Source organism: Aureimonas sp. SK2, from assembly GCF_029813115.1.
GTDB lineage: Bacteria > Pseudomonadota > Alphaproteobacteria > Rhizobiales > Rhizobiaceae > Aureimonas.
Genome location: NZ_JAPZDS010000002.1, coordinates 57672 through 112449, shown reverse-complemented (window position 1 = coordinate 112449; position 54778 = coordinate 57672). Strand labels below are relative to the sequence as shown.

Genomic DNA, 54778 nt, shown 5'->3' with positions numbered 1-54778 from the left:
ATCGCCGGCTCGGCCGGCATCAGGAACACCGCGCGCGCTGCCGCGCGTTCGGCGGCCTCAGGGTCGCCGACCAGCGCTCTCAAGCGTCTTGCCTCCTCGCGGAACAGCTCGATCTCGGCGGCGGAGGGCCGAAGCACGAGGTCGAAGCGGCGGGTCAGCTCGTCGCGCAGCCAAAGGATGTCTTCGTCGCGGTCCATGGGCGGGCATGTGGCGCCGCGAGGCGGTTTGTCGAGCTGCGAAGGACGGGCAAATGCGCGGAGACAGCCACATTTCGGCCCATCGGATCGGGTGAGAACCCGGCCTTTCGCGCGGCGGGCGGCCTGGGGAACGCTTCGCATGCGAAAAGCAGGCTTCATCGAGGGGACGGCGCGCGGAGCCGCCGACGACACGACCATGATGCGATCGATCCGCGGGCGCCTCGCCTGCCTGGCTCTCCTCCTGTTCTGCGCCATGGCCGGCGCCGTGCCGGCGGGGGCGCAGGACGGCGGCGCGGCGGCGCCCGCGATCGCGGCGGTGGACGCGCATGCGGCCGAGCTTGCCGCCATCCGGCAAGCCGCCGACGGGAACCCGAGCGTCGAGGCCAAGGCGGATCTGCGCGACCGCGCCATGACGGTCGGGGCCGCGGCCAACGAGGCAGTGGGCCAGCTCGAGCCGCAGCTCGCCGCCATCGACGCCCGCATCGCCGAACTCGGCGAGCCGAGCGACACGGAGGCGCCCGACGTCAAGGCGCAGCGCGACGCGCTGGGCGCGCAGCGCGGCGACATCGATTCGGCGATCAAGCGCGGCCGGCTGGTGGCCGCCGACGCCAAGGAAACGATCGACCGGATGATCCGCGAGATCAACGAGGCCTTCAGCCGCGACACGTTCAAGCAGGTCGCCTCGCCCCTGTCGCCGCTGCTCTGGACCCAGGTCGCGGACCGCCTGCCCGACGATCTGGCACGGCTCGGCGATTTCGCGCGCGACTGGCGCAACCAGATCCCGCAGTCCGGCCCGGCCGCGCGGGTCGGCGCGGTGGCCGGCTCGCTGGCGCTCGCCCTTCTCCTCGCGCTGCCCTTGCGCCGGCGCCTGCGGGAGACCGGCCGGCGCATCGCCTCCGAACAGGTGCCGAGCACGCGCGCGCGCCGCTCGGCGCTGGCGCTCTGGTTCGTGGTGGTGGGCACGCTCACCGCCGCGCTCGGCGTCACGATCTTCTTCTACGGTCTCGGCTGGGCCGGGGTGCTCACGCGCACCGTGCGCCCGCTCGCCGTCTCGCTGGCCGAAACCGCCGCGCTCGGCGCCTTCGTCTTGTCGCTCGGTGCGGGGCTGCTCCTCGTCGGCCAGCCGTCCTGGCGACTTCTCCCGCTGGACGAGGCAGCCGTGCAGCGGCTGCGGCCCTTCCCGACGCTCGCCGCCGTCCTCACCTTTCTCGGGGTGCTCCTGGTCGAGGGCGGCCGGGCGGTGGGCGTCAGCCAGCCCGCCGCCATCGTTGTCAACTACGTCGTCGCCCTGATCTATGGCGGGCTGATCGTCGCCGTCCTCGTCACGCTCGGCCGCATCCGGCGCGCCCATCCCGACGCCGCCAGCCGCCAGCCCAGCACGCGCACGACGCTCGTGACCATCGCGACGCTCCTCGCCTGGGGGTGCGTCGCCGCCAGCCTCGTCGCCGCGCTCCAGGGCTACGTCAACCTCGCGCTGTTCCTGACCCGGCAGGTGATCTGGACCGCCGTGGTCTCGGCGGCGACCTATCTCCTCCTCGTGGTGGTGGACGATCTCTGCACCACCTTCCTGTCGGGCGAGAGCCGGCTCGGGCGCTCGCTCCATGTCGGCCTCGGCCTTCGCCGGGCGCAGGTCGGCCAGCTCGGCGTGCTTTTGTCGGCGCTCCTGCGCATCGCGATCCTGGTCTGGGCGGCGCTTCTGCTCTCGGGGCCGCTCGGGCCGGGCGCGAGCTCGCTGTTCTACCAGATCGGCTCCTCGGCCGAGATCCAGATCGGCGGCTTCACCATCGTGCCGGGCGCGATCCTCAAGGCGGCCGTGGTGCTGGCGGTCGGCATCGGGCTGATGCGCGTCGTGCGCTCCTGGCTGGAGGAGCGCTACCTGCCGGCGACCGACCTCGATCCCGGCGCGCGCAACTCGGTCTCCACCATCGTCAGCTATGCCGGCATCCTGCTCGCCGGCTTCTGGGCGATCACCACGCTCGGCATCGGCGTCGAGCGCATCGCACTGGTCGTCTCGGCCCTGTCGGTCGGCATCGGCTTCGGCCTCCAGGCGATCACCCAGAACTTCGTCTCGGGCCTGATCCTCCTCGCCGAGCGCCCGGTGAAGATCGGCGACACGGTGCGCATCGGCACCGACGAGGGCGACGTGAGGCGCATCAGCGTGCGCTCCACCGAGATCCAGATCGCCGACCGCTCGACCCTGATCGTGCCCAATTCCGAGCTGGTGACGAAGTCGATCCGCAACATGACGCTGGCCGACCCGCTGGGCCGCATCCAGATCGTCTTCTCGGTGCCGATCGACGCCGACGTCGCGGCGGTGCGCTCGGCGATCCTCGAAACCTTCGCCGCTCACGAGGCGGTGCTGCCCGAGCCCGCCCCGTCCGTCTTCATCGACGGCATCGACGACGGCAAGGTGACGTTCAAGTCCTTCGCCTTCGTGGGCGGCCCGCGCCAGGTCTACGGCACGCGCAGCCATGTCCTGTTCACGCTGCTCGAGCGGCTGCGCTCGGAGGACATCCGCCTCACCGCGCCGCCCGCGTGAGCACGGGGCGCGTCTAGGCGGAGGACCGGGCGTCCTCCAGCGGCACGTCGATCGTCCAGCACACGCCGTCCGGCCGCCATTCGGCCCTGGCCTTCGCGGTCAGGGCATCGGGCAGGATGCGCGTCAGGAAGTCGGTGCCGAAGCCCGACCGGCGTGGCGCGCCGGCCGGCGCGGCGCCTGTCTCGCACCAACGGATCACCAGCCGTTCGCCCCGTTCCACCGACCAGGCAAGGGCGATGCGCCCGGTGCCCGAGCGCAGCGATCCGAACTTCACGGCGTTGGTGGCCAGTTCGTGCAGGGCCAACGCGACGAGCTCGGCCTGCCGGCCGCCGAGCCGAACGTCCGGCCCGTCCAGCCTCAGGTGCCGCTCGCCATGCCCGGCAAAGGCGCGCAGCTCGTCCATTGCGATGTCGAAGAGCGGCAGGCCGGCGCCCGGCCGCCGCAGAAGCGCCGACCGGATCCGAGCCAGGGCGGTGAGGCGTCCATCGAGATGGATCGCGAGTTCCGCGACGTCGCTCGCGGTTTCGGCCGACAGGCTGAGAATGGTGCGCACCGTGGACAGGACGTCCCGCACCTCCTCGCGGCACAGGAACGTCTCGCCCCCGGCCTGCGACTGCGCGAAGGCGTCGGTGATGCTGCCGATCCACTCGCGCACCGCGCCGTCCGGATCGATCACCGCCTCGGCAAAGAAGAGGCTCGGCACGAAGCGGTTCTGCGGGGCGCTCCAGAGGCGGGCGCGGGCGGCCAGCGCCTGCGCGCCGGCATCGGGCGCGGCAAGGCCGCTGCGCAGGGCGTCGCGATCGCTGCCGTGCACCACGCGCATCCAGCCCGAGCCGAGGCAGGATTCGAGGTCGAGCCCGGTGCGATGGAGAAACGACGGCCCGACGGAGACCCAGCCGCCGTCGGCGCCCGCCCGGAACATGTGCCGGTGGCCGGCGGCCATCGCCTCCGGAGGTTCGATCTGGATGCCCGCGTCGCTCAAGCGGTGGTCTCCCGGTCCGGCTCCGTGGCGCCGCCGGGCTCCTCGGTTCCGGGACGACGCAGATGCAGATAGCTCGGCTCGAAATTGGCAAGGCGCATCAGCGCGTTCAAGTCGTCGACCTGGAGCGTGCGGCCCTTGAGGACGATCAGCCCCTCGGCGCGCAGGTCCTGCAGCATCCGGTTGGTGTGGACGATGGAAATGCCGAGCGCGTCCGACAGGTCCGCCTGGGTGATGGGAAAGGGGCAGGCGCCGGTCTCGTCCACGAGGCCGATGGAGCGCATGCGCACGAAGGTCTCGCACAGGAGATGGGCGACGCGCTCCGCCCCCGTGCGCTGGCCGAGATTGGTGAGCCATTCGCGCGTCGTCGCCTCGCCCACCAGCTCGTTCCACCAGAAGGCTCGGCGCAGGCGCGGCAGGCGCGTCATCAGCGCCTCGATCTCATCCGGGCCGATCTGGGCGATGCGCAAGGGGGAAATGGCGCCGATCGAATGATCCATGACGCCGAGGACGTCGTTGTGCAGGTCGCAGAGATCGCCGGGAATGAAGAAGGACAGGATCTGCCGGCGGCCGTCCGGCAGGATCTTGTAGCGGCAGGCGAAGCCTTCCAGCACGAGATTGACGAAACCGGGACGCTCGCCCTGCGCGATCACGTCGTCGCGGCTGTTGAGCACGCGCTGCCGCCGGGTGCCGAGGTCGTGGAGGGCCGATCGCTCCTCCTCCGAAAGGGGCGCGTAGTTCTGCAGTTTGCGGATGAGATGCACGACCAAGAACCATTCCTCCGGGGCCGGCTCTTCCGAATGGATCAGGGCGGATTCGTCCATTAACTAGGTTAAGTTCGACCGTGCCCTATCGAAAGACGACTGGCCGTCTAAAGGCCGCGCTCCATCCTCCCTTCCAAACGGAGGCATGATGACCGATTCCCCATCCCTGTTCGTCGGCGCGGCCGAACCCGAAGCGCGCGACCGCGAGCCCCGGCACGGAACCCGGCTCTTCGCGGTCCTTGCGGAAAACTGGGAGGAGGCCGAGCGGCTGATCCGCGAGCGGATCGGCCGGCCGGACGCCGTCGTTGCCCCGCGCGAGGACACCCCCTCGCGCCTCTACGCTCAGCGCCTGCCGCTGCGACCGCACGCCGCCGTCGAGTTCAGCCTGGAGCGGCGCGGCTGAGGGCGCCCGTCAGCGCAGGAAGCCAATCACCAGCGGCACGAGAAGCGCGGTCAGGAGGCCGTTCAGCGCCATGGCGAGGCCCGCGAAGGTGCCGGCCACGCCATCCACCTGGAAGGCGCGGGCCGTGCCGATGCCATGCGAGGCGAGACCGGCGGCAAAGCCCCGCGCGGCATAGTCCCGAACGCGGAGCGCGTTCATCAGCGGCGTGACGAGGATCGCGCCGATGATGCCCGTGGAGATCACGAAGACGGCCGTCAGCGCGGGATCGCCACCGATCTCGCCAGCGATGCCCATGGCGATGCCGGCCGTGACGGACTTGGGCGCCAGCGCCAGGAGCAGCGGCTCCGGCACGCCGAAGAGAAGCCCCAGCCCGACCGCCGACACGACGGCCGTGAGCGCCCCGGCCGGCAGCGCGAGGAGGACGGGCGCCAGCATGGAGCCGACCAGCGCCCGGTTGCGCCAGAGCGGCACGGCGAGCGCGACGGTCGCCGGTCCCAGCATGAAATGGGCGAACTGCGCGCCGGAGAAGAAGGTCTCGTAGGGCGTGTCCGTCGCCCGGAGAAGCGCGACCAGAACGGCGATGGACAGGAGGATCGGGTTGACCAGCGGATGGTTGCCGCTCGCTTGGGCGACGCGCCGGCCGAGGAGAAACACGCCGATCGTCAGGGTCAGCCAGAGAAGCGGGCTGGCCGACAGATAGACCCAGAGTTCGAAGAAGGAGGCGCCGCCGCTCATGCCGCGTCCCTCCCCGAGCGCCGGCGCACCAGACGGAAGGTGCCGACGGTGACGAGAAGGGTGAGGACGGTGGACAGGACCAGCGCCGCCAGGAGGCCCGGCCCGTTGGCGAGGAGAAGGTCGGGCGAGCGCGCGACGCCGACGCCCGCCGGCACGAACAGGAGCCCGAGATGGGCGAGCAGCCCGTCCGCCGCCTGGCCGACGGGAGCCTTCGGATCGGCCATGCCGTTCCGGCGCCGACGCTCGGACAGGCCGAGCAGCGCCAGGAGGAACAGGATGCCGAGAACCGGGCCGGGCACGGGCAGGCCGAGAAGCCGGACCACGGTCTCGCCCGCGAGCTGGCAGGCGAGGAGGACGAAGAGGCCGAACAGCAAGGGGCACCTCGAAGGCTGACGCGGGAGGCGCCATCCTAGAGGCCCTTGGCGGCCGTTTGAAAAGGCGGCCGGCGACGACGGTGTGGTCAGCCAAGGCCAAGCCCGGAGGCCTAGACCTTCGTCGTCCGCCCATCATCCGAGGATCGGCCCATGGTCAGCTTCCGTTCCGGCGCCTCGCGCTCCGTGTCTCTTTCGGCTCCGCAGATGGAGGCCGAGGCGCCGCGCCCGGCCGGCCGCGTCGTCACCAACGGCGCGGCGGACCTGACGATCCGCCGCGACTTCGACGCGCTGGCCGCGCGCATCCGCGTCCTGCAGGCGCGGATCCAGCGCGAGGCCGCGAGCCTTCACGCGCGCTGAGCTTCAGCCGAGCGCCCGGGCGAGCACACGTCCGAGACGGCCGGCGAAGGCGCGCGGATCCGCCGGCGCCTCGCCGTCGGCGACGCGCGCCTCGTCCAGAAGGAGCCGCGCGGCGTCCTCGCGCAGGGAGGCTTCGCCGGCATCGAGCCTGGCCAACCGCGCGACGAGGTCGTGCCGCGGATTGACCTCCAGGATCGGCTTCGAAGCCGCGCCGCCCAGACGCCCGGCGCTGGCGAGAAGCCGCTCCAGCTGCCGGTCCATGCCCCGGTCGCTCGCCACGAGGCAGACGGCGCTGTCGGTGAGGCGTTCGCTGGCGCGCACGTCCGACACGTCGGCCCCGAGCGTTTCCTTGAGATAGGCGATGAAGGTCTCGACCTCCGGCGCGGTCTCAGCGGCCGGCTCGTCGGTGCCGTCCTTCAAGGGAACCGCGCCGAGATCGGCCAGCCCTTGCGTGACCGAGCGCAGCGGCTTGCCCTCGAACTCCGAGACCATGGACGTCCAGAAGCCGTCGACCTGGTCCGTCAGGAGCAGGACCTCGAGCCCCCGCGCGGCGAAGCCCTCGAGCTGGGGCGAGGCGCGCAGGCGCTCGGCGTCCGCGCCGACGGCGTAGTAGATCGCTGCCTGGGCCTCCTTCATGTCGGCGACGTAGTCCTTGAGGCTTCGAAGGTCCGTGCCGCCCGTCGTGGTGTGGAAGCGGGCGAGGCCGAGAAGGCTCGCGCGCCGGTCGGCGTCCTCGTAGAGCCCCTCCTTCAGGACGGCGCCGAAGTTCTCCCAGACCTCGGCGTATTTCGCCGGCTCGCTTTCGGCGAGCTTGCCGAGCTCCGACAGGATGCGGCTTGTCACGCCCTTGCGGATGGCGGCGAGCACCCGGCTTTCCTGGATCATCTCGCGCGAGACGTTGAGCGGAAGGTCGGCCGAATCCACGAGGCCACGCACGAAACGGAGCCAGCGCGGCGCGATCTCCGTCTCGTCGGTGATGAAGACGCGACGGACATAGAGCTTCATCCGGCCCGCGCGGTCGGGATCGAAGAGATCGAAGGGCTTGGAGCCCGGCACGAAGGCCAGCACCGTGTATTCGTGCAGGCCCTCGGCCCGGTAGTGGAGCGTCAGCGCCGGGTCGTCGAACTGGCCGGCGAGCGTGCGATAGGCGTCGGCATAGTCGGCCTCGCTCACCTCGGACTTCGGCTTGGTCCAGAGCGCGGCGCCGTCGGTGATGCGCTCCGGCTCAGCGTCCGGCGCGGTCTTCAGCGCGATCGGGACGGGGACATGGCCGGACTGGGCGCGCACGGTGCGCTCCAGCGTGTTGGGGTCGAGATAGGCCCCGGCCTCCTCCTTCAGGTGCAGCGTCACGCGGGTGCCCCGCGCCGGCGCCTCGGCCGGGTCGGCGGCGCCGACCGTATAGGTGCCGAGTCCGTCCGAACTCCAGCGCGCCGCCGCCTCGCCGCCCGCGCGGCGCGAGACGACGTCCACCCGGTCGGCCACCATGAAGGCGGAATAGAAGCCGACGCCGAACTGGCCGATGAGCCGGCTTTCACCGCCCTTGGCCTCCTCGCCCATCCGCTCCATGAAGGCGCGGGTGCCGGAGCGCGCGATCGTGCCGAGCGCCTCCACCATCTCGGTCTCGCTCATGCCGATGCCGTTGTCCTCGACGGCGAGCGTACGCGCCGCCTCGTCGATCGTCAGCGTGATCAGCGGCTCGCCGCCGGTGCCGAGAAGGTCCGGCGCGCGTATCGCCTCGAAGCGCAGCTTCTCGCAGGCGTCGGCGGCGTTGGAGACGAGCTCGCGCAGGAACACGTCCTTGTCCGAATAGACCGAGTGCACCATCAGGTGCAGGAGCCGCGCGACATCCGCCTCGAAACTCTGCACCGTCTCCTGCCCAAGCGTTTCCGCCGTCATTCCGTATCGCCTCCAATGAAAAAGCCGAGCCGCGACATGGCGGCTCGGCTCCGAGGTTTCAAGCGGAAAGGCGCTCTCGTCAGATGTCGAAGTTCTGCGGCAGGAGCACGAGGTCGCGCACCACCGTGTTGCGCGGGCGCGTCAGCATGAAGAGCACGGCCTCGGCCACCTCCACCGGCTCGAACAGGGCCCCGTTCTCGATGGCGCGCTTGAGATTCTCGGCCGGCCAGTCCTGCACGAGCGGGGTCACCACCGGCCCTGGCGCGATGGCGCCGACGCGCACGCGGTGCTTGGCGACCTGCCGCCGCACCGCGTGGACGAAGGCCTGCACCGCGTGCTTGGAGGCGGTGTAGACCGGCTCCCACGGGATCGCCTGGTGGCCGGCGACCGAACTCGTCACGATCACGTCGCCCGTGCCGCGCCCGATCATGTGCGGCAGCACGGCATGGACGCCCCGGAACACGGCGTTGACGTTGAGGTTCAGCATCCGGTCGAAGGCGTCCGCGTTGCCGTCCACGAGGTCGCCGCCGATATAGGAGCCGGCATTGGCGTGGAAGATGTCGAGCTGGCCGGCCGCCTCCAGAATGCGCGGCAGCATGGTCTCAGTGCTCGCCCCGTCGGTGATGTCCACCTTCAGCGCGTGCGCGCCCTCCCCGAGATCGGCCACGGCCTTTTCGAGCCGCCCGTCATGGTTGTCGACGACGAAGACGCGGGCGCCGTTCGCCAGCATGATGCGGGCGCATTCGAGGCCGATACCCGAGGCGCCGCCGGTGACGGCCGCGACCTTGCCCGCGAGTTTTCCGGTCATGTGGTTTCCCCTCCCTTTGGATCGTGATCCGCGCCCTCAGCGCGTGAGATAGCCGCCGTCCACGGGCAGGACGGCGCCTGTGACGTAGCTCGCGGCGGGCGAGCACAGGAACAGGGCGCAGGCCGCGACCTCCTCCGGCCGGCCGTAGCGGCCCATCGGCGTCATGCGGCGCCAGACCGGGTCCCAGTCCGGGTTGTCGAAGCCGCCGCGCGTCATGTCCGTGTCGATATAGCCGGGCGCCACCGCGTTGACCCGGATGCCCTCGGGCGCGAACTCGCTGGCGAGGCTCTTGGTCAGCATATGCACCGCCGCCTTGGACGCGTTGTAGGCGGCCTGGTTCTGCGGAATGTTGGCGATGAAGCCCGAGACCGAGCCGATGTTGAGGATGACGCCCTCGCCGGCCGCGCGCAGGTGCGGCAGCGCGGCGCGCGCGAAGCGGAAGACCTGGGTCACGTTGGTGGAGAGGATCAGCTCCAGCCGCTCGTCGTCGAAGCCTTCGGTGTCGCCATGCGAGGCGACGCCGGCATTGTTGACGAGGACGTCGATCCGGCCGAACCGCTCGATGGCCTGCGCCACCGCGCGCGCCGGCATGTCGGCGTCGCGCACGTCGCCGCGCGCCACGCTGAACTCGATGCCCGCCGCCTCAAGGTCCGCCTCGCCCTCCGGGTTGTCGCGCCGGGCGGTGATCAGGCAGCGCGCGCCAGCCTGCCCGAAGGCTTTCGCGATGGCGAGCCCGATGCCTCGATTGCCGCCGGTGACGAGGGCGACCTTTCCGTCCAGTCGAAATCGATCCGTCATGTCGTGTCCCCCTCAGGCATTGGCGGGCTCGGCATCGGCGGCCAGGAACCGCTGGTGCAGGATGCAGGCGGCGCCGAACGCCGCGCCGAAGCTCGGATCGGCGTTGACGACGATGCCCGGCAGCGGGAAGCCGGCGTCCTGGATCCGCGCCCAATGGGCCGCGACCCGCGCGCCGACCAGCGGATAGAGCGCGGCCAGCGAGCCCCCGAGCACGATCTGGTCGGGATCCACGAGCCGGCAGGCCTGCGCCAGCCCGAAGGCGAGCGAACGAGCCCAGCCTTCGGCGATGGCGACGGCGCCGGGCGCCCGGTCCTTCACCTCGCCGAGGAACGCCTCCAAGGTCGCCTCGCCGTCGGGCAAGCTGGCGCGATAGGCGGAGAGCACCCCCTCCAGGCCGACGAGTTCCTCCAGGCGCAGGAGCGCGCCGTCCGGCTGGGGCAGAAGGAGATGGCCGATCTCGCCGGCCAGCCCGTGGCCGCCGCGAAACAGCGCGCCGTCGACCAGGATGCCGCCGCCGACACCCGATTCCAGCACCAGCGCCAGCGTCACGCCCGGCCGCGCGGCGTCGCGCCCATAGGCGTCGCCGATGGCAAAGGCGTTGGCGTCGTTCTCCGCGACGAGCGGCACCTCGGCCGGCAGGTGCGCGCGCATCATCGCGGCGGGGTGGACGTCCCGCCAGCCGAGGAGGGGGGCGACCCGCACGCGCCCGCCTCGCTCCATCTGCGCGGGGATCGCGATCCCGAACCCCTCGCATCGGGTCCAGCCCTCGGCCGGCAGGACTTCGGTCGCCAGCCGTGCCGCCGCCTCGAAGGCCGCATCGAGCCCGGCGTCCGACGCGGCGAAGGGCTGCAGCCGCCGGGCGATCACCGTGGCGGACAGGTCGATCGCCACGAAGCTGATATGCTCGACGCCGATCTCGACGCCGGCAAACACCACGGCGTCCGGCCGCAGTTCCAGGAGAATGCCCGGGCGCCCGGCCCGGATCCGCCCGCCGCGCGACGGCCCGTCCGTCTTGTCGTCCACCTCGCGCACCAGCCCTTCGGCGATCAGCGCCGTCACGATATGGCCGGATGAGGAGCGGTTGAGCCCGAGGACGCGCGCCAGATCCGCGCGGCTCAACCGCCCGAAGCGGTGGAGTGCACGCAGCGCCGCCATGTCGCTGCCCTGCCGGATCCGGCGGGGGGCGGGCTCGAGGGGAACGGCGTGCGACACGGGCGCCTCGGGTCCTTGAGACGGGCCGTCAGGGACGGGCGACCGTGGCGCGGCGGCGCCTGGCCTCGTCCTGCTTCAGCTCGATGAAGGTCTTGGCGTGGCGGGCGAGCGGCCGGTTGTCGGTCCAGGTGTCGCGCCAGATGGCGCAGGCGAGCGACAGGGCCTCGTCCACCACCGCCGAGGAGAAGGACTCGAACGTGATGTTGCGGCCGTAGTCGATGTCGAGCAGCGCGTCGAAGATCAGCTCGAAGTCGATCACGCCGTCGCCGAGATAGCCGCGGTTGCTCTCGCCGATGTGGAAGTAGCCGAGCTTGTCGCCGGCCAGGCGCAGGGCGGCGGCGGGGTTCGCCTCCTCGATGTTCATGTGGAACGTGTCGAGGTGGAGCCGGACATGGTCGGAGCCGGTCTTCTCGATGAAGTCGAGCCCCTGCGCCGTCGTGTTGAGCACGTTGCTCTCGAAGCGGTTGACCACCTCGAGGACAAGGTCGACGCCGGCGTCCCGCGCGATGTCGGCGGTCCTGGCGATGGCGGCGATCGAATTCTGCCGTCCGCGCTCGGTCGGCATCGCGCCGTATTTCGTGTGGGCGGAATAGAGGATGCCGCCGAGCGTCTTGCCGCCGACGTCGCGCACCGCGCGCACCGCGTCGGCCAGCAGCGCCTCGCCGGCCTTCACCACGCTCCCGTCGGTGCTCGAGACGTCGGCCGACAGCGGCAGGCCCATCGTGACGGCGATCTCGATGTCGAGGTCGCTCGCCTTCCTGCCGAGGCGATCGAGGTCGAACTTCTCGGGCCGCAGATAGGCGAATTCGATCAGCCGGTATCCGCATTCGGCCGAGCTTTCGAGCGCCCGCTCGAGCTCGTCCTGCGAGCCGCCGCCAGTCCAGACGAACGAATGGATCCCCAGCCGCTTCATCGCACACCCCTTATTGTTGAATAATGCAACAAAATCGCCACAACCAAGATTTGTCAAGGATGAGGGTGTGTTGCGGCGCGATAGGTGCCTGCTGCGGTGCAAATTGGTCGGAGTTGCGATCTCGTGGCCGCAGTGACAAGCGGTCTGGTTATGGATTGTGGACCTGTCCAACCTTTCTTGCGCCCCGTGCAACGTAATTTGACGGAGTGCGCAACAAATATTGTCTCCGGCTTTTCGATCGGCTACGCATAAGGGCACGGCCCCCCTGCCCGGCGCGTCCGGCGGCGAGAAGGCCCGGCTTTCCAGAGGAGAAACCGCCCGACGCAACAGGGTGGGAGCAACGATCCGCCGGCCAAGGCGGGCCTTCGGGAGGACACAATATGAAGCGCAAACTGGCACCAAGCCTGATCGCCCTGACGATCGGCCTCCTCAGCGGCCTGTCGGCCGCGCATGCGGACTTCTGGTCCGATGCGGGCGCCAAGTTCAAGGGCGTGACGCTGCACGGCGTGACCGAGAGCACGCCGCCCTCGAACTACGTCAAGGACGTCCTGGCCAAGCAGTTCGAGGAGAAGACCGGCATCAAGGTCGAGCTGGAGACCACGTCCTGGGACCAGATGTACGACAAGGCCATCAAGGACATGGAGGCCAAGACCGGCATCTATGATATGGTCTATATCGAGCAGGACATCGTCTACGCCTACCTGCAGCGGAACTTCCTGACCGACATCACCAAGACGCTCGCCGACAAGCCGGAGCTGAAGGCGCCCGAGTTCGACGAGGCGAACTTCACCACCTTCGCCGACTATTTCCGCGGCACGGACAACCACCTCTTCGGCGTGCCGATGGAGGCCTTCATCAAGGTCTATCTCTACCGCAAGGACCTCTTCGACGATCCGAAGATCCAGGAAGCGTTCAAGGCCAAGACCGGCAAGGACCTCGCGCCCGCCAAGACGCACGAGGACTACACGCAGATCGCCGAGTTCTTCACCGAATGGGGCAAGGAGAACGGCGGTCAGCTCTGGGGCACGACCTCCCAGGCCCATACCGGCCACCCGGCCTCCTGGTACGAATACGTCGAATCCGTCGCGCCGACCTTCGGCGTCTACAACTGGGGCATCAACGCCGACGACAACTACGGCGCCAGCGTCGAGCACGGCGGCACGATGAACAGCGACAAGGCCAAGGCCGCGCTGAAGTACTTCCTGCACCTGCGCGACATCGCGCCGCCGGAATCGGCCGCCAGCACCTGGTCCGAGGTCGCCACGACCTTTGCCGCCGGCCGGGCGGCGCAGGGCCTCGTCTACGGCGAGAACGCCGCCTGGATCGCGTCGGACCAGTCCAAGTCCAAGGTCGTCGGCAAGGTCGGCATCGCCCTGCCGCCGCTCTCCGACGGCGTGATGGCCGACGCGGAATCGGGCAAGGGCTATATCGGCTACTACGACGGCGGCGCCTTCGGCGTGCCGGTCACCGCCAAGAACCAGGAGGCGGCGCTCCTCTTCCTCCAGTTCATCGGCCAGAACTCGGTGCAGCCCGACTGGGCCGTCGCCGCACCGCGCATCACCAACACCGCCACCTACGACGATCCGAAGGTGAAGGAGATGGATACCACGCTCGGCGGCTACTACACGATGCTGAAGAACGACGGGAAGCTCTTCGCCGGCGCTCCGAAGTATCCGTTCCACGCCCAGGTGCGCGAGACGGTCGCCCCGATCTTCTACCGCATCCTGACAGGCGAGGTCGGCCCGGACGAGGGACTCGACGAGATGGCGGCCGCCACGGAAGAGGAACTGACCAACCTCGGCTACCGCAAGTAAGCCGGCGACGGACCGCCGGCGCCCCCGGCGGTCCGTTTCCTTGCCGCATCGCCGCCGCCCGCGGCCAGGGTCTCGGCTCGACGCCCGCCCCCGGCCGCGCGCCTCTCGAAGAGGATGGTTTCATGCGTTCCAACAAGGTCGGCTGGCTGCTCCTCGCCCCGACGATCCTGATCCTGGCGACCTTCGGCATCCTGCCGTTCATCTACGTGCTCTACGTCGCGTTCCACCAGTGGAACCCGTTCGGCGCGAGCCCGGACATGATCTTCAACGGCGCCAACAACTTCCGCCGCCTCGTCTTCGACAAGGCGTTCCTCACGGCCATCTGGTACACGCTGAAGTTCGCCTTCTTCGCCGTCTTCTCGGAACTCGTGATCGGCTACCTCCTCGCCCAGCTCTTCATGAAGGAGTTTCCGGGGCGCGGCTTCTTCCGCACCATCCACACCCTGCCCCTGATCGTCGCCCCGATCGTCGTCGGCTCGGTCTGGCGCCTGCTCACCACGCCCTCGATCGGCATCATTCCCTATTACCTGAACGCCTGGTTCGGCTACGAGCTGAACATCGGGCGCGACGCCAACGCCGCCTTCATCCTCACCGTGATCATGGACATCTGGCACTGGACGCCGCTCGTCACGCTGACGCTGCTCGCCGCCCTCGTGTCGCTGCCGAAGGAGCCCTTCGAGCAGGCCCAGATCGACGGCGCCAGCCGCTGGCAGGTGTTCTGGCACATCACCCTGCCGATGATCCGCCCGGCGATCCTCGCCACCGTCTTCATCCGCCTGATGGACGCGCTGCGCACCGTGGACGAGGTCTGGATGCTGACCGGCGGCGGCCCCGGCGCCGCCACCCGCTATATAGGCCTCCACATCTGGAAGGTCGTCTTCCCGAAGACCGACTACGGCTACGGCTCGGCGATCTCGGTGGTCGTCCTCTACCTGACGCTCGTCATGTGCTGGATCCTCTACGTCGCGCTCGTCACCCCCCGAACCCGCAAGAAGAGGACGTTCTGATGCGCCAGTCCCGTCCCTTCGCGACGGTCCTCCTCTGGATCGCCCTCTCCTTCCTGACGCTGTTCCCGATCTACTGGCTCTTCGTGATCTCGGTGAAGCCGGCGGTCGACCTCTTCACGACGCCGAGCATCATCCTCGACACCGTGTTCTGGGACAACTACGCGAGCGTCCTCACCAACGAGACGCTGCGCCGCTACATGATCAACTCGATCATCATCTCGTCCGGCAACGCGGTGCTCTGCACGACGCTCGCCTTCATGGCGTGCTACGCCTTGTCGCGCTACGACCTCGCCGGCAAGGAGAACATCTTCTTCTGGACCATCACCAACCGCATGGCCCCGGCCGCGGTCTTCCTCCTGCCGTTCTTCCTCCTGTTCACGCAGGTCTTCACGATCGGCGACTGGAAGCTCTACGACACGCGGATCGGCATGATCCTCCTCTACTGCACCTTCAACCTGCCCTTCGCGATCTGGACGCTGCGGCCGACGATCGACGGGCTGCCCAAGGAGCTCGACGAGGCAGCGACGGTGGACGGCGCCTCGACCTGGCAGGTGATCCGCGAGGTGATCTTCCCGCTGGCGCGCCCAGGCCTTGCGGTCACGCTGATCCTCACCTGGGTCTTCGCCTGGAACGAGTTCCTGCTCGCCGCGACGCTGACGAGCTTCAACGCCCGCACCATCACCACGGGTCTCTCGGAATACGTCACCACCACCGGCACCGAATGGGGCACGATGGCCTCCATCGCCATCATCACGCTCATTCCCGCCCTCGTCGTCTTCGCCGTCGTGCAGCGCCACATCGTGGCCGGCCTCACCTTCGGCGCGGTGAAGGAGTAAGGCCATGGACAAGACCGTCGACCTCGACGCCGCCGACGAGGAAGCCTCCGCCAAGCCGGCGCCGGAGCGCCACGGCTTCCTGCCGATCGCCACCAACTGGTTCGACCGGCTCTTCATCGGGATCTACCTCTTCGTCGCGCTGGAGCTTCTCTGGATGCGCTTCCTGGAGCAGGCGATCCCGCTCACCGTCTGCCACGTCATCGCGATCGCGCTCGGCGCGCTGATCGTCTGGAAGGGCTGAGCGGGCCGCAAGCTCCCGCTCCCCCGCGTTCCCGTTTTCCAAGGTTCCCCATGGCACAGGTCACCATCCAGAACGTCGTCAAGCGCTACGGAAACGTGCAGGTCATGCACGGCGTCGACGTCGATGTCGGCGACGGGCAGTTCGTGGTGCTGGTCGGGCCGTCGGGCTGCGGCAAGTCCACGCTGCTGCGCATGATCGCGGGGCTTGAGCCGATCTCCGGCGGCACGATCTCGATCGGCGGGCGCGTCGTCAACGACGTGGCGCCGAAGGACCGCGACATCGCCATGGTGTTCCAGTCCTATGCGCTCTATCCGCACAAGACGGTCGCCGAGAACATGGGCTTCGCGCTCAAGATCAAGGGCGCGCCCAAATCCGAGATCGAGGCGAAGGTTCGCAAGGCGGCCTCCATCCTCGATCTCGAGAAGTATCTCGACCGCTATCCGAAGGAGCTCTCGGGCGGCCAGCGCCAGCGCGTCGCCATGGGCCGCGCCATCGTGCGCGATCCGCAGGTCTTCCTGTTCGACGAGCCCTTGTCCAATCTCGACGCCAAGCTGCGCGTCGCCATGCGCGTCGAGATCAAGGAGTTGCACCAGCGCCTCAAGACCACGATCGTCTATGTCACGCACGACCAGATCGAGGCCATGACCATGGCCGACAAGATCGTCGTCATGCGCGACGGCCGCGTCGAGCAGATCGGTGCGCCGCTCGATCTCTACGACAACCCGGTCAACACCTTCGTCGCCGGCTTTATCGGCTCGCCCGCCATGAACTTCGTCCACGGGCGGATCGAGGCGGGACCGCAAGGCACGGTCTTTGCGGCCGACGGCGGCGCGCGTCTGCCGCTTGGGCAGAACGCGCCCGAGCCCGGCCGCACCGTCACCTACGGCATCCGGCCCGAGCATATCGACATCGGCCCCGGCGGCGTCCCCGCGCGCGTCTCGGTGCTCGAGCCGACGGGCTCGGAAACGCAGGTCTTCGCCAAGGTCGGCACGGACTCGCTCGACGCCGTGGTGAAGGACCGGATCGCCGCGCAGCCGGGCGAGGAGGTCTCGTTCCGGATCGATACGCGCCGCGTCCATCTCTTCGACCGCGAGACGGGACGGCGGCTGTGAGCGGAGATTTCACGGGCAAGCGGGTCGTCGTCACGGGCGCCGGCAAGGGTATCGGGCGCGCCACGACGCTGATGCTGGCCCGGCGCGGCGCCCAGGTGATCGCCCTCACCCGCTCGGGCGCCGATCTCGAAACCCTGCAGGCCGAGACCGGCTGCGAGACGATCGTCGTGGACCTCGCCGATGCACAAGCCACACGCGAAGCCGCACGGCGGGCGCTGCCGGCCGACCTCCTCGTCAATTGCGCCGGCACGACGGAACTCGAATCCTTTCTCGACGTGTCGGTCGAGAATTTCGACCGCCTCTACGCCGTCAACACCCGCGCGCCGATGATCGTCTCCCAGGAATACGCGCGCGAGCGGGTAGCGGCGGCCAAACCCGGCGCCATCGTCAACGTGTCGAGCTGCGCCTCCTTCGTCGGCATCCCCGACCACGCCGCCTATTGCGCCTCCAAGGCCGGGCTCGACGGGCTGACCCGCGTCATGGCCAAGGAGCTCGGCCCTCGCGGGATCCGGGTCAACGGCCTCCATCCGACCGTGACCCTGACGCCGATGGCGGTGAAGGCCTGGAGCGATCCGGACAAGGCGGCGGGCATGCTCCAGCGCATCCCGCTCGGGCGCTTTGCCGAGCCCAACGACATCGCGGAGGTGATCCTGTTCCTCCTGTCGGACGCGGCCGCCATGGTCCACGGCCTGTCCATGCCCGTGGACGGCGGCTTCATGATCGCCTGAAACCGAAGGGCGGGAAGGCGCCCCCGCCCTCCCGCCATCCTGCCGAGGACCGTCCGCCATGACCGACGACATCGACGCCCTGAAGCGCACGATCTGCGACATCGGCCGCCGGGCCTGGGACAAGGGCATGGGCGCCGCCAACGACGGCAACGTCACCGTTCTTCTGGACGACGGCACGTTGCTCTGCACGCCGACCAACACGTCCAAGGGCTTCATGACGCCGGAGATGATCTGTCGGATCGACCGCACCGGCGCGCCCGTCGAGGACAGTCGCTGGAAGCCCTCGTCCGAGACGCGCATGCATCTCACCGTCTACGAGGCGAGGCCCGACGTGCGCGCGGTGGTCCACGCCCATCCGCTCTATGCCACGGTCCACGCGATCTGCGGCAAGCCGCTGACGCAGCAGATCATGCCCGAATCCACGATGTTCCTCGGCGAGGTGCCGCTGACACCCTACGGCCTGCCGTCGACGGACGAGCTGTCGGACGCGATCCGTCCCTATCTCGCCCGCCACGACGCGATGCTCCTGCAGAACCACGGCGCCCTGACCTGCGGCCACGACCTCCAGTCGGCCTGGTTCAAGATGGAAGCGCTCGACTACTACGCCAAGGTCGTCTTCCTCGCCTCGCAATACGGCGGCGCCCACGAGTTCGACCAACACGAGGTCGACCGGCTGGTCGCGCTGAAGAACCAGCGTTTCCCGGCCCCCGGCCGCCATCCCTTCATCGACCGCTGAGGAGTTTGCCCGTGTTTCAGGAAAAGTTCAGGCTGGACGGCCGCACGGCCGTCGTGACCGGCGGCGGGCGCGGCATCGGCCTGGCGATCGGCGAGGCGCTGGCCGAGTTCGGGGCGAGGATCGTGATCGCCGACATCGACCAGGGGGTCGCCGACGCCGGTCTCGCGGCTCTGCGGGGCAAGGGATACGAGGCCGAGGCGCATGTCCTCGACGTGACCCGCCCGCAGGACGTCGAGGCCTTCGCGGCTAGAATCGTCGAGGCGCACGGGCGTGTCCACGTCCTGGTGGCCAATGCCGGCATCGCGATGTCGGGCGTCGCGGCCGAGGACACGGAGGACGAGCGCTGGCTGAAGGTCAACGACGTCAACTACAACGGCGTCTTCTGGTGCAACCGCGCCTTCGGCCGGCACATGCTGAAGGCCGGCGGCGGTTCGATCGTCAACATCGGCTCGATGTCGGGCTATATCTCCAACCGGCCGCAGAAGCAGACCTACTACAACGCCTCCAAGGCGGCCGTGCACCAGATGACGTCCTCGCTCGCCGCCGAATGGGCCGACCGGGGCGTGCGCGTCAACGCGGTGGCGCCGACCTATATCGAGACGGAGATGACGAGCTACAACCGCGACAACCAGGGGATGATCGAGGTCTGGCTGCGCGACACGCCCATGCATCGCATGGGCCAGCCCCACGAGATCGCCTCCGTGGTTCACTTCCTAGCCTCCGACGCCTCCAGCTTGATGACCGGCGCGACCGTGCTCGCCGACGCCGGCTTCACCTGCTGGTAGGGGTCAGTCCTTCGCGATGATCTCCAGCGTCCCGTCCGGGGCGGTGGAGACGGCGAGCGCGTCGTAGCCCGAGACGCTCGGATGGGCCGTCTCCAGACGGTGGCGGTGCGTGGCGTCGATGACGAGCACCGCCGCGCCGGCCGCCTCCCCGGCCTGGATGCCGGCCGGGGCGTCCTCGAACACCAGGCAGTCGGCGATCGGGAGGCCGAGCCGCCTAGCGCCGAGCAGGAAGCAGTCGGGCGCCGGCTTGCCGTTCGCCACGTCCTCGCCCGTCACCATGACCGGTGGCACCGGCAGACCGGCGACGGCGAGGCGCTTCTCGGCGAGCGCGCGCGGCGCCGAGGTGACGATCGCCCAGCGCTCCGGCGGCAGGGACTTCAGGAAGATCGCGGCGCCCGCGATCTCCACGATCCCTTCCACGTCGTCGATCTCCGCCTGGACGAGCGCGGCGATCTCCGCCTCCAGCACCTCTTCGGCAATGCCGACGCGCCGCATCGTCTCCACCGCGCGCATGCCGTGGATCGTCGGGAGGAAGCTGTCGGCGTCGAGGCCTTGGCCCCGTGCCCAGGCGCCCCAGACCCGTTCGGCCGCCACGATCGAGTTCAGGATCGTGCCGTCCATGTCGAACAGGAAGCCGCCGAAGCGTCGGCCGGGAAAGGGATGCTGCGCCATGGGAACCGGATACGGGAGGGAAAGGTGCCCTTCCTTGCCGGAAAGGGCGGAGCGTCACAAGGGCTGGCAGGGGCTCTAAACGGTCTCCTAATCCTGCGCTGCCTAAGATACCGCCGGGCGATCGGGACGCAGGGTCGAGACGATGATCTGGAATCTTCAGTACCTGCGCGGGATCGCCGCGCTCATGGTGGTGATCTTCCACGTCACCGACTCCGCCGGCCGCCTCGGCGGAACCGTGGATCTGCCGCATTTCGCGCTCGGCTTCGTCGGTGTCGATCTGTTCTTCGTCCTGTCCGGCTTCATCATCTGCGTGACGACGCGCAGCGGCGCCGCCGGCCGGCCGGTTTCCTTCCTGGAACGGCGCATCCTGCGCGTCGTCCCACCCTACTGGATTCTCACCGCACTTTTGGCCAATGCGGCCGTTCTTTTCCCCGGCCTGATGGGCTCCACGGTGTTCGAGCCCGCGCATGCGCTCGCCTCTTTCGCCTTCTGGCCGGCACTCCACCCGACGCTCGACCTCTACAACCCGCTTCTCGTGGTCGGCTGGACCCTGAACTACGAGATGGCCTTCTACGCGCTCTTCGCGCTGGCCCTCGTTCTGCCCCGGCGCGTCCAGGTTCCAGCCGCGCTCGCCGCGCTGGTCCTCGTGGCCCTCGTTGGTCGCATCCTTCGGCCAGGGGGCGTCGCCGGCTTCTACACCGATCCGGTGATCCTGGAATTCGCGCTCGGCCTCGTGGTCGGCATGATCTATGCCTCTGGTCTGCGCCTGCCACGCAGGGCCTGCCTTGCCTTTCTGGCCGCGGGAATCCTGCTGATGGCGGGCGCGGAGGAAGCGAACCGGTTGCCGACAGCCGGCCTGCCGGCAGCGATGATCGTGCTCGGTGCCGTGTTCCTGGAGCGCGCCTCCGGCCCCCTCCGGCTGCCGGTGATGGGTCTCCTGGGCGATGCCTCCTATGCGATCTACCTCGTCCATCTTCCCGTTCTGCCGGTGGTCCAGATCGTCTGGCGCCAGGCCGGGATCGGTGCCGAAGGCGGCACGGCCCTCCTCTATGTCGGTGCCGCCGTTCTTGCCTGCACCCTCGCCGGCATCCTGTTCCATCTCCTGATCGAGGCTCCGCTCGGCCGGCTCCTTCGGCCACGCCCGGCGTCTGCCTCGAACGCCAAGCCGCAGGCCATGCCGCGCCTCGCAGCCTGAACGGCAGGCCGGAACTCCGGTCTCCATCGGGAGTTGGGCTCCATGCCATTTCCATGGAGCAGGATATGATCGCGCAACCCGTACGCTACCGGCCGGAGGTCGAGTTCGTCGATCCCGGCGAGGCGGAGACCGTCCAGGGTCTCACCGACACGTTCGACACGATCCTCGAGCGCACCGCCGCCGACTACGGCCATGCCGTGCGCGCGGTCCACGCGAAGTCGCACGGCATCCTGGAGGGCGAGTTGACGGTGGACGACGGCCTGCCGCCCGAACTCGCGCAGGGCCTCTTCGCCAGGGCCGGCACCCACAAGGTGTTCCTGCGCCTGTCCACCAATGCCGGCGACATCCTGCCGGACGCGATCAGCCTGCCGCGCGGGCTGGCGATGAAGGTCCTCGACGTGGCCGGGGAGCGGCTGCCGGGCTCGGAAGGCTCGGCGCAGGACTTCGTGATGGTCAACGCGCCGGTCTTCCAGGCCAGGAGCGCGCAGGAGTTCCTCGGCAGCCTCAAGCTTCTCGCCGCCACAACGGATCGGATCGAGGGTACGAAGAAGGTCGCCTCCGCCGTCCTGCGCGGCGTGCGCTCGGCGCTGGAGACGGTCGGGATCGAGAGCCCGACGGTCAATACGCTCGGCGGCGCGCCCAATGTCGAGCCTCTGGGCGAGACCTACTATTCCACGACGCCCTTCCGCTACGGCGAGCACATCGCCAAGTTCAGCCTGAAGCCCGTCGCCCCCTCTATGACAGCGCTGACGGCCAAGGAGATCGACGTGGACGGCCGCGACAATGCCGTGCGCGAGGAGGTGCGCCGCGAGATGGCGGGCCTCGACGCCGAGTGGGAGTTCCGCGTCCAGCTCTGCCGCGACCTCGAACGCCAACCCGTCGAGGATGCGACCGTCCAATGGGACGAAGAGGAAGCGCCGTTCCAGCGCGTCGGCACCGTCCGCGCCCGGGCGCAGGACAGTTGGGACGAGGCGCGGGTGCAGGCGGTCAACGAGGAGATGCGCTTTTCCGTCTGGACCGGGATCGCCGACCACCGCCCGCTCGGCAACATCAACCGGGCGCGGCGCGACCCCTATCGCCACTCGGCCGACTTCCGGGCGAGATTCAACGGCTGCCCCTACCACGAGCCGTCCTGAGAGCCGGGCGGCGAACCGCCGCCGGTCTCGCGCGTTGCCTCCTTCGCCAAGGAGACCCATGATGACGCTTCGCAAGACCACGACGGCCGCCGCCCTTCTCGCCCTCCTGTCGCTCGCCGCCTGCAAGGACAACGGCACGGTGGAGACCCAACCTGGGGCCGGCTCGGCCACCCAGCAGACCCTGACGCAGAGCCAGCAGTCCTCCGCCTCCGACGGCAGCGGCGGCGATCCCGCCCATGCCAACCACTGACCGCGACCAGGGGGCACCCGACGCTGAGGCCCTCCTCGAACGCCTGTCCGAATGGCCGGACGGACATTTCGAAGGGCATTTCGAAGGGCGCCGCTTCGGCGTCACCCTGCACCGGTCCGCCGACGGACGCCGCCTCTGGCTCTATGGCGAGGAGCGCGGCGGGGGCGATTTCGTCAGCGCCAACCTCTATCGGCTGGGCAGCGGCGAAACCCTTCTGCGCCCATGCGAGATGCCGGCCGAGGTGGTGGCCGAGTTCGTGCTCGGCTTCCGGCCGGACCGGACGCGGTAACCCTTCGTTAACCGCCACGATCAAGGCTTGCCGGTTCCCGAAACGGACCGGAGACGCATCATGCGCCGCTCGCCCCCTTCGCCCCGGCTCGGCATCGCCATCGGCATGCTGGCCCTCGCCCTCCCGCTTCTGGCCTTCGCCGCGGCCGCCTGACGGGTGCAACCACCGGGGCGCCGACGGATTTCGAGGGCACCCCAACAAGGATTTCCTCGCATGACCCAGCGCCCCCATGTCGTCTGCCACATGACCTCCTCGATCGACGGCCGGCTCCATCCCAGCCGCTACACGCAGAGCCCCGACGGCGCGGTGAAGGACTGGAGCGGCGCCTACGAGGCGATCCACGACAGGCTGGAGGGCGACGCCTGGCTGGTCGGGCGCACCACCATGGCCGAGATGGCCAAGGGCGAGGCGCACCCGCCGGCGAGTTTCGAGACGCCCGCCCGGCCGCTCCACCGCGCCGCCGGCAGCGAAAGGCGCCCGCTCGCCATCGCCCCCGACACGCAGGGGCGGCTGCATTTCCGCGGCCCCGACGTCGGCGGCGATCCCGTGCTGGTCCTGCTCGGCGACGGCGTGTCCGACGCCCATCTGGCGGAGCTCGCGGCGGACGGCGTCTCCTATCTCGTGTCGGACGGCGCCGAGGTCGATCTGCCCCGCGCGCTCGAAATCCTGGCCGCCGAGTTCGGCGTGAAGCGCCTCCTCGTCGAGGGCGGTGCGGCGATCAACGGCTCCTTCCTGGCCGCCGGCCTGGTGGACGAGCTGAGCGTCGTCCTCGCCCCGGCGCTCGACGGCGGCACGGACGTCGAGGGCATCGTCGCCTTCGACGGCGGCCTCAAGGGCCGGTTCCAGCTTTCGCTCCAGTCCGCCCAGACGATCGAGGGCGGCGCGGTGCATCTCCGGTACCGCGTCCTGTCGGCCTGAGGCGGGATCAGTCGCGCGCGGCGCCGAAGACCGACCAGTCGGTGCGCCGCGCGAGGCTTTCCAGGCCCAGCACGCCGAGATGGCTGTTGCCCGTCGGATCCAGCGCCGGAGACCAGACCGCGACGGAGGCCCGGTGCGGGGCGATGGCGAGGATGCCGCCGCCGACGCCGGACTTCGCCGGCAGGCCGACGCGGTAGGCGAAGTCGCCCGCCCCGTCGTAGAGGCCGCACAGCATCATCACCGCCAGCACGCGCCGCGCCCGCCTGGACGCCGCGATGCCCGGCTCACGGCTGTCGCGCGGGTCGTCGTGCATCAGGAAGCGGCCCGCCTTGGCGAGGCCCCTGCAGTCCATGGCGATGGCGCATTGGCGGACATAGGCGTCCATCACCGCCTCCACCTCGTGATGGAGGTTGCCGTGGTGCTTGGCCATGGACATCAGCGAACGGTTGAGATGGCCGCCCTCGCGGTCGCTCGCCTCGACCTCCCCGTCGATCGCCAGCCGCTCGCCGCCGATCTGCCGCCTCACGAAGTCCACCACATGGTCGTTCGGGCCGGAGGCGCCGCCGAGTCCGACGAGGACGTCGCAGATCACCAGCGCGCCCGCGTTGATGAACGGGTTGCGCGGAATGCCCTTGCAGCGTTCGAGATCGATGATCGAGTTGAACGGATCGCCCGAGGGCTCGCGCCCCAGCCGCTGCCAGAGACTTTCGCCGAGCGCCTCCAGCGCCACCTCCAGCGCGAAGACCTTGGAGATCGACTGGATGGGAAAGAGCATGCCCGCGTTGCCGGCCGAGACGAGGTCGCCGTCGCGCGTGAAGACGGCGATCCCGAAGCGGTCGAAGTCGCCCTTGCGGGGTGCCGGCTGACCTGCGGCCTGCGCCTCGTCCACCGCCTGTGCGTGGAGGCGGGGCGCGGCGTCGCGCACCTCCTCCACCACGGCGTCGAGAATGGATTTCAGGCGGTCGGTTTCGGGCAGGGGCGGCTTCATCGGTCCTCGCGCGGGGGTGCTCGCCGCTCAGATAGGGCGAGCCGGCGCAAGCACGATGCGGGCCGGGCGCGATGCGGTCAGGCCACGCGGCGCTCCCAGGCGGGAAACGGATCGGGAAGCGAGGTCCAGGCGTCGGGCCGGAACGCCTCCGCCGACACCAGACAGGCGTCGAGCCGGGCGCGCAAGGCCGCCTCGTCCATCGGATCGGTGCCGATGAAGACGATCTCCTGCCGCCGGTCGCCCCAGACGGGATCGAGCACCGGCGCCATCAGGCGGCGGAATTCCGGCTCGTCCGGCCACCGGCTCTCCGGCACCGAGGACCACCAGAGCCCGCGCCGCTCCGTGCGCACGATGGCGCCGGCCTGCGCGATCTCGCCGACATGGGACGGGCGCGTCGCCAGCCAGAAGAAGCCCTTGGCGCGGATCACCCCCGGCCAGGCTTCGTGCGTGAAGGCCTGGAAGGCTTCGGGACGGAAGGGCCGCCGCGCCCGGTAGACGAAGGAGCGGATGCCGTATTCCTCGGTCTCGGGCACATGCTCGGCGAAGCCGTGCAGCTCCTTGTACCAGAGCGGATTTTCCTGCGCCCTTTCGAAGTCGAAGAGGCCGGTGCCGAGGATGTCCGACGGCTTCACCTTGCCGAAGTCCGTCTCGATCACGTGGGCGCCCGGGTTCAGCGCGCGCACGATCTTGAGCGCGGCGTCGCGCTGGCCGGGCGTCGCCAGCGACACCTTGTTGAGGACGAGGACGTCGGCGAACTCGATCTGCTCGACGAGGAGGTCGACCAGCGTGCGCCTGTCCTCCTGCCCAAGCGACTCGCCCCGCGCGGACAGGAAATCGGTCGAGGCGTAGCCCTGGAGGAGATGCGCGGCGTCCACCACCGTCACCATCGTGTCGAGCTTGGCGACGTCCGACAGGCTCCGCCCCGCCTCGTCGCGGAAGTCGAAGGTGGCGGCGACGGGCAGAGGCTCCGAGATGCCGGTGGATTCGATCAGGAGATGGTCGAAGCGGCCTTCCTCGGCGAGGCGGCGGACCTCCAGAAGAAGGTCCTCGCGCAGGGTGCAGCAGATGCAGCCGTTGGACATCTCCACCAGCGTCTCCTCGCGGCGCGACAGGTCGGCCCCGCCGTCGCGCACCAGCGCGGCGTCGATGTTCACCTCGCTCATGTCGTTGACGATGACGGCGACGCGAAGGCCTTCGCGGTTGTTGAGGACGTGGTTCAGGACCGTGGTCTTTCCGGCGCCGAGAAAGCCGGACAGGACGGTGACGGGCAGTCGCTTCATGGAACCTCTCCAGGAATGGAACGCCCTTCATATTGTTACTTTATAACATTCGCAAGCGGTCATCGCGCCCGCCCACCCGTCTGCCGAGGCGTGGTCGAATTTGTTGCGGAACGCCGGGTTTTTGGGCAGCCGATCCTTCTCATGCTGCGTTGCAGAACGATAAGTTGCCCTTGTGACGGCTCGCGCCGCCATCCCCACCCGCCCTGGAGACTTCCATGATCCGCATCGCCTTCGCCCTGTCCCGCCGCACCGTCCTCGGCGCCCTGTCCGCCGCGCTCCTGATGGGCACGGCCGGGGCCGCGATGGCCGAGACGGTGAAGGTCGGCATCATGGCCGGCGAGGACGAGGCGGTCTGGCAGGTCGTCGCCGAAGAGGCCGCCAAGAAGGGGCTGACCGTCGAGACGGTGCCCTTCTCCGACTACGTCCAGCCCAACGAGGCGCTGGCGAACGGCGAGATCGGGGCCAACGCCTTCCAGCACGGCCCCTATCTCGAGGCGCAGATCCAGCAGCACGGCTACGAGATCGAGCCGGCCGGCTACACGCTGATCCAGCCGATCGGCCTTTATTCGCGCAAGCACGAGAGCGTCGCCGAGATTCCCGACGGCGGCTCGGTCGGCATTCCGAACGACCCGTCCAACGGCGGCCGGGCGCTCAATCTCCTGGCGGCGCAGGGGCTCATTACCCTGCGCGATGGGGCGGGCATCCTCGCGACCGCGCTCGACGTCGAGACCAACCCGAAGAATCTCCAGATCCGCGAGCTCGACGCCGGCATCGTCGGCCGCTCGATCGAGGATCTGGATGCCGGCGTCGTCAACACGGACTGGGCGGCCAAGAGCGGGCTTAAGGCCGACGACCGGATCGCGCAGGAGTCCCTCACCGACAACCCCTATCGCAACTTCATCGCCGTGCGCACTGTCGACAAGGACGCCCCTTGGGTGAAGACGCTGGTCGCGGCCTACCAGACCGACGCGGTGAAGCAGGCGCTCGATGAGGCCTACAAGGGCGCCGCGCAGCCCGCCTGGTAAGCTGCGTCCGCCGCAAGAGCATTCTCAGGCCCGCTGCCCCGACCGGGCGGCGGGCCTTCTCCCGATTCCGGCCGCCCGGCCCTTCCCAGGCGGCGCCCCGTTCCGACATTTCCCCCGATGACCACCGTCCCGCCCATCCTGCGCCTGTCCGGCGTGTCCAAGCGCTTCGGCGCCCATGCCGCGCTCGACGGCATCGATCTCGACGTGTCGCCCGGCGAGATCGTCGGCATCATCGGCCGGAGCGGCGCCGGCAAGTCGACGCTGATCCGCTGCATCAACGGGCTGGAGCGGCCGGACGCCGGCACGGTCGCGATCGAGGGCCGCGAGATCCAGGGTTTGAGCGAAAGCGCGCTCAAGCCGGTTCGCCGGCGCATCGGCATGGTGTTCCAGCACTTCAACCTGCTGGCCAACCGGACGGCGGCGGAGAATGTCGAGCTGCCGCTCATCATCTCAGGGATGGACCGGACGGCCCGGCGGCGCCGCGTGCGCGACCTCCTGCAGCTCGTCGGGCTGGAGGGCCGCGAGGACCGCTATCCCGCCCAGCTCTCGGGCGGGCAGAAGCAGCGCGTCGGCATCGCCCGCGCGCTGGCGCCCGAGCCGGCGCTCCTCCTGTCGGACGAGGCGACCTCGGCGCTCGACCCCGAGACCACCGAGCAGATCCTGCAGCTTCTCGCCGACATCAACCGCCGCCTCGGCCTCACCATCCTTCTCATCACCCACGAGATGGACGTCGTGCGACGCATCGCCGGTCGCGTCGTGGTGCTGGAGAACGGCCGGGTCGCGGAGGCGGGCGAGACCTGGCGCGTCTTCGCCGATCCGCAGGCCGGCGTGACGCGCAGCCTCCTCGGGCACGAGGCGGCCGGCCTGCCGCTCGGCCTCGTCCTCGCGCCGGACGGTTCGGGCGAAGCCCTCCTGCGCCTCGACCTCGGGGGCACGAGCGCCGGCGCGCCGCTCCTATCGGATCTCGGCGCCCGGTTCGGCGCCTCGACCCGCATCGTGTCGGGCGGCATCGAGCGGGTCGGCGGCGTGCCGGTCGGGCGCCTCTTCGTCGCCGTGACGCCGGCTAACCCACAGGACCTCGCGCCCATCCTCGCGCATCTTTCCGCCTCCACCATCCGCACGGAATATCTCGGCCATGTCCTCCGCGCTGACTGACCTCCTGATCCGCGCGACGTGGGAGACGATCCTGATGACGGGGGCGTCCGGCCTCGTCTCGCTCCTGGTCGGCCTGCCGATCGGCCTCCTCCTGACGGTGACGGCCAAAGGCGGCATCCTGGCCGAGCCTTGGACGAACCGCATCCTCGGCGGTTTCGTCAACGCCTTCCGCTCCGTCCCCTTCATCATCCTGCTCGTCGCGCTGATCCCGCTGACGCGCCTTCTGGTCGGCACCTCGATCGGCACCCATGCCGCGATCGTGCCGCTCTCGATCGCCGCCATTCCCTATTATGCGCGCATCGCCGAAGTGAGCTTGCGCGAGGTCGACCCGAACCTCGTCGAGACCGCGCGGGCCATGGGCGCCGGGCGCTGGACGATCGTGCGCCACGTCCTCCTGTCGGAGGCGATGCCCGGCCTCGTCGCGGGCTTCGTGGTGACGCTGATCACGCTGGTCGGCGCGACGGCCGTGGCGGGCGCCATCGGGGCGGGCGGCCTCGGGGACCTTGCCATCCGCTACGGCTACCAGCGCTTCCAGACCGAGGTCATGGTGGCGGTGGTGGCCGTGCTCGTGGTGCTCGTCTGCGCCCTGCAATGGGCGGGCGACCGGCTGGTGGCCCGGCTCGACCACCGGCGCTGACGCGTCAGGAGAAGAGGCGGTCCGCCGCGCCCGCGCCCGACGCCTCGAACTCGGCTTCCGTCGGCCGGCGCAGGAGCCGGATCGCGTCCTCGCGCCAGTCGATCAGCCCCGCGTCCCGGAACTGGCCGAGCCAGTAGTCCATGCACCAGCGCCCGTGCCGCTCGCGGAACAGGGCCGCATTGCGCAGGATGTGGTCGAAATGGTGGAGCGGCGGCACGCGCACGGCGTGGTGCTGGTGATAGCACCGCGCCCCCGCCGTCCAGAAGAAGGGCACGCCCGAGGCCGACAGGCGCAGGGCGAAGTCGGTCTCCTCGCCGCCATAGCCGACGAAGCGCTCGTCCATGCCCCCGATCGCATGCCAGCGCGTGGCGGAGAGGGCGAAGGACAGGCCCCAGAGCTCGCCCGCATCCGGCTCCTCCCGCACGCCCGTTTCCGGCACTGGCGGTTTGGACGGATGCACGGTTCCCAGCCGGTCGAGCCGGTCGAAGTCGAGCCCGCCCGCCGTCGCGCCGGCCGGCAGGTACAGGACCTCGCCGAGAAACAGGCCGTCCCGCCCTTCGGCGGCCCGGCGATAGGCCTCCACCACCGTCGGCGCCGGAATGCAGTCGACGTCGAGAAAGACGAGGAGGTCGCCGCTCGCCGCCCGTGCGGCGCGGTTGCGCGCCTCGGCCAGTGGCATCGGGTCGCCCGGCACCGGGACGTGGCGCACCGGGCAGCCGGGATCGGGCAGATCCGCGAAGGGCGCCTCCTGCATCCAGGCGATCACCAGTTCGGCGGGGCGCTCCGTCTGGCGGGCGAGGCCGCTCATGAGGTTGGCCAGATGGTCGCGCCGGCCGCGCACCAGCGTCAGGACGCTGGCTTGCATGCGGCCCTCGCCTTGTCGCGGAAGTGGACGACGCCCTCGATCACGCCGCGCGCATGGGTGTTGCGCGCGACATAGGAATGGCGGAGCGCCGGCATGGCCGCCAGCCCGTCGGAGAAGTTGCCGACGATGATCGCCTGCGGGATGGTGCGCAGCATCTCGATGTCGTTGCCCGAGTCCCCCGCCACGAACACGGCGTCGTGGGCGAGGCCGAGGCGGCGGCGCACGAAGTCCACCGCCGTTCCCTTGGAGGCGCGGATCGGCAGGATGTCGAGATAGCGCCCGTGGCTGTGGATGACGGAGCATCGCAGCCCCGCCCGCTCCAAGGCGGCGCGCACGCGGGCGACGATGCCGGGCTGGCCTTCCGTGAAGTAGCTCAGCTTGTGGGCGCGCTGCTCCAACGGCGCCTGGGGCCGGAGGCCCGGCACCTTGGCGAGCGCCCGGCGCGCCTCGTCGCGGCTCCAGTCGCGCGAGACGACGGCGCGCCATTCGGGATCTTGGCGGTAGGTCGTGCCGTTCGGATCGAGATGGTGGATTTCGGAGCCGACCGACGAGATGACGACTTGCGGGCGCGGCGCGTCCTGCTGCTCCAGGATCGCCAGCGCCGAATGGAAGGAGCGGCCCGTCGCGACCCCGAAGGCGAGGCCGGGCTGCCTTTCGCGCCAGGAGCCGAAGGTGCGGATGCCTTCCGTGCAGCCGACCAGCGTGTTGTCGATGTCGCAGATCAGAAGCTGCTCCGGGTGGGCCGCGGCCTCCTCTTCCGCCGCGAGCGAGGCGAGGAGCGCATGGTAGCGCGCCGAATGGCGCGTCCAGTCGTAGGCCGCCGCGACCTTGTCTCCCGCTGCCGCGTAGCGGGCGTGAAGCTCCGGGTCGGAGAGGATGCCGAGGGCCGCTTCGGCGATCGCGGCGTCGGCGCGCGGATTGACCAGGATGCCGTTGCCGCACATCTCGACGATGTCGTTGGGTCCGCCGGAATCGGTGGCGACGAGCGGCAGGCCGGCGGCGGAGGCTTCGAGCAGCGTCAGGCCGAAGGGCTCGTTGAGCGCCGGGTTGACGAAGATGCCGCCGCGCGCCTTGGCATGGGCGTAGATCGCCGGCACGTCCTCCGGCCGGTGCTGCTTGGGGTAGGCGACGCGCCCGTAGAGGTCGTAGCGGTCGATCAGCGCCAGAAGCTCCCGGACCGTCTCGGCCATGTCGCCGTCGAGATCGGCGTAGTCCTCCCGCGCTCCGGCGAAGATCACGAGGTTGGCGGCGGCCTGAAGCGCCGGGCTCTCGCCATAGGCGCGCACCAGGGCGGCGAGGTTCTTCTTGGCGACCGGCCGGGCCAGCGCCAGGATCACGGGCTTCTCCGGCTCGCGCAGGAAGCGCGCGATGGAGGCGTCGACGGCGGGACAGGTCGGCGCGCCGGCGAAGCGCTGGAGGTCGCTGCCCGGCGCCAGGATGCGGATGCGGCCGGGCTCGTAGGCGGGATAGCCCATCCACTGCACCTCTGCCTCGTCGCGCGAAGAGGCGATCACCAGCGAGGCCCGCGCCAGCGCCTCGTTCTCGGCGCCGATGCGCCGGTCGAGCGCGGCGTCGGCGCCGGGCAGGAGGCCCAGCGCGTCGCGCTTCACGAGGCCGAGCGAATGGGCGGTGAAGACGAAGGGAATGCCGAGCCGCGCCTCGACGATGGCCGCGACGGACGCGGCGTCGGCATAGTGCGCGTGGATGACGGCCGGCCGCTCGGCTTCACCCTCGATGAAGGCGATCAGGGCTTCCGCGAAGCTCTCCACCTCCGTGTGGAGCGCCTCCTTCTCGAGATAGCCGGGATGCCGGGTCGGCAGGCGGACGATCTCGGCCTTCTCGCCGATCCGCTCGAACCGTTGCGCGTAAGCGGCTCCGAGACGAGCGTCCTGGAAGGCGCGCGTGGCGACCACGATGCGGCCGATCGCCGGGTCTCCTGCCGAGGCGTCCACCAGGTCGAGGAGGTAGCGGATATGGCCGCCGGTGTCGGCCGTCAGCCCGTATTCCACGTCCTTTGCGCGCAGGCACCCTTGAAGTGCGACATGAAGAATGAACATGGCTCTCTCCAACGCTTGACGCAAAACCACACGAACAGAACAGAGCAACGGTCCATGCAGGCAAATTCAACGGCCAGCTCCCCGAAAAATATCCGGGTCGCTCAAGTTGCTCCGACAATATTTCCGGTGCCACCCAAAGATCACGGCGGGACGGAGAGAGTCATCCACGATCTCTCCATTGCGCTACGGGATCTCGGAGTCGAGGTAACGCTGCTGGCTCCCTCGGACAGTGCGACAGATGTACCTCGCGTCGGAATCTGGCCGAGTTTGTTTAGCCTGGAAGCGAAACACGGAAGCGTGCCGCCGTCGATCCCCGCCGTGCTGGAGGCCGCCCGGATGGAGGACCTCCGGCTGCGGCTCGACCGGTTCGACATCGTCCATTGCCACGGCGAGTTCTTCCACGCGGCGCTCCTCGGGCCGCGGCGCCGGCACAGCCTCACCACCATCCACTGGCGGGTGGACGAGCTCGACCGGAAGATCTTCTTCGAGACCTTTCCCGACCTGCCCGTCGCCGCCATCTCGGCGGCGCAAGGCGCGATGCTCCCCGCCTCCAACCGGGCCGGCACCGTCCATCACGGCATCGCCCGCGACCGCTACGCGCTGCAGGGCGGCGCGGGCGGCTACCTCGCCTTTGTCGGGCGGATGACCGACCAGAAGCGACCCGACCGGGCGATCCGCGTGTCGAACGCGGCAGGCCGGCCGATCCGGCTCGCCGGCACGGTCGACGTCGGCAACCCCACCTATTTCGAGCGCGAGGTGCGCCCTCTCCTGTCGGACGCAGCCACCTATGTCGGCCCGCTCGGCGACCGGGCCAAGGGCGAGATGCTGGGCGGCGCCGAGGCGCTTCTCTTCCCGATCGACTGGCCGGAGCCCTTCGGCCTCGTGATGATCGAGGCCATGGCCTGCGGCACGCCCGTCGTCGCCTGGGACAGGGGCTCGGTGCGCGAGATCGTCGACGACGGCGTGACCGGCTTCGTGGTGTCCTCCGAGGAGGAGGCCGTCGCGGCGATCGCCAAGGCGCGCGCGCTCGACCGGGCGGCCGTGCGCCGGCGCTTCGAGGCGCGCTTCACCGCCGAGCGAATGGCGGCCGACTATCTCGCCCTCTACCGAAAGCTTCTGGAGGCCTGATGCGCACCGCCCTGATCGCCTGGGACTATCCGCCCGCCCCGAGCGGCCTTTCCACCGCCGCGCGCGAGATCGCCGAGAGCCTCGTCGCCTGCGGCGCGGATGTGACGGTGCTAACGCTCGACCGCACGGGCGTCTCGGAGTCCGGGGGCGTGCGGATCGTCGGCGCCGAACCCGCCAAGGGCGGCGGCATCGCGCGCCTGCGCCTCTGGGGCGGGGCCGGGCATCTCGCGGCGCCCCTCGCCGTTCGCCGGGCGATCCTGGCCGAGCACGCCCGCCGCCCGTTCGACGTGGTGGAGGCGACCAACTGGTACGCGCCCGCCGCGCTCCTCGCCCGGCGCCCGCCCTTCGCGCTGGTCACGCGCAACTCGACGCCCGCCGCCTTCTCGCGCGATCCGGCTTCCACCTTGCGCGACCGGATCGACGGGTGGGCGACCGACCGGCTGGAGCGGGCCCAGGCGCGTGGCAGCCATGCCTTGATCTCCAACACGGCCGAGCACGGCCGGCGCATCGCGGCCGAATACGGGCTCGCCGAGGGCGACCGGCCGCATGCCGTGATCGGCCTCAGCCTCGCGCCCGCCATGCTGGCCCGTGCGGGCGCGGCGCCCTATCCCGATGCGCCGGCGGGAACGCCGATCCGGCTCCTCTTCGTCGGCCGGCCGGAGCATCGGAAGGGGTTCGACGCCATCCTCGGCGCCGCGATCCTCCTGTCGCGGGAGGTGGAGGCCGGCACCCTGCCCGCTTTCGCGATCCGCCTTGCCGGTGTCGAGGCGGACGCCCTTCCCGCCGATCTGCCCCAGGGGGTGCGCGATCGCTTCGTGCCCCTTGGCCGGCTGCCCGAGGCCGATCTCGCGCGGGAATACGAAGGCGCTCACGCGGTTCTCGCCCCCTCGCGCTACGAGAGCTTCGGCCTCGTCTACCAAGAGGGCATGGCCTATGGCCGACCGATGGTGGCCTCCGACGAAGACGCCAGCGCGCGCGAGTTCGTCGGCTCGACGGGCGCCGGCTCCATGGCGCGCGAGACCACGGCGGACGCCCTCGCCGACGCCCTGCGCCCGGTGATCGCCGACCCGTCGTTCCGCGCCGCCCTTCGCGAACGGGCGCTTGCTGCCGCCGGTCGGTTCACACGTGAAACACTGGGCCGGGAAACGCTCGCCCTCTACGAGCAGGCGATCGCCCGCCTTCAGGCCCGGAAGGGCTGAAGCAGGGCGTCCGCCTCCTCCAGGCGCCCGCGCCCGGGCGCCATGGCCTCGTAGCCTTGCGAGCGGGTTTCCACGCGCTCGCGGGACAGGTGGTGGTCGATCGCACCGTGAAGGGCGATGAAGCTCTGCTGCCAGGGCCGGTCCGGCCGCTCGTGGACCCGTCCGTCAAAGCGGACGTCGCGACGGTTCAGTCGGTACTGCGTGTCGGGGTAGAGGTCGGCAAGGGTGCCGTCCACGAGGTTGCGCCGGGGCAGGCCGATCGAGACGGCGCCACCCGCGTCGGCCAGCGCCGCAAGAGCCGGCAGAAGGGCGCCGACGTCCGGCGCCAAGGTCTCGTCGCTGTCGAGCTGCAGTATCCAGGGGCTCTGCGAGAGATCCTGCAGCGCGGTGCGCTGGGCGGCGAAGTCGCCCGCAAGCGGGCGCCGGGCGATGCGGACATTCGGCTCTGGCGCGAGGGTCGGCCCCTCCTCGTCGGCGAGGATCACGATCTCCGAGCCCCAGGCGAGATGCGGGCGGAGCCCTTCCAGGGCACGCTCCCATTCGTCGGCCCGGCACAGGAGGCCGATCGCGACCGGCAACCCCGTCCCGGCCGCGAGATCGGCGAGGTCGGCCTCGCCGGCAGGCTCGGCGTGGGGGTTCGCGAGAGCCGCCCGCTGCACGGCGTCCGCCGGTCGCGCGGCCCGCCGCCAGCGCGTGGCGGCCGTGCGCAGGGTAAAGGCGTCGAGCCCGTAGGGCGCGTCGGCTTCGAGCCGGAACCGGTCGCCCGCCATCGCACTCCCGAGCTGCGCCAGCGCGGCCGGCCCTTGCGGCTCGTCGGTGAGGACGCCGCAGAAGCCGCAGGCGAGCGCGAAGCGGCGCCTCGTGCCGTCCGGCCAGCGCAGCGTGCGCTGCGTCGGCGCCAGCGCCCGCCCGCCGCACAGGAAGCAGCGGTGATCCGAAAGGCTCACGCGGCGAGCGAGGCTTCGAGCGGATGGAGGCGCAGAAGGCCGCCCGCCGCCATGGCCTCGAACCAGCGCCGCTCGCGCACGAAGTCGTGCCCGTCCCACCCTTCGAAGCCGAAGCCGTGGACGTCGATCGTCACGGTGCCGCCGAAGCGGCGCAGGAGGTGCAGCGAAACGAGGAACCCGGTGCTGGGTGCCGGCGGGCGGCGGCCCGGCGTGTGGAGGAGCGCGGCCGCCTCGCGGTGGACGCTGGCGGGCAGGACGGAAATCGGGGCCCCGAGCGGCGCCAGCCGGGCCTCGGCCTCCTCGGTCCAGTCGCGCCCGTCCTCGTCCGCGGGGGCCGGCGGCTTTCGGGCGAAGGGAAACAGGAAGGCGCCCGCCGCGCGCACCACGGGGCGGTCGAGAAAGCCGGGATCCTCCAGCCATTCGCGCATCTGGCCGCCGTGGTTGACGAGGGCGAGATGCGTGACGCGCCGGCCCGAGGCGGCGCCGAAGCCGGCAGCGTTGTTGAAGCGCACGACCCAGTCGGCCGCGTCGATCGCCTCGCCGCAGGCCCCGAGTTCGGGCGCGTTGCCGACGATCGCGATGTGCCGGGGCGTGCGGCGGGGTGGCGCGGAGATCGCGCAAAGGCCTTCCGACATGGGCCGATCCTCGTTTCCGCCGCCGTTCCTCCCGCCCCTAGATGACTCAAGGGAGCCGAAAGGAAAGGGGGTGCCCGCGTCACTTCGCCCATCCATGATGACGAACCGCAGGGGAGACATAGATTCACCCGCTCGCAACCGGCCGGACGGGGGTCCGGCCGATTCAAGCACGGGGGCCGTCCGTTTGCCGAAGCCGATCTCCTTCTTCGTCCATCACCAGGGGCGGGGCCATGCCAACCGCACCATGGCGCTCGTCTCGGAATTCTCGCGCGACCGGCCCGTGTCGGTGCTGACCGCGGGGCCGCATCTCTTCGACGGGTTCGGGCGCGACATCGAGATCGTGCCCCTGCCCAACATGATCGGCGCGGGCGTGCCGACCCCCCGCCTCTATGCCGAGCCGACGCCGCAGGTCATGCACTGCGTGCCGCTCGGCCTTTCCGAGATGCGCCGCACGATGCGCACCATCCTCGACCATCTCGACGATCGCGCCATCGGCCTCTTCGTGGTCGACGTCTCGGCCGAGATCGCGCTCCTGTCGCGCATCGCGAGCGTTCCCGCCGTCCAGATCCGCATGCACGGCGACCGTTCGGACATCGGCCATGTCGGCTCCTACGAGGCCTCGGTCGGCATGCTCGCCCCCTTCGACGAGCGGCTGGAGCAGGACGACTATCCCGCGCATCTGAGGGCCAAGACCTTCTATTCCGGCGGCCTCTGCACGACGCTCGACGCAGTGCCCGACAAGGCGGAGGCGCGCCGCCGGCTCGGACTCGATCCGGCGCGCGAGATCGTCGTCACGGTGACCGGCGGCGGGGGCAGCGGCACCCCCTACGCGCCCCTGACGGTGGCCGCCCGCGCCGCGCCCGACGCCCTCTGGCTGACGCTCGGGCCCACGCATCGCGAGGGGCACGAGACGGATTTTTCCAACCTCACCGAACTCGGCTGGGTGCCGGGGGTGACCGACTATCTCGCGGCGGCCGACATCGTGATCGCCTCGGCCGGCGACAACACGATCCACGAGGTGGCGCGCGTCGGCGCCAAGCTGATCGTGATGCCGGAATGGCGCTATTTCGGCGAGCAGACCCGCAAGGCCGAGGCGCTGGTGAAGCTCGGCGCGGCCGTCACCGCCCCCGCCTGGCCGGGAGACTTGGCAGGCTGGCAGGCGCTGCTCGCCGAGGCCCGCGCCCTCGACGGCGAGACGATCCGCACCCTCCACGATCCCGAGGCCGCGCGCCGCGCCGCCGGCTGGCTGGAGGGACTGACGGACGAACTCTGGGACGGGGCCGAGTCGGACGCGGGCGCCACGCCCGCCCTCAAGGTCGTCGGCTGACGGGGCATGGCGACGCTTCTCACCGTCCTGCGCGGCGGCGGGCGCTACGACGCCCTCTGGGTCGAGCGCCTGGCCCGCGGGGTGCGCCGGCACGCGCCGGCCTTCCGGCGCGTCCTCTGCCTCACCGACACGGACCTTGCGGTCGAAGGCGTCGAGAGGGTGCCGCTCCGGCACGACTGGCCGGTCTGGTGGTCCAAGATGGAAGCCTTCCGGCCTGGCCTGTCGGAGGGCACCACGGTCCTGTGCGATCTCGACACGGTGTTCGCGGGCGATGCCTCGGCGCTGGCCGAGCCGGGGCTCGCGGCCATGGAGGACTATTTCCTGACGGGCCGCGTCTCCACCGCCCTCCTGCGCTGGGAGGGCGACGAGCTCGCCTTCCTCTACGAGCGCTTCGCCGCCGAGCCGGAGCGCTGGATGCGGCCCGGCTCCTGCGGACAGGTGCCCAACAGCGTCCACGGCGACCAAGTCGTGGTCGACCACCTCCTGCGCGAGGCGGGCCGCCTGCCGCCCTTCTTCCAGGCGCGCCATCCCGGCCTTCTCGACTTCTACGACCCGCGGACCGAGACGCCCGGCCCGGTCGTGGTCTTCATCGGCGATTCCAAGCCCGACCGGGCGGGCGAGCCGATCGCTTCCCTCTGGCGGGGTGATTAAGAGCGCCTGACAAAACCTCGCGGGGTCGGTCTGACGGGTCTTTGCCGCCGATGCGTCGTCGCCGATGCTCGCCTATGCGCTGCATAGGCTCCGCTCGGCTTCTAGCCGCGGCGGCAATTCCCTCGCCAGCCCTCCGCCCGGAGGTCTTGTCAGACGCTCCAAGCCAAGGCGTGAACGCCCATCCAGAGGGCCATGGCGATCATCATCAGGTTCTCGGTGAGCGAGACGAAGCCGAGCGGCACGTTGGACGCGCCGCCGACGCAGGCGCATTTCAGCTCGCGCCGGTCGAGGTAGACCGCCTTGAACACCGAGACCGCGCCCACCGTCCCGATAAGAAGCGCGACCGGCACGGACAGCCAGGTCAGCGCCCCGGCCAGCATCAGGACGCCCGCTAGGCCTTCCGCGAAAGGATAGACGTAGGAATAGGGCACCCAGCGCTTGGCGAGGAGATCGTAGTTCAGGAACATGGTCGCGAAGCTCTCGACGTTCTGGAGCTTCTGGACGGCGAGGAGGCACATGGCGACGGCGACGAACCATTCCACCGTCCGCACCGAGAACGGCGTGCCGAGCACGGCATAGGCGATGGCGAGCGCCATTAGGGCACTCATCGCGAAGATCGCGATGACGGGCTTGTAGGTGGTCGCCTTGGGGTCGGCGACGCGCTTGCCGAGGTAGCGGCGCGTGTCGTCGTAGCCGCCGACGCGCTCCCCGTCGATGAAGATCTGCGGCGTCGTCTTCACGCCGTGCTCGGCCTTGAAGGCGTCCACCGCCTCGCGCGTGCGCAGCGGATGATCCTCGACGGCGAACCCTTCGCGCTTCAGAAGGTCCAGCGCCTTCAGGCCATAGGGGCAGGTGTGCGTCTCCATCACCATGCGGTGGATGGCGGCGCGGCGAGGGCTGGCGGCGGCGGAAGAGGACATGACGGGCGGCTTTCGGATTGGGGGGCCGCACCCCATATAGGGTCCGTACCCCGGTACGGAGTCAAGCCATGACCACTTGGACCATCGCCGGCCTTGCGCGCGAAGCCGGCATCGGCGTCGAGACCGTGCGCTTCTACCAGCGGCGCGGCCTCCTCGATCGGCCCGAGCGGCCGGCGGGGCCGGGCGCCGGCGGCGGCTTCCGGCGCTACGACGAGGCGGACGCCGAGCGCCTGCGCTTCGTGCGTGCCGCCAAGACCGCCGGCTTCACCCTGGAGGAGATCGTCGAACTCCTGCGGCTGGACGCGGTCGCGGACCGCGCCCGCGCGCGCGAACTCGCCGAGGCGCGCGTTCGGGCGCTCGACGCGCGGATCGCCGAACTGCAGGCTGCCCGCGATGCCCTGTCACACCTCGCCTCCGCCTGCCGAACGGGCGCACCCGGCCCCTGCCCGATCGTCTCGTCGCTGGCTGAGAGCAGCCGCGCTTGAGCCATCCTGCCGCAGCGCGCATCGAATCGGCGCCGGGATCGTTGCGCGGGAAACCATGATCGACGAGGCCCGGCATGAGCGAGACGGCGGAAAAGACCGACCCCAAGCTGTGGGACAAGGTGAAGCGCGCGGTGACGAAGGGGGCCAAGGGCGGAAAGCCCGGCCAATGGTCGGCCCGCAAGGCGCAGCTCGCCGTCCACGAGTACAAGGCCGAAGGCGGCGGCTACAAGGGCGAGAAGTCCGACGACAACAGCCTGCACCAATGGTCGGAAGAGGACTGGGGCACGAAGTCCGGCCGGGAAAGCGGCAAGACGGGCGAGCGCTACCTGCCGAAGGAGGCCCGCGAGCATCTCTCGAAGGAGGACTACGCCCGCACCACCGCCAAGAAGCGCCGGGACACGAAGCGGGGAAAGCAGTTCTCGGCCCAGCCGGCGGACGTCGCCGAGAAGACCGCGCCGTTCCGAAAGCACGACCGCGAGGCAACCAAGGCCGAGCTCTATGCGGAGGCGAAGAAGCGCGACATCAAGGGCCGCTCCTCGATGAGCAAGGCGCAGCTCGAGAAGGCTCTGGCCGGCTGAACCCGGTCAGAAGTCGCCGAGGCTGAGCTGCGGCGAGGGCTTCGTCGGCGGGCGGCGCTTGGGGACCATGGCCGCCTTGCCTGGGGGACGCGCATTGCGGGACGCCGCAGCGGGCTTGTCCCGCATGCGCTTCAGCGCGGCGTCGCGCGCCTTGGCCTCGGGCGCCTCCGGGTTTTCGGTGAGCCACTTGCCGCGCTTGATCACCTCGTTCACCCGGCCCTGGTTGACGCCGAGCTGGAAGGCGATCTCCTGCTGCGTCTGGCCGGTGGTCTCGTGCAGGTGCAGGATCTGGCGCGCGAGGTCGGGCGTCATCTTGCGGCCCGTCACACGCCGGGCGGGGCTGAGCGAGCGCTTCGCCTTGTCGCGCCGGCGCAGAAGCTCCAGGACATCTAGCGCCGAACGCAGGCCATGGGCCTTCAGCGCTTCTTCGAACTCCTTCAGCGTCGTCACGAAGCCGCCCTCCGAAATCGTCTTCCGATAAAGAATCTGAGGCGTTTCAATCGGTTCTTCAAGAGCGGACGCGCCGGGACTTCAAGCCGGCGCACCGCTCGCGTATGCCCGTCCCAAAGGCGAGCGCCGCGCGGCGCTCCCGCAGGCGGGAGAGACGGCATGACGGACGCGGCGACCCTTCTCGACTTCGACACGCTGAAAGGGCGGATCGAGGCGATCTTCGCGCGCGCCGGCCTGGCGCCGCTCCACGCGGCGGCGCTGGCGCGGGTGATCGCGGCCGGCGAGCGCGACGGCGCGAAGTCGCACGGCCTCTACCGGATCGAGGGCTGCCTGCGCACCTTGGCGGCCGGAAAGGTCTCGCCCGATGCCGTGCCGGAGCTTCTGGACGACGGCTCGGCCGTGATCCGGGTGCTGGCGGGCGGCGCCTTTTCGCCGGCCGCCTTCGAGCTCGGCGCGCCGCTTCTCGCCGAGCGGGCGCGCGCGCAGGGGCTGGCGGCTCTCGTCATCAACGACTGCGTCCATTTCTCGGCGCTCTGGCCCGAGGTCGAGGCGCTGGCCGCCGAAGGGCTCGCCGCGCTCGCCCTTTGCCCGAGCTACGCCACCGTGGCGCCGGCGGGCGGCACGCGGCCGCTTCTGGGCACCAACCCCTTCGCCTTCGCCTGGCCCCGGCCGGGCGGCACCCCTTACGTCTTCGACTTCGCGACCTCGGTGGCGGCGCGCGGCGAGATCGAGCTGCACCGCCGGGCCGGCAGGCCCCTGCCCGCCGGCTGGGCGATCGACGCGCAGGGCGCCGCGACCACCGATCCTGCCGAGGCACTGGCCGGCGCCATGCTGCCCTTCGGGGGGCACAAGGGATCGGCCATCTCGACCATGGTCGAGCTTCTCGCCGGCGCCATGATCGGCGACCTGACCAGCCGGGGCGCGCTGGACGCGCTCGGCACCACAACCCTCGCCCCCCGCCACGGAGAGCTGATCCTGGCGTTCTCGCCGGAGCGCTTTGCCGCCGACCGGCCGGGGGACCCGTTCGCGGCGGCCGAGACGCTGTTCGAGGCGATTCTCGGCCAAGGCGCGCGGCTGCCCTCGCAGCGTCGGTTCGGGGCGCGCGAAACCTCCCTGCGGCAGGGGATCGCCCTGTCGGCGGAGGAGACGGCCCTTCTCGGCCGGCTGGAGGCCGAAGGCGCCTGACGCGGCCGCCGCGAAAAAAAGTGTCATGGCATAAGAATTCGGCGAGACTTTCTCCTTAGAGTGGCCCGCGATCGATCCGGACCCCGGCGCCCATGAAGCTCAGACTGCAGCGCATCTCGCGCATCGGCGTCGCCGGGGTGCTGGCGACCGGCCTCTTCCTGGCCGGGCTGGTGGCGCTGTGGCACCTGACCGCCTATCGCCAGCATGCACAGGCGCTCATCCAGTTCGATCGCTTCGCCCTTTCGCTCCAGTTGATGGCCGCGGCCTCGACCGAGCGCGCGCTGGCCAACGTGCTTCTGAGCGCGGCGGAGAAAACGTCCGAGGAAACGGCAAAGCTCAGCGAGGCCCGTGCCCGGGTGGACGCGCTCTACGGTGCTCTGGTCCGGCAGTTCGCGCAGGAGTTCGGCCAGCGCGACGTGCTGCGTTCGGACGCGCAAAGCTTCGAGAGGGTGCTGAAGGGGGGCCGCGAAGCGGTGGACGCGCAGATCGCGATTCCCACCCGCGATCGATCGGCTCCCGACATCTCTGCGGCCATCCTGACGATGTTCCGCGTCGCCGATGGCGCGCAGGTGCTGCGCGACGATCTCGGCCAGGTCCTGGTCGGCCTGTCGCCCGAGCTCGTTCCCCTCCTGATGGCCGCGGTCTCGGTCAGCGACCTTCGCGACTATGCGGGCCGGCTCGGCTCCCTGGTCGTCATGCAGATCAACGCCGACGGGTGGAGCAGCCGCGCCACCATAGGGGAATTCGCGGCCATGCTGTCGCTCACCGACACGCTGCAGCGCCAGATCGAGAACTATGTCGCCCCGTTCATCCGCGACCAGGGGGTGGAGCGCGCGATCACGGCGGTCAACTTCGGCTACTTCGCCGGCTCGCGCGCCTATGCCCAAACGCTGTTCGCCAGCCGGCTCGAAAGCTCGGAAGCCAACGTCGACACCTTCAACGATCGGTACGATCCGGGCCTGCGCGCCACCGAGGCCCTGCGCGAGGCGCTTCTCGACGTCGCCCGCGCCGGGCTCATCGCCGCGCGCGACCGGAGCCTGCAGCTGGCAGTGGGCAGCGCGGCCGGCGCGGCCGTCTTCGGCCTTCTCGCCCTCCTGGCGCTGTCCGTCCTGGAGCGGGGCATCGTCCGCCCGCTGGTCGTGGCCCGCGAGCGCATGGCGCGCATCCTTTCCGGCGACCTCGCGGAGGAGACGCGCGAGGAGACGACGGTGTTCCTGGAGATCGACGCGCTGGAGCGCGACATCGAAACCCTGCGCCGGCACCAGATCGACCTGCGGCGCCTGGAAGGCGAGCGCGAGACCCTCTCGCGGGAGTTGCGGCGCCTCGCCTCCACCGACGCCTTGACCGGCCTTCTCAACCGCCGCGCCTTCGAGAACGGGGTCGCCGACCTCTTCGAGGGCGCCGGGGGGATCGGCGTCGGCTTCGGCATCGTGATGATCGACATCGACCACTTCAAGTCGATCAACGACCGGTTCGGTCACGGGACCGGCGACGAGGTCCTGCGCGAAGTAGGGCGCTTCCTGACGCGCAAGCTGCCGCCCGGCGCGCTCGTCGCCCGCTTCGGCGGCGAGGAGTTCGTCATGGCGCTGCCCGATATCGGCCGGGGCGAACTGGACCCCTTCGTGGAAGCGCTGCGCGCCCGGCTGGAGGCCGCCCGCATCCTCGCGACGCCGCGGCTCCGCGTGACGGCGAGCTTCGGCGTCCACTGGGTGGCGCCGGGCCAGCCGCTCGACTGGCAGGCGTTCCACCGGATCGCCGACGACCACCTCTACCGCGCCAAGCGGAGCGGCCGGAACCGGGTCGCCTCGAGCGCCGCCTGACCGGCATCCCGGGCGCTTCGGCATCCCGGCGCACGCCGCCCGGCCGAGGGTCCCGCAGGACTGAACACAGCGTCGCGTGCCGGCGGCCGCCTCAAAGCTGTTCGCATCGCGCGCCAGGGTCTAAAGGTCGTCCCGACGGCGCCGCGGCGCCCCCTCCTGCCGGGACGATCCCATGAGCCAGCCCCTCGAACTCGGCCTCGACACGTTCGGCGACGTGACTCGCGGGCCGGACGGCGCCCCTCGCTCCCACGCGGCGGTGATCCGCGAGGTGGTGGACCAGGGCGTGCTGGCCGACGAGCTCGGCCTTGCCTTCTTCGGGGTCGGCGAGCATCACCGCGCCGACTTCGCCGTGTCCGCGCCGGAGGTGGTGCTGGCGGCCCTGGCCGCGCGCACCAGCCGGATCCGCCTCGGCTCGGCCGTCACCGTCCTGTCGTCGGACGATCCGATCCGCGTGTTCCAGCGCTTCTCGACGCTCGACGCCCTGTCGAACGGGCGGGCGGAGGCGATCCTCGGACGCGGGTCCTTCACCGAGTCCTTTCCCCTGTTCGGCCTCGAGCTGGAGGACTACGAGCGCCTCTTCGAGGAGAAGCTCGACCTCTTCGCGCAGCTCCTGAAGGGCGGGCCGGTCCGCTGGCAGGGATCGGTGCGTCCGCCGCTCGCCGTGCCCGGCGTCTATCCCGAACCGGAGGGCGACGGCTTCACCGCCTGGATCGGCGTCGGCGGCAGCCCGGAATCGGTGGTGCGCGCGGCGCGCTACGGCCTGCCCATGATGCTGGCCATCATCGGCGGCGCCCCCGGACGCTTCCGTCCCTATGTCGACCTCTACCATCGCGCTGTGGCCGAGATCGGCGGCGCGGTCCGCCCGCTCGGCGTCCATTCGCCGGGCTACGTCGCGGAGACGGACGAGGCGGCGCGCGCCGAGTTCTTCGACGACTACCGCACCATGCACGCACGTATCGGCGCCGAGCGCGGCTGGCCGCCGCTGGAGCGCGCCGCCTTCGAGCGCGAGATCGAGCACGGCTCGCTCTATGTCGGCTCGCCCGAGACGGTGGCGCGCAAGATCGCGGCCACGGCCTCGGCGCTCGGCCTGTCCCGATTCGACCTGAAATACAGCGCCGGCCCCCTGCCGCACGATCGCCTGATGCGCTGCATCGAGCTCTATGGCGGGGTGGTCGCCCCGCGCGTGCGCGAACTCCTCGACGCCTGAGGCCGGGTCAGTCCGCGCCCTGCCGCCGAGCGCCCCGGATCATGCGCCGGGCGATGTCGCGCACGGCCTCGTCGTCCTTCGTCCCGTCGCGGGCGGGGTCGCCGAGATGGTCGAGGCTGCCCTCGACGAAGTCGAGGAGGCCGGGATGGCGGGCCTCGACATATTCGATCAGCTTGAACAGGACGTGTTCGGCCGCGATCTCGCGGCGGCGGGCCTGGATGGCGGTGGCGTCGGGGGCGTCGGTCACGGGTGCTCTCCTCGTTGGTCGCGTCCCAACGCGCCGAGGCGGGGAAAGGTTGACGCGCCCGGCCGGCGTCTGGTCTTTTCGCCGGCTACGCACCCGCCTTCGGCCCTCCCTTCATTGCCGCGGGAGGCCGAAGACATAAGTCCCCCGCGATCTTCGGATCGCTCCCTCGCCATGGAGCCGGCCAGGGCTATCTCAGTTCGCACCGCTTGCAGGACGGGTGGCGGCGGACTGCGTCCCGACCGACGACCAGGAACTCGAAAGCAGGCTGTCCCGGATGAGCGTTCCCGACCCGGTTCGACCCGGTTCCGCCCCGCCGCACCGACGCTACGGTGCCATCCTCGACAACACCGAGATCGGCTTCTGCGTCCTGGAGATGCTGCACGACGGAGCGGGCCGGGCGGTGGACTACCGCTTCGTCGAGACGAACCCGGCCTTCGAGCGCGAGACGGGCCTGCGGAACGCGGTGGGCCGGACGGCGCGCGCGCTGGTGCCGGGCCTGGAACAGGCCTGGGTGGACACCTATGCCGCCGTCGACGCCAGCCGCGAGGCGACGCGCTTCGAGAGCGGATCGGAGGCCATGGGCCGCTGGTTCGAGGTCTACGCCTTCCCGGTGGACGAGCCCGCCCTCCATCGCGTCGGCCTCCTGTTCAACGACATCAGCGCGCGCCGGGCCGCCGAGGAGGAGCTGCGCCGCAGCGAGGAGCGGTTCCGCGTCTTCGCGCAGGCCATGCCCAACCAGGTCTGGGCCGCGCAGGCCGACGGGACTCTCGACTGGTTCAACGACGCGGTCTACGCCTATACGGGCCACGAACCCGGCTCGCTGGACGGGCGCGGCGCCTGGGAACCGCTGATTCATCCCGACGATCTCCCGGACATGAGGCAGCTCTGGTGGCGCAGCCTGTCCACGGGCGAGGTCTTCGAGCACGAGTTCCGGATGCGCCGCCACGACGGCGCCTATCGCTGGCTCCTGGCGCGTGCCCTGCCGGTGCGCGACGAAGCGGGCGCGGTGATCCGCTCGGTCGGCTCCAGCACCGACATCGACGAGAAGCGGCGCCGGACGGCCGAGCTCGCGCGCCTCAACGCCACGCTGGAGGACAAGGTCGCCGAGCGCACGCGCGAGCGCGACCTGATCTGGGCGGCCTCCACCGACCTCCTGTGCGTGGCCGACCTCCAGGGCTGGATGATCGAGATCAATCCCGCCTGGACGGCCACCACCGGCTGGAGCGAGGCCGAGCTGAAGGCCAGGCCCTTCCACGACTTCGTCCATCCCGACGACCGGGAGGCCACCGCGGCCGCCGCCGACGGCCTCGCCCGAGGCGTGCCGGCGCTCGCCTTCGAGAACCGCTACCGCTGCAAGGACGGCTCCTACCGCTGGCTGTCCTGGAACGCGGTGCCGCGCGAGGGCCGCATCTACGGCACCGTGCGCGACGTCACCGCGATGCGCCGCCAGGCCGAGGAGCTCGCCCAGCGGACGGCCGAGCGCGACCGCGTCTGGCAGACCACCAACGACCTCATGGGCACGGCCGGCCTCGACGGCCGGCTGCGCGCGATCAACCCGGCCTGGACACGCCTGCTCGGACGGAGCGAGGCGGAACTCCTGTCCCTCGACCCGGCCGGCCTCGTGGATCCGCAAGGCCACGAAGAGATGGCCGCGGTCCTCTCACGCCTCTCGGCGGGCGAGCGGGTGGACGGGTACGTCAACCGTCTTCGGACCCGGGAGGGGGTCCTGCGGACCATCCAGTGGGCGGCGACCCCGGATGTCGAGGCGGGCGTCTTCCATATGGTCGGGCGCGACGTGACGGAGCAGGCCCAGGCCGAGGACGCGTTGCGCCAGAGCCAGAAGATGGAGGCCGTCGGCCAGCTCACGGGCGGCATCGCGCACGACTTCAACAACCTCCTCGCCGGCATCTCGGGCAGCCTGGAAATGATCGAGACGCGCCTGGCCCAGGGGCGCGGCGAGGAGGTCGGGCGCTATGTCGCGGCCGCGCAAGGGGCCGCCCGGCGCGCCGCAGCGCTCACCCATCGCCTGCTCGCCTTCTCCCGCCGCCAGACGCTGGCGCCCCGGGCCACCGACGCGCCCGCCCTGGTGGCGGGGTTGGAGGATCTGGTCCGCCGCACGGTCGGCCCGTCCATCGTGGTGGAGACGGAGGTCGGCGGGGCGGTCGGCGCCGTGCTCGTCGATCCCAATCAGCTGGAGAACGCCCTTCTCAACCTGTGCATCAACGGGCGAGACGCCATGCCGGACGGGGGACGGCTGCGCATCGCGATCCACAACCGGCAGCTCGGCGAACGCGAGGCGCGCGAACTCGACCTCGCCCCCGGTCCCTACGTCTCGATCTGCGTGACGGACGACGGGACGGGGATGGAGCCGGCCGTTCTGGAACGGGCGATGGAGCCCTTCTTCACCACCAAGCCGATCGGGATGGGCACCGGGCTCGGCCTGTCGATGATCTACGGCTTCGCCCGCCAGTCGGGCGGGCAGGTCCGGATCCGCTCGGCGCCGGGCCAGGGGACGCAGGCCTGCCTCGTGCTGCCGCTTCACGCCGGGTCGGCCGAACCCGACGCCGGGCCGCCCGCCGACGCGGCGCCGGCCGAGGGTGGGGGGCGCCGGGTCCTCGTGATCGACGACGAGCCCCTGGTGCGCATGCTCGTCGTCGACGTGCTCGACGAACTCGGCTACACGGCCCTGGAGGCCGAGGACGGCCCGTCGGGGCTGGCCATCGTGCGCTCGGACCAGCGGATCGACCTCCTGATCACGGATGTCGGCCTGCCCAACGGCATGAACGGGCGGCAGGTCGCCGACGCCGCGCGCCAGCTCCGCCCCCGGCTCAAGGTGCTGTTCGTCACCGGCTATGCCGAGAACGCCGTCCTGAACCGGGGCGACCTGGAGCCGGGCATGGCGGTCGTCACCAAGCCCTTCGACATGCGCGAGCTCGGACGGCGCATCGGCGCCCTTCTGGACGGGGACCACGCTTGAAGCGCGAGGCCGCCCACAACGCCTCCCCTTCGTCCGGGGAAGGCGCGCAAGTCTCTGCGGCCCGGCGCTTCACCCTACCCATCCGCTGGCATCTCGTGGTCTTCGCGGCCCTGGTTCTCCTGCCGCAGATCGGGCTCGGCCTGTGCCTCGGCTGGTGGTACTCCAAGGCCGAGCACGAGCGCCTGGAAGCCAGCGCGGTCGCGGCGGCGGCCACCGTCAGCGACCAGCTCGACCGCGAGCTGGAGGCGATGAAGGCCGCGCTTCGGGCGCTGGCGACCTCGCCCAACGCCACGTCGGAGAACTTTCCCGCCCTTCGCCAGCAGTCGCAGCAGTTGCTGGCCGAGCACGGGGCGATGCTGGCCGTGCGCGACCGCGACGGCCGGCAGGTCCTGAACTCGCTCGTGCCGCTCGGGCAACCGCTGCCCACCGCGGTCGATCCGGTGCTGGCGGCCGCCGACGCCCGCGTGATCGACGATGGAGAAGCCGCGGTCTCCGACCTCTTCGTCGGGCAGGTCACGTCGGAATTCTACACCGCCGTGATCGTCCCGCTCGTGGTCGGCGATCGGACCCGCTACGCGATGAGCATGGCGCTCAAACCCACCGCAATCCAGGATATCCTGATCCGGACGCGCCTGCCCGATACCTGGACATCGACGGTGCTGGATTCCCGGGGCCGCATCGTGGCGCGCTCGCGCAACCAGGAGCGCTTTCTGGGGCAAGGCGCGTCGTCCGAATTCCTCCGCGAGATCGAAGGCCTGCGCAGCGGCGTCGTGCCCAAGGTGACGGGTCTCGACGGACAGCCGCACTTCGCCGCCTTCGACACGCTCGACAACGCGGGCTGGCGCGTGGTGGTGGGCGTGCCGCACGCGGTTCTCAACGCCCCGTTCCGCATCCTCGTCCTGACGATCGCCGGCACCGCGCTGCTGGCATTGGGGATCTCGACGATCCTCGCCCGCCTGTATTCGCTCCGGCTGGAGCGCGAGGTTACCTCGCTGCAGGCCATGGCGGCCGCGACCGGTACGGGCACCGCCCCGGAGCGTCGGCCGGGGCATGTGCGCGAGCTGGAGGCGATCGCCGCGGCCCTGCGCGCCTCCGACGCCTCCCTCCTCGAGCGCAACCGGACGCGCGATCTCCTGCTGGCCGAACTCAACCACCGCGTCCGCAACACGCTGAGCGTGCTTCTGGCGGTGGTCAACCAGACGATCCGCTCGGGCGGCGACGAGGCGCTGGCGCGCAAGACCACCGGGCGCATCATGGCCCTGTCGCGGGCGCACGACCTCCTGTCCCATGCCGAATGGTCGCCCGTCGCCCTGTCGGACCTCGTGCGCCGGACGAGCGAGGCAGAAGGCCTGCCCATCGTCTTCGAGGGGCGGGAGATCCATCTGCGGGCCGAGGCCGTCGCCCCGATGGCGCAGGTACTGCACGAACTCAGCGTGAACCAGCGCCGGCACGGTCGGAACCATGCCGACGGGGCGGTGCTGCGTACCGCCGTCGAGCCGGGGGGCGTGCGCCTGACCTGGCGGCTCCCGGGCGCGCAAGGCGAACGCCCCTGCCTTCCGGGCTTCGGCCTGCGCCTCGTGCGCATGTGCGTGGAGCGCCAGCTCTTCGGACGGATCGAGCGGCTGGACGCGGCCGGGCTGGAGGCTCTCCTTCCCCCGGCCTATCTGACGGGCCAGGGCCTGCCCACGGCCCCCTTCGCCGCGCGCTGGCAGGACGATTCCAGGGCCTGACCTTTCGGACAGGGGAGCGAGGTCCGCCCCTCACCGCTCGCGCAGCGATTCCTCGACGTTCTTGAGCACCGGTTCCATCAGGTATTCGAGCACCGAGCGCCCTTCCGTCGGGATCACCACGGAGGCGGCCATGCCGGCGACCAGCCGGCCGCGCACCTCTGCAGGCAGGGTGGACTGGTCGATCTCGACCTCGGCGGCGTAGGCCGGCGGCTGGGCCGGGTCGGGGCCGGCCACCGTGTCGCGCGACAGGCCGACGAGACGACCCGTCACCTTCTCGCGGCGGTACTTCATCAAGGAGCCCGGATGGACCTCGACCATCATGCCTTCGTGGACCCGGTCGATCTCGGCCGGGGGGATGCGCACGCGCACGCGCATCTCCTCGCCCTCGGGCACCACTTCCAGGATCGGCTCGCCGGGACGCACCACGCCGCCCACCGTGAAGGCGCGCGAGGACTGGACGGTGCCGGCCACGGGCGAGCGGATGGCCGAGCGCGACAGGAGGTCGAGCGCCACCTGCCGCTCCTGGCGGAGCGAGGCGATCTGGCGTCCGACCTCGATCAGCTTGGCCGAGGCCTCCTGCCGATACTCCTTGCGCAGCGCCTCGCGCTTGAGGTCGATCTCGGCCAGCTTGTCCATGCCCTTCCGCTCGTCGTTGCGGCTCTTGCGGATCACGCCCTCGTATTGCGCCTTCTGACGGTCGAGGGTGGTGACGCGGCTGAGCGCGACGAGGCCCTTGTCGTAGAGCGGCTTCACGCTCTTCAGCTCGCGCGCGATGCTGGAGAGCTGATCTGAGGCCGCTTGCGCGTCGAGCTTGGTCTGGGCAATCTCGTTGCGCGCCTGGCGCGCTTGCGTGTCGAGAAGCTCCAGCGAGCCGGCCAGGACCTGACGCCGCTCCTCGAACTCGCGATAGTTGTCCTGCAGCTCGCCCCCATCGAGGCCGCGCATGAGCGAGGCCGCCTCCTCGGGCAGGACCATGTAGTCGGCCAGGTCCCGCTGGGCGACGAGGCGGGCTTCGGTGGCGAGCGCGCCGGCCAGCGCCTGCGCGGCGGCGGCGGCGGCGGCCTGGCTGCGCGTCGTGTCGAGGCGCAGGAGCACCTGGCCCGCCTCCACCCGGTCGCCGTCGCGCGCCAGGATCTCCTCCACGATGCCGCCTTCCAGATGCTGGATCGTCTGGCGGTACGATTCCACCGCGAAGGTCCCGGCCGTCACCACCGCCGCGTTGACATGGGCGAAGGCCGCCCAGCCGCCGCACAGGCCGACCGACAGGCCGAGCACGATCCAGCCGGTGCGCAGCGACCGGCGCCAGTTGGTGTTGGGGGCCGGCGCCCCGAGCAGCAAGGGCGCGGGGGCGCCGGCGGGTTGGGCGGCCAGCGGCCGCAGGGCGCTCATCCGCCGGTCCCCGTGCGCTGGAGGTCGAGGACCGGCGCCTGCGGCGCGTCGCGGAAGCGCGGCAGGCGGTTGAAGATGCGCTCGCGCGAGCCGATCGCCTGGACGACGCCCTCGTTGAGCACGAGGAGATCGTCGCAGAAGCCGAGGAGGCTGATGCGGTGCGAGACGACGATCACCGCCGCCCCATCGTCGCGCAGGCGCTGCATGGTGCGCCCGAGCACCTGCTCGGCGCCGGCGTCGAGGTTGGAGTTCGGCTCGTCCAGGACCACGAGGCGCGGGCTCCCGTAGACCGCACGCGCCAGCGCCACGCGCTGGCGCTGGCCGCCCGACAGGACGTGGCCGCCGGGGCCGCTGAGCCGCGTGGCATAGCCTTCGGGCAGGCCGCGCATGATGTCGTGGATGCCGGCGAGCTCCACCGCCTGGAGGATCTTCTCGCTGGTGGCGGCCGGATCGAAGCGCGCGATGTTCTCGGCGATCGTGCCGGGCAGGAACTCGACGTCCTGCGGCACGTAGCCGACATGGCGGCCGAGTTCGTCCGGGTCCCAGTGCGACAGGTCCTGCTCGCCGAAGACGATCGTGCCGCGCGCCGGCTTCCAGATGCCGGTGACGAGCCGCGACAGGCAGGACTTGCCCGCGCCGCTCGGGCCGACGACGCCCAGGATCCGGCCGGGCGCCAGCGAGAAGGACACGTCGTTGATGACCGGCTTGCCCATGCCCGGCGGCCCGCCGACGAGGCGCGTGACCTTCAGCTCGCCGGACGGCGCGGGCAGCGACAGCGGATGGGGCGCCTCCTCGATGCCGCGCAGCAGCGCGTCGAGGCGGCGCGCGGCCGAGACGAAGGACTGGATCTGGCTCCAGTTGCCGATGATGTACTGGAGCGGCCCCTGGGCGCGCATCATCACCATCAGCACCACGAAGAGCACGGACAGCTGGATGCGGTCGGTCAGAAACAGGAAGCCGCCGAGCCCGTAGACCACGATCATCTGTGCGTTCTGGACCATGCGCGGCACGAGGCCGATCAGGGCCGCACGCGACTGGGCGAGGCCCCGCCAGCCGAGGCCGTCGCGGTGGAGCGCGTACCAGCGCTCGGTCAGCGCCGGCAGCATGCCCATGACGCGCAGCGCCTCGGCGTTGCGCGACACGGCGAGACCGAACTCGTTGGCCTCCACGTCGAACCGCTGCGCGGTCGCCAGGTGCCCCGCGACCCAGTAGTGGGTGGCCACCGACATGGCGGCCGAGAAGGAAAGGAGCCCGAGCATCAGGAAGCCGAAGGGGGCGCTGATGAAGAACATGGCCAGGACGAAGAGCGGCGACCAGAAGGCGTCGACCACCGCCGACAGCGAAGGGCCGCACAGGAAGCGGCGCACGGTCTGGAGATCGGCCAGCGCCTGGGCGGCGGGCGCGTTGGCGCGGCCCTGCCCCCGGTTCACCGCGTCGAAGCAGACGCGGGTCAGGCGCTCGTCGATCTCCAGGCCCATCCGCTCCAGCACCTGGGCGCGGATCTGCTCCATGATCGTGTAGGTCGCCGCGACGACGGCCGCGATCATGAGGAGGGTGATCAGCGTCGAGGCGTTGCGGCTGGTGCCGACGCGCTCCACGATGCTCATGGGCACCAGCGACATGGCCATGAACAGGAACGGCAGGAAGAAGCCGAAGGCGAAGAGGTTGACGTAGCCGAGCGACATCGAGCGGACGATGCCGAGGAGCGGCGAGGACAGGACGGGCTTCATCCGCCTCCCCTTCCGCCCTCGGGGCACGGCAAGGCGCGGCGCCCGAACGGCGCGTCGCCTCCCGCCCCCTGGCGCTTCCCGGTCGGCCGGGGATCGCGCATATGGCCCGTTCCTTTCTCTCCCCGCCGGATCGCGGGTCCGGACGGGCTGGATCGAAGCCGCCCGGCCGCCGTTCTCCCGGGGCCGGCGCACGGGACGCGGCATCGGGCATTCGACGAAAAATGACACGAGGGGAGTAAAGCTCTGTTTAAAAAGGCCGCATCGCGCTTCGCCCCGCCGGCCGGGCATAGGCCCAAGGCCCGCGTCCTCGGCGGCACGCTGGCGGCCGGGCTCCTTGCGGGCGCGGGGGTGGCGGCAGGCAAGCCGCCGGCCCTCAGCCTGTCGGTGCGCCCCGGCGAGGAGCGCCTCCTCTTCGACCACGGGCGCGACGCCTGCGAGACATGGGACATTCCCGACACGCCGAGCCGCGCCTTCCGCGACGCGGCCGGAACGATCCACCTCTTCCAGAGCCACCACCGCGCGCGGCCACTCCGGGGTCCGGACTTCGCCTCGCTCTCGCACCCTTGCGCGGTCGCCTTCGAGGGCGGCGGCCGGGACGACCCCGCCTCCTTCGACAACCGGAGCTGGATCGCCAGCACCTTCTCGCCCGACGGGCGCACGGTCCATGCGATCGTGCACGACGAGTATCGCGGGCATCTCGCCGGCGTCTGCGGCCCCGACGAGGCCGAAGCCTGCTGGTACAACACGCTGACCGCGGCCGTCTCGACCGACGGGGGCGCGAGCTTCCGGGCGGCCGAGACGCGCCTCGTCGCCGCCTTGCCGCGCCGGGCGGCCGAGACGCGCGGGGGCCACGCGGGCCTGTTCGAGCCGACCAACATCGTGGCGGTGCAGGGCGGCTTCGCGATGATGGCCAACGTCGTCGCGCCGCCGCCCCAGCGCTCCGGCAACTGTCTCCTGCGCACCGACGACCTCGCCGATGCCTCGCGTTGGCGGGCGTGGTCGCAGGGCGCCTTCCGCACCCGCTTCGCCGACCCCTATGCCCGGGAGCTCGATCCGGGCGCGCATCTGTGCGACCCGATCGACCCGGCCAGCCTGCCCTGGCCCGTCACCAGCCTTACCCGCCACCGGGCGTCCGGCCAATGGATCGCCACCATGAAAGGTCGCCGGGCGGACGCGGCCGGGGTGGAGCGCACCGGCGTCTACTATGCGACCAGTCCCGACCTCCTCCAATGGCGGGGGCCGGCGCTCCTCCTCGAGGCACCGCTGATGGGAAGCGGCACCCCGTGCGCGCCGGAGCGTCCGATCGGCTATCCCGCGCTGATCGATCCGGCGAGCCCCGACCGCAACTTCGCCGAGGTCGGCGACCATCCCGCCCTCACCTTCGTGCGCGCCCGCCTCGACGGCTGCGAGATCGGCCCGGACCGGGACATCGTCATGGTGCCGGTGGAGATCGGGGAGCGGTAGGGCGCGCAAGCACCCCGGTCTTGCCCCCACGTCACCAGGCTCGTATATACGAGTTATGCGGATCGTGTGGGACGAGAGAAAGCGTCAGCTCAACCTGGCCAAGCACGGCTTGGACTTTACCGATCTCGACATCGACTTCTTCGCCTCGGCCTCGGTCCTGCCCGCCCATTTCCGGGCGGCTGCGAGCCATCGGCTGGCTGGAAGGGGCGCTTGTCGTGTTGGTCGTCTTCCAACCTCTGGGAAGCCAAGCCGTTTCGATCGTCAGCCTGCGTCCCGCCTCGAAGCACGAGAGATTGAGACATGAGCAAGGAGTTTGACCCCATCCACGCAGCGGCCCACGGCTATACCCGTGAGGATTGGGACGCTGTCACCGACAATCCGGAATGGACGCACGAGGACTTCGCGCGTGCCAGGCCCTTGTCCGAAGCGATGCCGGACCTTCACGCCGGCATCCTGGAGACGATCCGCAAGCGTGGCCCGGTGCGAACGAAGACGCCCGTCTCCATTCGCCTCGACGACGACCTCGTGGAAAAGCTGCGTGCGTCCGGCCCGGGTTGGCAGAGCCGCGTCAACGAGGCCCTGCAGCGGTGGATCGACACCGCCGCCTGACGGTCCTCACATGCGCGTCTTGACGCCGCTCTTCTCGATGAAGGCCTTCATCCGGTCGTAGCGCTCGGGGAAGAGCTGCGAGAAACGCGAGAAGCGCGAGGGGTCGAGCGCGTCGGCGAGCGTGTGGCGCTCGAACTGGCCGGGGGAATAGATCGGCAGGTCGAAGGTCTCGGCCAGCTCGCGCGAGCGCGTGTCGTAGGAGAAGAGAACGCCCGGCACGCCCATGGCGACCGCCGGCAGGACGGCATGGACGCGGTAGCCGAGCGCGGCGTCGAACTGGGGGGCGTAGACGTCGTAGTCGCCGGGTGCGCCGACATAGTAGAGGCGCTCCTCGTAGAGCTGCTTCAGGCGGGCGCCCGTGATCTCGTCGAACCACCCTTCCGCCACGAGCTTGGCGGT

55 protein-coding genes and 1 pseudogene (2 of these 56 only partly in view) are annotated in these 54778 nt (G+C 70.5%); 33 read left to right on the top strand and 23 right to left on the bottom strand.

The features are described 5' to 3' along the window. On the bottom strand, nt 1–197 hold the 5' portion of the coding sequence (locus tag O5O54_RS03015) for a hypothetical protein (RefSeq protein WP_279478891.1). It extends 37 nt beyond the left edge of the window; only the first 197 of its 234 coding nucleotides appear in the window; its start codon is at nt 195–197; the stop codon falls past the left edge of the window. A 139-nt stretch (nt 198–336) separates the two neighbouring features. Between O5O54_RS03015 and O5O54_RS03010 the strand changes: the two genes are divergently transcribed. Further along, nucleotides 337–2736, top strand: a complete 2400-nt coding sequence (locus tag O5O54_RS03010) for a DUF3772 domain-containing protein (RefSeq protein WP_279478890.1) — start codon at nt 337–339, stop codon at nt 2734–2736. A gap of 13 nt (nt 2737–2749) precedes the next feature. Here the strand turns inward: O5O54_RS03010 and O5O54_RS03005 are convergent, their stop codons facing one another. Both O5O54_RS03005 and O5O54_RS03000 read right to left on the bottom strand, forming a co-directional pair. Beyond that, on the bottom strand, nt 2750–3718 hold the full coding sequence (locus tag O5O54_RS03005) for an HWE histidine kinase domain-containing protein (protein ID WP_279478889.1): 969 nt from the start codon (nt 3716–3718) through the stop codon (nt 2750–2752). Beyond that, the gene (locus O5O54_RS03000) at nt 3715–4479 is read right to left on the bottom strand and encodes a Crp/Fnr family transcriptional regulator (protein WP_347814868.1); all 765 of its coding nucleotides are present in this window, start codon (nt 4477–4479) and stop codon (nt 3715–3717) included. Before O5O54_RS03000 ends, O5O54_RS03005 begins: the two co-directional genes overlap by 4 nt. Before the next feature lie 148 nt (nt 4480–4627). Here O5O54_RS03000 and O5O54_RS02995 point away from each other — a divergent pair, with 148 nt between their 5' ends. Then, a complete protein-coding gene (locus O5O54_RS02995) occupies nt 4628–4882 on the top strand; it encodes a hypothetical protein (RefSeq protein ID WP_279478887.1) in 255 nt (84 codons plus the stop codon). Nucleotides 4883–4891: 9 nt separating this feature from the next. Here the strand turns inward: O5O54_RS02995 and O5O54_RS02990 are convergent, their stop codons facing one another. Beyond that, nucleotides 4892–5617: an LrgB family protein gene (locus O5O54_RS02990; RefSeq protein ID WP_279478886.1), complete on the bottom strand. Its 726-nt coding sequence runs from the start codon at nt 5615–5617 to the stop codon at nt 4892–4894. After that, the gene (locus O5O54_RS02985; protein WP_279478884.1) at nt 5614–5991 is read right to left on the bottom strand and encodes a CidA/LrgA family protein; all 378 of its coding nucleotides are present in this window, start codon (nt 5989–5991) and stop codon (nt 5614–5616) included. The genes O5O54_RS02990 and O5O54_RS02985 overlap by 4 nt, the downstream gene beginning before the upstream one ends. A gap of 150 nt (nt 5992–6141) precedes the next feature. On the opposite strand from O5O54_RS02985, the gene O5O54_RS02980 reads away from it, so the two are divergent. Beyond that, complete coding sequence (locus O5O54_RS02980) at nt 6142–6348, top strand: hypothetical protein (RefSeq protein ID WP_279478883.1); 207 nt, start codon at nt 6142–6144, stop codon at nt 6346–6348. Nucleotides 6349–6351: 3 nt separating this feature from the next. Here the strand turns inward: O5O54_RS02980 and htpG are convergent, their stop codons facing one another. The 5 genes from htpG to O5O54_RS02955 all read right to left on the bottom strand — a co-directional run bounded on the left by htpG (nt 6352) and on the right by O5O54_RS02955 (nt 11975). Next, on the bottom strand, nt 6352–8244 hold the full coding sequence (gene htpG / locus O5O54_RS02975) for a molecular chaperone HtpG (RefSeq protein WP_279478882.1): 1893 nt from the start codon (nt 8242–8244) through the stop codon (nt 6352–6354). Between the two features lie 79 nt (nt 8245–8323). Next, on the bottom strand, nt 8324–9052 hold the full coding sequence (locus tag O5O54_RS02970; protein ID WP_279478881.1) for an SDR family oxidoreductase: 729 nt from the start codon (nt 9050–9052) through the stop codon (nt 8324–8326). Between the two features lie 36 nt (nt 9053–9088). Beyond that, nucleotides 9089–9850 carry a 3-oxoacyl-ACP reductase FabG gene (locus O5O54_RS02965; protein WP_279478880.1) on the bottom strand — a complete coding sequence of 254 codons (762 nt, stop codon included), beginning with the start codon at nt 9848–9850 and terminating at the stop codon, nt 9089–9091. A gap of 12 nt (nt 9851–9862) precedes the next feature. After that, nucleotides 9863–11062: an ROK family transcriptional regulator gene (locus tag O5O54_RS02960; RefSeq protein ID WP_407061653.1), complete on the bottom strand. Its 1200-nt coding sequence runs from the start codon at nt 11060–11062 to the stop codon at nt 9863–9865. 28 nt (nt 11063–11090) lie between these two features. Next, on the bottom strand, nt 11091–11975 hold the full coding sequence (locus O5O54_RS02955) for a sugar phosphate isomerase/epimerase (protein ID WP_279478879.1): 885 nt from the start codon (nt 11973–11975) through the stop codon (nt 11091–11093). A gap of 380 nt (nt 11976–12355) precedes the next feature. Between O5O54_RS02955 and O5O54_RS02950 the strand changes: the two genes are divergently transcribed. The 8 genes from O5O54_RS02950 (at nt 12356) to O5O54_RS02915 (ending at nt 19234) form a co-directional block, all read left to right on the top strand. Beyond that, entirely contained in the window at nt 12356–13789 is a 1434-nt protein-coding gene (locus O5O54_RS02950) for an ABC transporter substrate-binding protein (RefSeq protein ID WP_279478878.1), read from the top strand. A 122-nt stretch (nt 13790–13911) separates the two neighbouring features. Beyond that, the gene (locus O5O54_RS02945; protein ID WP_279478877.1) at nt 13912–14796 is read left to right on the top strand and encodes a sugar ABC transporter permease; all 885 of its coding nucleotides are present in this window, start codon (nt 13912–13914) and stop codon (nt 14794–14796) included. After that, nucleotides 14796–15632 (top strand): carbohydrate ABC transporter permease, encoded by an 837-nt coding sequence (locus O5O54_RS02940; RefSeq protein ID WP_279478876.1) that lies wholly within the window; start codon nt 14796–14798, stop codon nt 15630–15632. Before O5O54_RS02945 ends, O5O54_RS02940 begins: the two co-directional genes overlap by 1 nt. Before the next feature lie 4 nt (nt 15633–15636). After that, nucleotides 15637–15873 (top strand): DUF2160 family membrane protein, encoded by a 237-nt coding sequence (locus O5O54_RS02935; RefSeq protein WP_279478875.1) that lies wholly within the window; start codon nt 15637–15639, stop codon nt 15871–15873. 50 nt (nt 15874–15923) lie between these two features. Continuing rightward, nucleotides 15924–16985, top strand: a complete 1062-nt coding sequence (locus tag O5O54_RS02930) for a sn-glycerol-3-phosphate ABC transporter ATP-binding protein UgpC (RefSeq protein ID WP_279478873.1) — start codon at nt 15924–15926, stop codon at nt 16983–16985. Then, nucleotides 16982–17713: an SDR family oxidoreductase gene (locus tag O5O54_RS02925; RefSeq protein WP_279478871.1), complete on the top strand. Its 732-nt coding sequence runs from the start codon at nt 16982–16984 to the stop codon at nt 17711–17713. The genes O5O54_RS02930 and O5O54_RS02925 overlap by 4 nt, the downstream gene beginning before the upstream one ends. Before the next feature lie 58 nt (nt 17714–17771). Continuing rightward, complete coding sequence (locus O5O54_RS02920; protein WP_279478869.1) at nt 17772–18449, top strand: class II aldolase/adducin family protein; 678 nt, start codon at nt 17772–17774, stop codon at nt 18447–18449. A gap of 11 nt (nt 18450–18460) precedes the next feature. Further along, nucleotides 18461–19234 (top strand): glucose 1-dehydrogenase, encoded by a 774-nt coding sequence (locus O5O54_RS02915; protein ID WP_279478867.1) that lies wholly within the window; start codon nt 18461–18463, stop codon nt 19232–19234. Nucleotides 19235–19237: 3 nt separating this feature from the next. Here the strand turns inward: O5O54_RS02915 and O5O54_RS02910 are convergent, their stop codons facing one another. Next, a complete protein-coding gene (locus O5O54_RS02910; RefSeq protein WP_279478865.1) occupies nt 19238–19906 on the bottom strand; it encodes an HAD family hydrolase in 669 nt (222 codons plus the stop codon). Nucleotides 19907–20048: 142 nt separating this feature from the next. Here O5O54_RS02910 and O5O54_RS02905 point away from each other — a divergent pair, with 142 nt between their 5' ends. The 5 genes from O5O54_RS02905 to O5O54_RS02885 all read left to right on the top strand — a co-directional run bounded on the left by O5O54_RS02905 (nt 20049) and on the right by O5O54_RS02885 (nt 23694). Beyond that, nucleotides 20049–21101, top strand: coding sequence for an acyltransferase (locus O5O54_RS02905; RefSeq protein ID WP_279478863.1), 1053 nt, complete (start codon nt 20049–20051; stop codon nt 21099–21101). A gap of 65 nt (nt 21102–21166) precedes the next feature. Next, the gene (locus tag O5O54_RS02900; RefSeq protein ID WP_279478861.1) at nt 21167–22237 is read left to right on the top strand and encodes a catalase family protein; all 1071 of its coding nucleotides are present in this window, start codon (nt 21167–21169) and stop codon (nt 22235–22237) included. Nucleotides 22238–22295: 58 nt separating this feature from the next. Then, nucleotides 22296–22487 carry a hypothetical protein gene (locus O5O54_RS02895; RefSeq protein ID WP_279478860.1) on the top strand — a complete coding sequence of 64 codons (192 nt, stop codon included), beginning with the start codon at nt 22296–22298 and terminating at the stop codon, nt 22485–22487. Continuing rightward, nucleotides 22474–22776: a hypothetical protein gene (locus O5O54_RS02890; protein ID WP_279478859.1), complete on the top strand. Its 303-nt coding sequence runs from the start codon at nt 22474–22476 to the stop codon at nt 22774–22776. Before O5O54_RS02895 ends, O5O54_RS02890 begins: the two co-directional genes overlap by 14 nt. Nucleotides 22777–22989: 213 nt before the next feature. Continuing rightward, nucleotides 22990–23694: a RibD family protein gene (locus tag O5O54_RS02885; protein WP_279478857.1), complete on the top strand. Its 705-nt coding sequence runs from the start codon at nt 22990–22992 to the stop codon at nt 23692–23694. A gap of 7 nt (nt 23695–23701) precedes the next feature. Here the strand turns inward: O5O54_RS02885 and glsA are convergent, their stop codons facing one another. Further along, on the bottom strand, nt 23702–24682 hold the full coding sequence (gene glsA, locus O5O54_RS02880) for a glutaminase A (RefSeq protein ID WP_279478855.1): 981 nt from the start codon (nt 24680–24682) through the stop codon (nt 23702–23704). A 77-nt stretch (nt 24683–24759) separates the two neighbouring features. Next, the gene (zigA, locus tag O5O54_RS02875) at nt 24760–25962 is read right to left on the bottom strand and encodes a zinc metallochaperone GTPase ZigA (RefSeq protein ID WP_279478853.1); all 1203 of its coding nucleotides are present in this window, start codon (nt 25960–25962) and stop codon (nt 24760–24762) included. Nucleotides 25963–26177: 215 nt separating this feature from the next. Between zigA and O5O54_RS02870 the strand changes: the two genes are divergently transcribed. From O5O54_RS02870 to O5O54_RS02860, 3 genes are all read left to right on the top strand, one after another. Continuing rightward, nucleotides 26178–26987: a MetQ/NlpA family ABC transporter substrate-binding protein gene (locus tag O5O54_RS02870; RefSeq protein ID WP_279478852.1), complete on the top strand. Its 810-nt coding sequence runs from the start codon at nt 26178–26180 to the stop codon at nt 26985–26987. A 117-nt stretch (nt 26988–27104) separates the two neighbouring features. Continuing rightward, complete coding sequence (locus tag O5O54_RS02865) at nt 27105–28142, top strand: methionine ABC transporter ATP-binding protein (RefSeq protein ID WP_279478849.1); 1038 nt, start codon at nt 27105–27107, stop codon at nt 28140–28142. Next, nucleotides 28123–28779, top strand: coding sequence for an ABC transporter permease (locus O5O54_RS02860; protein WP_279478848.1), 657 nt, complete (start codon nt 28123–28125; stop codon nt 28777–28779). Before O5O54_RS02865 ends, O5O54_RS02860 begins: the two co-directional genes overlap by 20 nt. A 4-nt stretch (nt 28780–28783) precedes the next feature. Here the strand turns inward: O5O54_RS02860 and O5O54_RS02855 are convergent, their stop codons facing one another. Both O5O54_RS02855 and O5O54_RS02850 read right to left on the bottom strand, forming a co-directional pair. Next, a complete protein-coding gene (locus tag O5O54_RS02855; RefSeq protein WP_279478847.1) occupies nt 28784–29644 on the bottom strand; it encodes a glycosyltransferase family 2 protein in 861 nt (286 codons plus the stop codon). After that, nucleotides 29626–31701 (bottom strand): HAD-IIB family hydrolase, encoded by a 2076-nt coding sequence (locus tag O5O54_RS02850; RefSeq protein ID WP_279478846.1) that lies wholly within the window; start codon nt 31699–31701, stop codon nt 29626–29628. The genes O5O54_RS02855 and O5O54_RS02850 overlap by 19 nt, the downstream gene beginning before the upstream one ends. Between O5O54_RS02850 and O5O54_RS02845 the strand changes: the two genes are divergently transcribed. Together O5O54_RS02845 and O5O54_RS02840 are read left to right on the top strand one after the other, a co-directional pair. Beyond that, nucleotides 31618–32829 (top strand): glycosyltransferase family 4 protein, encoded by a 1212-nt coding sequence (locus O5O54_RS02845; RefSeq protein WP_347814867.1) that lies wholly within the window; start codon nt 31618–31620, stop codon nt 32827–32829. The two genes, O5O54_RS02850 and O5O54_RS02845, sit on opposite strands and share 84 nt — an antisense overlap. Further along, the gene (locus tag O5O54_RS02840) at nt 32829–34028 is read left to right on the top strand and encodes a glycosyltransferase family 4 protein (RefSeq protein WP_279478844.1); all 1200 of its coding nucleotides are present in this window, start codon (nt 32829–32831) and stop codon (nt 34026–34028) included. Before O5O54_RS02845 ends, O5O54_RS02840 begins: the two co-directional genes overlap by 1 nt. Here the strand turns inward: O5O54_RS02840 and O5O54_RS02835 are convergent. Continuing rightward, nucleotides 34010–34975: a hypothetical protein gene (locus tag O5O54_RS02835; protein ID WP_279478843.1), complete on the bottom strand. Its 966-nt coding sequence runs from the start codon at nt 34973–34975 to the stop codon at nt 34010–34012. The genes O5O54_RS02840 and O5O54_RS02835 overlap by 19 nt on opposite strands. Beyond that, nucleotides 34972–35610, bottom strand: coding sequence for a hypothetical protein (locus O5O54_RS02830; RefSeq protein ID WP_279478842.1), 639 nt, complete (start codon nt 35608–35610; stop codon nt 34972–34974). Before O5O54_RS02830 ends, O5O54_RS02835 begins: the two co-directional genes overlap by 4 nt. A gap of 184 nt (nt 35611–35794) precedes the next feature. Here O5O54_RS02830 and O5O54_RS02825 point away from each other — a divergent pair, with 184 nt between their 5' ends. Both O5O54_RS02825 and O5O54_RS02820 read left to right on the top strand, forming a co-directional pair. Continuing rightward, nucleotides 35795–36937: a glycosyltransferase gene (locus tag O5O54_RS02825; RefSeq protein ID WP_279478841.1), complete on the top strand. Its 1143-nt coding sequence runs from the start codon at nt 35795–35797 to the stop codon at nt 36935–36937. Between the two features lie 6 nt (nt 36938–36943). Then, the gene (locus tag O5O54_RS02820; RefSeq protein WP_279478840.1) at nt 36944–37588 is read left to right on the top strand and encodes a hypothetical protein; all 645 of its coding nucleotides are present in this window, start codon (nt 36944–36946) and stop codon (nt 37586–37588) included. Nucleotides 37589–37737: 149 nt separating this feature from the next. Here the strand turns inward: O5O54_RS02820 and O5O54_RS02815 are convergent, their stop codons facing one another. After that, on the bottom strand, nt 37738–38508 hold the full coding sequence (locus O5O54_RS02815) for a glutaredoxin (RefSeq protein WP_279478838.1): 771 nt from the start codon (nt 38506–38508) through the stop codon (nt 37738–37740). Nucleotides 38509–38576: 68 nt separating this feature from the next. Between O5O54_RS02815 and O5O54_RS02810 the strand changes: the two genes are divergently transcribed. Beyond that, entirely contained in the window at nt 38577–38993 is a 417-nt protein-coding gene (locus tag O5O54_RS02810) for a MerR family transcriptional regulator (protein ID WP_279478835.1), read from the top strand. Nucleotides 38994–39067: 74 nt separating this feature from the next. After that, a complete protein-coding gene (locus tag O5O54_RS02805) occupies nt 39068–39571 on the top strand; it encodes a DUF5872 domain-containing protein (protein WP_279478833.1) in 504 nt (167 codons plus the stop codon). A 6-nt stretch (nt 39572–39577) separates the two neighbouring features. Here O5O54_RS02805 and O5O54_RS02800 read toward each other — a convergent pair whose 3' ends face one another. Then, nucleotides 39578–40021 (bottom strand): RNA polymerase subunit sigma-70, encoded by a 444-nt coding sequence (locus tag O5O54_RS02800; protein ID WP_279478831.1) that lies wholly within the window; start codon nt 40019–40021, stop codon nt 39578–39580. Nucleotides 40022–40180: 159 nt separating this feature from the next. On the opposite strand from O5O54_RS02800, the gene O5O54_RS02795 reads away from it, so the two are divergent. The 3 genes from O5O54_RS02795 (at nt 40181) to O5O54_RS02785 (ending at nt 44233) form a co-directional block, all read left to right on the top strand. Beyond that, entirely contained in the window at nt 40181–41206 is a 1026-nt protein-coding gene (locus O5O54_RS02795; RefSeq protein ID WP_279478829.1) for an Ldh family oxidoreductase, read from the top strand. A 92-nt stretch (nt 41207–41298) separates the two neighbouring features. Then, nucleotides 41299–43026: a GGDEF domain-containing protein gene (locus O5O54_RS02790; protein ID WP_279478827.1), complete on the top strand. Its 1728-nt coding sequence runs from the start codon at nt 41299–41301 to the stop codon at nt 43024–43026. Nucleotides 43027–43198: 172 nt separating this feature from the next. Continuing rightward, entirely contained in the window at nt 43199–44233 is a 1035-nt protein-coding gene (locus O5O54_RS02785) for an LLM class flavin-dependent oxidoreductase (RefSeq protein WP_279478826.1), read from the top strand. A gap of 7 nt (nt 44234–44240) precedes the next feature. Here O5O54_RS02785 and O5O54_RS02780 read toward each other — a convergent pair whose 3' ends face one another. Further along, nucleotides 44241–44480, bottom strand: a complete 240-nt coding sequence (locus tag O5O54_RS02780; RefSeq protein WP_279478824.1) for a hypothetical protein — start codon at nt 44478–44480, stop codon at nt 44241–44243. A gap of 274 nt (nt 44481–44754) precedes the next feature. On the opposite strand from O5O54_RS02780, the gene O5O54_RS02775 reads away from it, so the two are divergent. Continuing rightward, nucleotides 44755–47457 carry a PAS domain S-box protein gene (locus O5O54_RS02775; RefSeq protein ID WP_279478821.1) on the top strand — a complete coding sequence of 901 codons (2703 nt, stop codon included), beginning with the start codon at nt 44755–44757 and terminating at the stop codon, nt 47455–47457. Beyond that, nucleotides 47454–49187, top strand: coding sequence for a sensor histidine kinase (locus O5O54_RS02770; RefSeq protein ID WP_279478819.1), 1734 nt, complete (start codon nt 47454–47456; stop codon nt 49185–49187). The genes O5O54_RS02775 and O5O54_RS02770 overlap by 4 nt, the downstream gene beginning before the upstream one ends. A gap of 30 nt (nt 49188–49217) precedes the next feature. Here O5O54_RS02770 and O5O54_RS02765 read toward each other — a convergent pair whose 3' ends face one another. Together O5O54_RS02765 and O5O54_RS02760 are read right to left on the bottom strand one after the other, a co-directional pair. Further along, entirely contained in the window at nt 49218–50576 is a 1359-nt protein-coding gene (locus O5O54_RS02765) for an HlyD family type I secretion periplasmic adaptor subunit (protein ID WP_279478817.1), read from the bottom strand. After that, complete coding sequence (locus O5O54_RS02760) at nt 50573–52306, bottom strand: type I secretion system permease/ATPase (protein WP_279478815.1); 1734 nt, start codon at nt 52304–52306, stop codon at nt 50573–50575. Before O5O54_RS02760 ends, O5O54_RS02765 begins: the two co-directional genes overlap by 4 nt. A gap of 348 nt (nt 52307–52654) precedes the next feature. Between O5O54_RS02760 and O5O54_RS02755 the strand changes: the two genes are divergently transcribed. The 3 genes and pseudogenes from O5O54_RS02755 (at nt 52655) to O5O54_RS02745 (ending at nt 54379) form a co-directional block, all read left to right on the top strand. After that, nucleotides 52655–53770, top strand: a complete 1116-nt coding sequence (locus O5O54_RS02755; protein ID WP_279478813.1) for a hypothetical protein — start codon at nt 52655–52657, stop codon at nt 53768–53770. A 55-nt stretch (nt 53771–53825) separates the two neighbouring features. Continuing rightward, a pseudogene (locus tag O5O54_RS02750) lies at nt 53826–54087 on the top strand (BrnT family toxin). Then, on the top strand, nt 54071–54379 hold the full coding sequence (locus tag O5O54_RS02745) for a BrnA antitoxin family protein (protein WP_279478811.1): 309 nt from the start codon (nt 54071–54073) through the stop codon (nt 54377–54379). The pseudogene O5O54_RS02750 and the gene O5O54_RS02745 overlap by 17 nt, the downstream one beginning before the upstream one ends. Before the next feature lie 6 nt (nt 54380–54385). On the opposite strand, the gene O5O54_RS02740 is transcribed toward O5O54_RS02745, so the two are convergent. Continuing rightward, nucleotides 54386–54778, bottom strand: partial view of a polysaccharide pyruvyl transferase family protein gene (locus O5O54_RS02740; RefSeq protein WP_279478809.1) — the 3' portion only. Its footprint extends 738 nt past the window's final position; the window shows 393 of its 1131 coding nt (coding positions 739–1131); its start codon lies beyond the right edge, outside the window; the stop codon is at nt 54386–54388.

Bases quoted from the DNA above. Each gene is read 5' to 3' on its own strand.
- O5O54_RS03010 (WP_279478890.1), top strand. From the start codon at position 337: ATGCGAAAAGCAGGCTTCATCGAGGGGACGGCGCGCGGAGCCGCCGAC.
- O5O54_RS02995 (WP_279478887.1), top strand. From the start codon at position 4,628: ATGACCGATTCCCCATCCCTGTTCGTCGGCGCGGCCGAACCCGAAGCG.
- O5O54_RS02990 (WP_279478886.1), bottom strand. From the start codon at position 5,617: ATGAGCGGCGGCGCCTCCTTCTTCGAACTCTGGGTCTATCTGTCGGCC.
- O5O54_RS02980 (WP_279478883.1), top strand. From the start codon at position 6,142: ATGGTCAGCTTCCGTTCCGGCGCCTCGCGCTCCGTGTCTCTTTCGGCT.
- htpG (WP_279478882.1), bottom strand. From the start codon at position 8,244: ATGACGGCGGAAACGCTTGGGCAGGAGACGGTGCAGAGTTTCGAGGCG.
- O5O54_RS02970 (WP_279478881.1), bottom strand. From the start codon at position 9,052: ATGACCGGAAAACTCGCGGGCAAGGTCGCGGCCGTCACCGGCGGCGCC.
- O5O54_RS02965 (WP_279478880.1), bottom strand. From the start codon at position 9,850: ATGACGGATCGATTTCGACTGGACGGAAAGGTCGCCCTCGTCACCGGC.
- O5O54_RS02955 (WP_279478879.1), bottom strand. From the start codon at position 11,975: ATGAAGCGGCTGGGGATCCATTCGTTCGTCTGGACTGGCGGCGGCTCG.
- O5O54_RS02950 (WP_279478878.1), top strand. From the start codon at position 12,356: ATGAAGCGCAAACTGGCACCAAGCCTGATCGCCCTGACGATCGGCCTC.
- O5O54_RS02945 (WP_279478877.1), top strand. From the start codon at position 13,912: ATGCGTTCCAACAAGGTCGGCTGGCTGCTCCTCGCCCCGACGATCCTG.
- O5O54_RS02940 (WP_279478876.1), top strand. From the start codon at position 14,796: ATGCGCCAGTCCCGTCCCTTCGCGACGGTCCTCCTCTGGATCGCCCTC.
- O5O54_RS02935 (WP_279478875.1), top strand. From the start codon at position 15,637: ATGGACAAGACCGTCGACCTCGACGCCGCCGACGAGGAAGCCTCCGCC.
- O5O54_RS02930 (WP_279478873.1), top strand. From the start codon at position 15,924: ATGGCACAGGTCACCATCCAGAACGTCGTCAAGCGCTACGGAAACGTG.
- O5O54_RS02920 (WP_279478869.1), top strand. From the start codon at position 17,772: ATGACCGACGACATCGACGCCCTGAAGCGCACGATCTGCGACATCGGC.
- O5O54_RS02910 (WP_279478865.1), bottom strand. From the start codon at position 19,906: ATGGCGCAGCATCCCTTTCCCGGCCGACGCTTCGGCGGCTTCCTGTTC.
- O5O54_RS02905 (WP_279478863.1), top strand. From the start codon at position 20,049: ATGATCTGGAATCTTCAGTACCTGCGCGGGATCGCCGCGCTCATGGTG.
- O5O54_RS02900 (WP_279478861.1), top strand. From the start codon at position 21,167: ATGATCGCGCAACCCGTACGCTACCGGCCGGAGGTCGAGTTCGTCGAT.
- O5O54_RS02895 (WP_279478860.1), top strand. From the start codon at position 22,296: ATGATGACGCTTCGCAAGACCACGACGGCCGCCGCCCTTCTCGCCCTC.
- O5O54_RS02890 (WP_279478859.1), top strand. From the start codon at position 22,474: ATGCCAACCACTGACCGCGACCAGGGGGCACCCGACGCTGAGGCCCTC.
- O5O54_RS02885 (WP_279478857.1), top strand. From the start codon at position 22,990: ATGACCCAGCGCCCCCATGTCGTCTGCCACATGACCTCCTCGATCGAC.
- glsA (WP_279478855.1), bottom strand. From the start codon at position 24,682: ATGAAGCCGCCCCTGCCCGAAACCGACCGCCTGAAATCCATTCTCGAC.
- zigA (WP_279478853.1), bottom strand. From the start codon at position 25,962: ATGAAGCGACTGCCCGTCACCGTCCTGTCCGGCTTTCTCGGCGCCGGA.
- O5O54_RS02870 (WP_279478852.1), top strand. From the start codon at position 26,178: ATGATCCGCATCGCCTTCGCCCTGTCCCGCCGCACCGTCCTCGGCGCC.
- O5O54_RS02865 (WP_279478849.1), top strand. From the start codon at position 27,105: ATGACCACCGTCCCGCCCATCCTGCGCCTGTCCGGCGTGTCCAAGCGC.
- O5O54_RS02860 (WP_279478848.1), top strand. From the start codon at position 28,123: ATGTCCTCCGCGCTGACTGACCTCCTGATCCGCGCGACGTGGGAGACG.
- O5O54_RS02855 (WP_279478847.1), bottom strand. From the start codon at position 29,644: ATGCAAGCCAGCGTCCTGACGCTGGTGCGCGGCCGGCGCGACCATCTG.
- O5O54_RS02845 (WP_347814867.1), top strand. From the start codon at position 31,618: ATGGCCGCCGGTGTCGGCCGTCAGCCCGTATTCCACGTCCTTTGCGCG.
- O5O54_RS02850 (WP_279478846.1), bottom strand. From the start codon at position 31,701: ATGTTCATTCTTCATGTCGCACTTCAAGGGTGCCTGCGCGCAAAGGAC.
- O5O54_RS02840 (WP_279478844.1), top strand. From the start codon at position 32,829: ATGCGCACCGCCCTGATCGCCTGGGACTATCCGCCCGCCCCGAGCGGC.
- O5O54_RS02830 (WP_279478842.1), bottom strand. From the start codon at position 35,610: ATGTCGGAAGGCCTTTGCGCGATCTCCGCGCCACCCCGCCGCACGCCC.
- O5O54_RS02820 (WP_279478840.1), top strand. From the start codon at position 36,944: ATGGCGACGCTTCTCACCGTCCTGCGCGGCGGCGGGCGCTACGACGCC.
- O5O54_RS02815 (WP_279478838.1), bottom strand. From the start codon at position 38,508: ATGTCCTCTTCCGCCGCCGCCAGCCCTCGCCGCGCCGCCATCCACCGC.
- O5O54_RS02810 (WP_279478835.1), top strand. From the start codon at position 38,577: ATGACCACTTGGACCATCGCCGGCCTTGCGCGCGAAGCCGGCATCGGC.
- O5O54_RS02805 (WP_279478833.1), top strand. From the start codon at position 39,068: ATGAGCGAGACGGCGGAAAAGACCGACCCCAAGCTGTGGGACAAGGTG.
- O5O54_RS02795 (WP_279478829.1), top strand. From the start codon at position 40,181: ATGACGGACGCGGCGACCCTTCTCGACTTCGACACGCTGAAAGGGCGG.
- O5O54_RS02790 (WP_279478827.1), top strand. From the start codon at position 41,299: ATGAAGCTCAGACTGCAGCGCATCTCGCGCATCGGCGTCGCCGGGGTG.
- O5O54_RS02785 (WP_279478826.1), top strand. From the start codon at position 43,199: ATGAGCCAGCCCCTCGAACTCGGCCTCGACACGTTCGGCGACGTGACT.
- O5O54_RS02775 (WP_279478821.1), top strand. From the start codon at position 44,755: ATGAGCGTTCCCGACCCGGTTCGACCCGGTTCCGCCCCGCCGCACCGA.
- O5O54_RS02765 (WP_279478817.1), bottom strand. From the start codon at position 50,576: ATGAGCGCCCTGCGGCCGCTGGCCGCCCAACCCGCCGGCGCCCCCGCG.
- O5O54_RS02760 (WP_279478815.1), bottom strand. From the start codon at position 52,306: ATGAAGCCCGTCCTGTCCTCGCCGCTCCTCGGCATCGTCCGCTCGATG.
- O5O54_RS02745 (WP_279478811.1), top strand. From the start codon at position 54,071: ATGAGCAAGGAGTTTGACCCCATCCACGCAGCGGCCCACGGCTATACC.